The following is a 56124-nucleotide window of genomic DNA, read 5'->3' on the forward strand; positions in this document are numbered from 1 at the left end:
ATATTCCGCGTCATCTAGCGGAAAACGGCCCAATGTGTCACACTGGAAGTCACTGGTTCAAGTCCCGTTACTCACCCAGACAGAAGGCCCGGAGGGAGACCTCCGGGCCTTCACTCGTCCGGCGCGGCATCCCGCTCGCTTCGCGCGTGGCTCCCGGCAGGCTCGGACGGGCGACGTAGCGTGGACGGATGGTGCTCCGCACTCGACTGTCCAGAGCCGTCGCCGTGCCGCTGGCCGCCGCGCTCGTCCTGACCGCCTGCTCGTCCGCGGGAACCGACGAGCCCGAGAGCGCCGCGGTGCAGACGTCCGATCCGGATGCCGTGCTCACCGTGATCGCGGAGGAGCACGACCGCGATGCGTCGGTCGCCACCAGCCGAGCGCTGTTCGATGCCGCGCCGCTCGTGGTCGTGGCCGCCTCGGGCGACGCCGCCGGCCAGGAGCTGAGCGCCCGCGCCGCCATCGGGCTGGGCGTACCGCTGCTGATCGCTCCGGCGGCCGGGGCGACGGGGGCGGCTGCTGCCACGACCGAGGCTGCCGACCCGGCACTGTCGGACGAGCTGGAGCGGCTCTCCGCGACGACGGCGCTGCTCGTCGGCGCGGTCGCTCCACTCCCCGAGGAGGGCGGCGACTCGTCCATGGCGATCGAGCGCGTGGCCGCCACCGCGGGTGCCCTTGGCGACGCCACCGGTCTGACGCTCGGAGCGCCCACCGCACCCGACGCCGCCCGATTCGCCGCGGGCATCGCCGGCTTCGAGCACGGCGCACCGCAGCGTGACGCTCCGCAGCCGGGCGCCGTGCCGCGACCCGAGCCGGCCGAGCCGCTCGCCGACACCGTCGCGCTCGCGGTCGACGCCGTCGACCAGCTGGCGCCCATCGCCACCGCGCGGGCGGCGGGCGTCCCGGTGCACCTCGTGCCCGCCACCGCCCCGAACCCGCAGGCCACGCCATCCGCCATCGACGCCCTGCACGCCTCGACCGCGACGAGGACGCTCGCGCTCGGCGCGGCGTTCGGCGCCGAGCCGGCACTCGAGTGGAAGGTGCGCGCCGCACGGGGTGGCTTCCAGCTGCCGGGCGGCGGGCAGCTGCTGTTCCCCCGGCACCAGTTCGTCGCGCTCTACGGCACGCCCAGCACGAGCGCGCTCGGCGTGCTCGGCGAGCAGGATGCCTCGGGTTCCGTCCAGCGAGCGCGCGAGGTCGCGGCGCCCTTCGAGGCGCTCACCGACAGGACCGTCGTGCCGATGTTCGAGGTCATCGCGACCGTGGCGGCGGGTGGCGCCGGACCGGACGGCAACTACTCCAACGAGCTGCCCGTCGAGAGCCTGCGGCCGCTCGTGGAGGCCGCGGCGGACGCCGGGATCTACGTCGTCCTCGATCTGCAGCCGGGTCGCACCGACTTCCTCACCCAGGCCCAGCAGTACCGGTCACTGCTGGAGCTGCCGAACGTCGGGCTCGCGCTCGATCCCGAGTGGCGGCTCGAGCCCGACGAGGTGCACCTCCGCCAGATCGGCTCCGTCACCGCCGAGGAGGTGAACAGCGTCGTGACGTGGCTCGCCGACCTGACGAACGAGCAGGGCCTGCCGCAGAAGATGCTCGTGCTCCACCAGTTCCGCCTCGACATGATCACCGACCGGCACGCGCTCGATCTCAGCCGGCCGGAGCTCGCGGTGCTCGTCCATGTCGACGGGCTCGGCACGCAGGGCGCCAAGCAGGCGACCTGGGCGGCGCTGTTGCGGGACGCGCCGGAGGGGCTGCACTGGGGGTGGAAGAACTTCTACGACGAGGACGAACCGATGCTCACCCCCGAGCAGACGATGCGCGGCGTGACTCCGGCGCCCGACCTGGTCACGTACCAGTAGCGGTCGGCCCCTGCGGCGCATGCGGATGCGGATGCGGCGGGCGCGCGGAAGGCGGTCGGACGGGTGATGCATCGGCCCGAACTCGGTACTACAGATGTAGTGCGCCCGGCAGTACGCTGTCGCCAGCCGCCGATCGAAGGCGGCAAGGGGGTGCGGGATGACCACCACGAAGGCCGCCAGGCCGTCCATGCCGACCGTCGTCGGGGTCGACCACACATGGGTGGATCTGCCGGATGGACGCATGCACGTCGCCACGATGGGATCGGGCGAGCCGGTGCTGCTGCTGGCCGGATTCGCGCAGACGTGGTGGGCGTGGCGGCGCGTCATGCCTGCGCTCGCCGCCGCGGGGTATCGGGCGATCGCGCCCGACCTGCGGGGCGAGGGCTGGAGCGAGCTGCCTTCGAGGGCGATCACGCGCACGCGCCGAGCGGACGACGTCATCGCCCTGCTCGACGCGCTCGGGCATGACCGGGCTCGACTCGTGAGCCACGACATCGGTGCGATCACCGCGCTCCAGCTCACGCTCAGCGTCCCGCACCGCTTCCCCGCGCAGGTGATGCTGGCGGTGCCGCCGCCGCAGCTGCGGTTCTCGATCGACCTGCTGCCCGGCATGCGGCACCTCTGGCACCAGGAGGTCCTCGCACTCCCCGTCATCGGCGCAGGGCTGCTGCGCGCGGGGCGCGTGACGCCTCACCTGTTCACGCACTTCGCGGCGAGACCGCTCCACCCGGAGGTCATCGCGCTCGCCGATGCGATGCTCCGGACGCCCGAACTCTCGCTTGCAGCTGCGCGCCTGTGCCGCCGGGTGGTGCTTCCCGAGCTCGCGAGGATCATCCGAGGCGTCTACCGCCGGCAGCGGTTCGCGATGCCGTGCCTGTTCGTGTTCGGGACCGAGGACATCGCGTTCCCTCCGCACATCACTCGGAAGGTCTTCGACGACACGAGCGCCATCGGCGCACGGGTGCAGCTCGCGCTCGTCGCGGGCGCCGGCCACTTCGTCGTCGAGGAGCAGCCCGACGCCGCCATCACCGTGATCACCGAGTTTCTCGCGGCGGTGTGATCGAGGCGCTCAGGACGTGCGGCGGATGCGGATGGGCCCACGTGCGAGCGCGGGATCGGTCGGCTGGCCGCCCTGGGTGACGACGACCTCCCCGCGCTCGACGAGCCGCGCGGCGGCGGCCCGCGCATCGTCCATTCGGCGCCGCCACTCCGCGGGGTCGTCGCCCGCGACGCGGCGCGCCGCATCGCTCGGGCAGATCGTCGCCCCCGGACGCCGGGCGGCGAGCAGCTCCAGGATCGCGGCCTCCATGTCGTCGTCGCTCACGCGGCCATCCTGCCTCGCCGGGGACGCGCGCGCATCCGTGGGAGTCCGTCGCGGATCAGGCGGGCGGCAGCACGACGCCGATCGGCTCGCGCTTCTCTGCCTGGAAGCGGTCCTCGGTGCGGCCGAGCGCCCAGTAGCCCGAGAGCGACACCTGCGCCCGCTCGAGGCCGCGACGGCCGAAGAGCTCCTCGCGCATGGCCTTCATCGACTCGCGCTCGCCGTGCGCGAAGACCTGAACGCGGCCGGCCGGCCACTCGAGCGAGGCGACGGCATCGGCGAGCACCGCCACCGTCTCCTGGCGCGCCTCGCCGCGGTGCAGCCAGCGCACATCCACGCCCTCCGGGCGGCGCAGCGTGATCTCCTCGGACGCATCCCGCACCTCGAGCACTGCGACGCCGCGCGCGGTCGCGGGCAGCGCCTCGAGCGCGCGGGCGATCGCCGGCAACGCCGACTCGTCGCCGACGAAGAGGTGCCAGTCGGCCGCAGTGTCGGGCGAGAACGCGCCGCCCGGGCCGCCGAAGACGACCCGCTCCCCCGGCTGCACTGCGGCGGCCCAAGGACCGGCGACACCGCCCTCGCCATGCACGACGAAGTCGAGCGCGATCGCGTCGTCGGCGATCTCGCGTACGGAGTACGTGCGCGTCACGGGCAAGTCTTCGGGCGCGAGCGTGGCGCGCAGCGCCTGGAGGTCGTACGGCGGCTCGAGCCCGAGCTCGGGCTTGGCGAAGTGCAGCTTGACGTAGGCGTCGGTGAAGTCGTTCGGGACGAAGGTGCCGAAGCCGGGGCCGCCGATCCACACGCGCACGAGGCTGGGGGCGATCCGCTCGCTGCGGAGGACCTCCATGACGTGCTGCGGGCGGGGCGGCCGAGGCGGGCGGACAGGGGTGCTCATGGTGCTCTCGACGCTATCAGCGGGGCTGAGCGAGGGCCCCGCCGCTAGGCTCACGATGATCGTGCACGGCCGGGAGGACGCATGCTGGAGCTTGACCTCGACGCGTTCGAGGCGCTCGTCACGGAGGTGCTCGACGACCTGCCCGACGAGATGGTCGACGGGCTCGACAACGTCGTCTTCCTCGTCGAGGACGAGCACCCCGACGAGGATCTGCTCGGCATCTACGAGGGCGTCGCGATCACGGATCGCGGCCAGTACGGCTTCGGCGAGCTGCCCGACCGCATCATGGTCTACCGGCTGCCGCACCTCGAGACCGCCGAGAGCATCGACGAGCTTCGCGCCGAGGTGCGCACGACCGTCGTGCATGAGATCGCGCACTTCTACGGGATCGACGACGAGCAGCTGCACGAGCTGGGCTGGGCGTAGCGCCCCACCGATCTCGATACGCGGCCGGCTCCGCCGGCAGCTACTCGATCAGCGGGAAAGGGGACGGCCGGGCCGCGCACCCACCCCGCTCGTCGAGTAGCAGCCGCAGGCCGCGTATCGAGACGCGGACGACCGGGATCTCGATACGCGGCCGGCTCCGCCGGCAGCTACTCGATCAGCGGGAGGCAGCCGGGAACGTCGCCGTGTCGATCACGAACCGGAAGCGCACGTCGCCGTCGACCACCCGGTCGTAGGCCGCGTCCACGTCGTCGACGCCGATCCGCTCGATCACCGCGCCGATGCCGTGCTCGGCGCAGAAGTCGAGCATCTCCTGCGTCTGCCGGATGCCGCCGATGTTCGAGCCTGCCAGCACCTTGCCGCCGCCGATGAGCGAGCCGAGCCGCAGCGTCTGCGGCCCCGGCGGCAGGCCGACGTTCACCATCGCGCCGTGCGGCTTCAGCAGCCGCAGGTAGTCGTCGAGCGGCAGGTCGGCGCTCACGGTGTTCAGGATGAGGTCGAAGGTGCCGCGCAGCGCCTTGTCCCAGCCCTCCTCGCCCGTGGCGATCGTGCGGGTCGCGCCGAGCTCGGCCGCGAGCGCCTCCTTCGCGCGGCTGCGGGAGAGCACCGTCACCTCCGCGCCCTTCGCGGCCGCGAGCTGCACGCCCATGTGCCCGAGCCCGCCGAGGCCGACGACGGCGACGCGCTGGCCGGGGCCGACGCCCCAGCGGTCGATCGGCGAGTAGAGCGTGATGCCGGCGCACAGCAGCGGCGCGGCGACGTCGAGCTCGATGCCCTCGGGGATGCCGAGCACGAAGCGCTCGTCGACGACGACGTGCTGGCTGTAGCCGCCCTGCGTGATGGTGCCGTCGCGGTCGACGGAGGCGTAGGTGCCCACGCTGCCGTTCAGGCAGTCCTGCTCCTCGTCGGCCAGGCACTGCTCGCACTCGCCACACGAGTCGACCAGGCAGCCCACGCCGACTCGGTCGCCGACGCGGTGGCGCGTGACGGCGTCGCCGACGGCCTCGACGACGCCCGCGATCTCGTGCCCGACCGTGAGCGGGAAGGGAGCCGAGCCCCACTCGTCGCGGATGGTGTGGATGTCGCTGTGGCAGATGCCCGCGGCCTTGATGGCGATGACGACGTCGTTCGGCCTGGGGTCGCGGCGCTCGATCTCGGCGACGCGGAACGGCTGATCGGGGGCGGTCTTCTGGAGCGCCTGGGTCAGGATGGGCATGCTGCCTCCTCGAGGAACCGGCGCCATCGTGCGACGCCGGCGGCAAGCATACGGCGAGCGTCCGGGGAGCCTGCAGGGAGGCCGCTACGTCCGCAGCACCTCGTCGGCGAGCGATGCCGGGTCGTTCGCGGCGACGTGCGCGTCCTCCTGCTCGCGCCACAGCATCCACCACGAGTCGTCGCCGTCGCGGGCGAGCGCGCGGTCGCGCCGCACCGGCTCCGGTGCCTCGAGCCAGATGGCGCGCCCGGCGTGCTCGCGACTCTCGAGCGTGAGGGCGCCGCAGCCCTCGACGATGAGCGGCTCCCCCGGCACGGCGGAGTCCTCGTCGCCCCAGTCGCCGGTGCCCCAGTCCCAGCGCCGCCAGACCGCGGTGCGGCCGGCGGCGAGCGGCACGAGGATGCCGCGCTCGAGCAGTCGCGACCCCGTCGCGAGGCCGTGCCAGCCGGCGTAGAGGTCGTCCATGTGGATCACGCGCGCGCCCGACTCGTCGGCGAGCCGCGCGGCGAGCGCGGTCTTGCCGGCGCCGGAGCGGCCGTCGATGATCGTGATCGGCGTGCGCGCTACCACGAGGCTCCCTCCCACACGGGTCGGAACGATCCTGCCGTGATCGACACGCCGATCGCGAGCGCCGCGACGGCGACGGCCAAGATCACGAGGGCAGCGTCCGCGCGACCGACCGTCGAGGGGCGCGCCCACGTGCGCGTCGGACCGCCGAAGCCGCGGGCCTCCATGGCGGTCGCGAGCGTGCCGCCGCGGCGCAGCGCGACGACGAGCAGCGCGAACGCCGACTGCAGCGCCCGCCGCACCGCCCCGGTGTCGCCGAGGCCGCGCGCGCGGCGGGCGAGCGCGATCTGCCGCCAGTCCTCGCCGAGCACGCCGAAGAGCCGGGTGCCGGCGAGGGCCGCGAGCACGAACCGGTGCGGCAGTCGGGCGACCTGCGCGAGGCCGTCGGCGAGCCGCGTGGGATCGAGGCCGACGAGCGCGACGAGCGTCGGGACGCCGAGCGCGAGCACCCGCAGTCCGATCGCGAGCGCGAGCTCGATCGACTGGTCGCTGATCGTCGCGAGCCAGACCTGGGCGTGGATGCGTCCGCCCGGCTCGGCGTAGAGCAGCATGCTGAGCGCCGAGATGGGCGCGGCCACGAGCAGCGGCCAGGAGCGGCGCAGCACCGTGCGCGCCCCGATGCCCGCGGCGGCGAAGACGAGCAGCCAGGCGCCGAGGGCGACCGCGGCGGTGACGACGTCGATCGTCAGGAGCATCGGGATGGAGTAGAGCACCGCGGCGGCGAGCGGGGTGACGGGGTTGACCCGGTCGAGCACGCTCACGGCTCCCCCAGTCGCAGGATGCGGTCGCCGAGCACTCGCTCGACGTCGGCGTCGTGCGTGACGGCGACGACGGCGCAGCCACGATCGTCGACGAGCGAGGCGATCAGCCGCACGAGCTCCTGCCACGTGCGCCGATCCTGGCCGAACGTCGGCTCGTCGAGCACCATGACCCGGGGCGCGGGCGCGAGCACGGTCGCGACCGACAGCCGGCGCTGCTCGCCGCCCGAGAGCGTGAACGGGTTCGCATCGGCGAGCGCGTCGAGCCGCAAGGCCGCGAGCAGACCGCCGACCGTCGCGTCGATCTCGGGCTGCGGCAGCCGCAGCGCCCGCAGCCCGGCGCCGATCTCGTCGCGCACGCGCGCCGCGACGAACTGGTGCTCGGGCTGCTGGAAGACCGTGCCGATGCGGGTGGCCAGCTGCTTCGGTCGCCAGCGGATGGGCGCCTCGGTCGCGACGTCGCCGCGGAGCGCGGCTGTCGCGCGGACGCCACCCGCGACCGGCGGCAGCAGTCCGGCGAGGGTGAGCGCGAGCGTCGACTTGCCGGCGCCGTTCGGCCCGGTGACGACGAGCGATTCGCCCGCGCGCACCTCGACGTCGAGGGCCGCGTGCACCGGCTCGCCCCCGCGGCCCGACCGCACCGCATCGGCGACGAGCAGCGCATCGCCCGGGGAGCGGCGACCGCGCGGCAAGTCGACGGGCAGCCCTGGAACCCACACGCCGTGCGCGGCGAGCTCGTCGCGATGGGCGTCGAGCACCGCCGCCGGAGCGCCGTCTGCCGCGGCGCCGCCGCCGGGCTCGAGCACGACGACGCGGTCGACCGCCGGGAGCCACGTCTCGACGCGGTGCTCGACGACCACGAGCGTCGCGCCCGTCTCGGCGGCGACGCGCGCCACGGCATCCCGCACCTCCACGACCCCGTCAGGGTCGAGGTTGGCGGTCGGCTCGTCGAGCAGGATGAGGCCCGGCCGCATCGCGAGCACCCCGGCGAGCGCGAGCCGCTGCCGCTGCCCGCCCGAGAGCGCCTCGGTCGAGCGGTCGAGCGGCAGGTCGAGGCCGACGGCGTCGAGCGCGGCGCGCACGCGCACCCAGATCTCGTCGCGCGGCACCCCGAGGTTCTCGCAGCCGAAGGCCACGTCGTCGCCGATGCGGGACATGATCGTGTTGGCCTGCGGGTCCTGCAGCACGAGCCCTGCCGTGTGCGGTGCGCTGTGCCGGGTCGCGGGATGCGCGCCGTCGACCGAGAGCTCGCCCGTCTCGTCTCCCTCGTCGTCGCCGCCCAGCACGCCGGCGAGGGCGGCGAGGAGCGTCGACTTGCCCGCCCCGGAGGGGCCGAGCAGCAGCACGCGCTCGCCGGGCTCGATGTCGAGGTCGAGCCCGGCGACGGCGGGCGCGTCGCGGCTCGCGTGCCGCCAGCCCCACCCGCGAGCGCGGATGCGGGAGCCGGTCACCGGGTGCGCGACCGACCCGAGGCGAAGCGGTCGAGCACGCCGGTCGCGGCGAGCGCCCGGGTCAGCAGCCAGCCGACCACGCCGGCCAGGAGCGCGCCGGAGACGGCGAGGCAGCCGAGGTAGATCCCGAGGAACTCGGCGCTTTTCGCGAGGTTGCCGGAGGTGAAGAGCTCGAGCACCCAGGCGGCCGCGGCGGCGCCGACGCCCGCAAGCATCGCGACCGGCAGGCCGAAGCGGCGGTAGGCGAAGAGCAGGAACACGAGCTCGGCGCCGAGCCCCTGCGCGAGCCCGGAGTAGACCGTCTCGATCGCCCACGCGCTGCCGAGCAGCATCGACACTGTCGCAGCGAGCAGCTCGACGAACAGCGCGGCGCCCGGCTTGCGGATGATGAGCCCGCCGAGCACGCCGCCGATGAGCCAGATGCCGACGGCGAGGCCGCCGAAGCCGGGCGTGATCGCCTCCATGACGCCGAACCAGGCGCCCCCGACGGCGTTCCAGACGACGAACAGGAGCCCGGTCGCGACGCCCAGGACTGCGGCGACGACGATGTCGACGACGCGCCAGCGGCTGGAGCGGGTGCGCGCGGGCGCGGGTGCGGTGATGGTCATTGCAGTGCCTTCCTCGAAGAGATGGCACGGGTTGGTGTCCTCCCTGCGCTGGCATGATCCAGATCAGGTTTGACGGTCGAAGGCTTCGGCCTTCCTCTCAGCCCGGCGCACCGGACTCCCGTGATGACCACAGTCTAGTCCGAGCACAGGTCGACGCGGGGCGGTGTGCGCGGTCCCGGACCCCGCGCGTATGGTGGACCGGTGCAGCCCATCCGATCGTTCGTTGCCATCGGCGACAGCTTCACCGAAGGCGTCGGCGACGAGCTGCCCGACGGCAGCGTGCGCGGCTGGGCCGACTTCGTCGCCGCCGGACTCGCGACCGCCCAGGGCGAGCCCGTTCGCTACGCCAACCTCGCGATCCGCGGCCGCAAGCTCGCCGGGATCCTGCACGAGCAGCTCGACGCGGCGATCGCGCTCGGCCCCGATGCGATCAGCATCAACGGCGGCGGCAACGACATCCTGCGGCCGAAGGTGTCGATCGACCACGTGGGCGAGCGGCTCGCCGACGCCGCGCACCGCATCGCGGCAGCAGGCATCCGCCCGATCCTGCTCTCAGGCGGCAACCCGAGCGCCGTGATGCCGCTCGGCGCCGCGATGCAGCGCCGAGGCGACGCCCTCGCGCGCGCGGTGATGTCGCGCATCAGCGACCTCGACGCGCCCTACGTCGACAACTGGTCGGATCCCGAGCTGCGCAGCCCCAGGTTCTGGTCCGTCGACCGGCTGCACCTCAACGCCGCGGGGCACGCGCACGTCGCGCGCAACGTGCTGCGCGCGCTCGGCCACGAGGCGCCCATCGGATGGCGCGACCTCACGAGCGCGACCACCGCCGAGGGCCGCCGTGACCTCGCCTACTACCGCGAGTACGTGCTGCCGTGGCTCGGTCGCCGGTTCACCGGGCGGTCGTCCGGCGACGGCCGTGACCCGAAGCTGCCGCAGCTCGTCGAGGTGCAGCCGCTCGCATAGCCGACTCAGTGACGGTTGGTCGTCACGAAGTCGATGAGCTCCTCGACGCGCGCGAGCAGCGCAGGCTCGAGGTCGTTCCAGTCGCGCACGCGCGAGCGGATGCGCTGCCACGCGCGCCCGACGTCCTCCTGCGACTCGTGCGGCATGCCGAGCCGCCGCAGCGTGCCGCGCTTCCAGTCCTCGCCCCTCGGCACATCCGGCCACGCCTCGATGCCGAGGCGCGCGGGCTTGATCGCCTGCCAGATGTCGATGAACGGATGCCCGACCACCCGCACGTGCGCACCGTGCGGGCCGCGCAGCACCTCCTCGGCGATGCGCGACTCCTTCGAGCCGCGCACGAGGTGGTCCAGCAGGATGCCCAGGCGCCGCTCGGCCGTCGGGGCGAACTCCGCGACGACGCCCAAGAGGTCGTCGGCGCCGTGCAGCGGCTCGACGACGACGCCCTCGACGCGCAGGTCGTGACCCCAGACCTGCTCGACGAGCTCGGCGTCGTGGACGCCCTCGACCAGGATGCGGCTGGGCAGCGCGACGCGGGCGCGCGCGTCCGCGACGGCGCGCGATCCCGACGCCGTCCGGGTCGGCGCTGCCCCCTTGGCAGACGCCCCGACGAGCTCGACCTCGACGCCGTCGATGAAGAAGCCGCGGCCGAGCGGGAACGCGCGCACCTTGCCGCGCCGGTCCTCGAGGTGGACGTTGCCCGTCTCGACGCGCACGACGGCGCCGACCCAGCCGTCGTGGCGCTCGACCACGAGGTCGCGCTCGGCCGGCACCCGCTTCGGCGACGCCGAAACCCTCGCGGCCTTCGCCTCGGGCGAGAGCACGTCGCCGCCCCAGGCGTCCCAGTCGATCCGCAGGCTGTCGTTCGGCACCGACCGAGCCTACGCGGCGGCCTCCGCGTCGCGGTCGAGGCGCGCTGTGCTTCGCTTGGGGCATGGAACTCCGCATCTTCACCGAGCCCCAGCAGGGCGCCTCCTACGACGAGCTGCTCGCGATCGCGCAGCGCACCGAGCAGCTCGGCTTCGACGGCTTCTTCCGCTCCGACCACTACCTGCGGATGGGCGACGGCGATCCCGGCTACGGACCGACGGACGCCTGGACGACCCTCGCCGGCCTTGCGCGCGACACCGAGCGGGTGCGCCTGGGCACGCTCGTGTCGTCGGTCACGTACCGGCTGCCCGGCATCCTCGCCGTGCAGGCCGCGAACGTCGACCAGATGTCGGGTGGTCGCGTCGAGCTCGGGCTCGGCACGGGCTGGTTCGCGCAGGAGCACAGCGCCTTCGGCATCCCCTTCCCTGAGAAGCGCTTCGACCTGCTCGAGGAGCAGCTCGCGATCGTGACGGGCCTGTGGGAGACGCCCGTCGGCGCCCGGTTCTCGTTCGAGGGCGAGCACTACCGGCTCGAGGACTCCCCCGCCCTGCCGAAGCCGGCGCAGGAGCGGCTGCCCGTGATCGTCGGCGGGCTCGGAGAGCGCCGCACGCCGCGGCTCGCTGCCGAGTTCGCCGACGAGCACAACCTGCCCTTCCCCGCACTCGACCGCATCCGCCCGCTGTTCACGGCGCTCGACCGCGCGATCGAGCGCGAGGAGCGCACCCGCCCGATCGTGCGCTCAGCGGCGCTCGTGACGGTCGTCGGCGACGACGAGGCGACGTACGCGCGACGTGCGGCGGCGATCGGCAGGGAGTCCGCGGAGCTGCGCGAGCACGGCATCGCGGGCACGCGCGCCGAGGTGGAGGACCGGCTCGGTGCGCTCGCCGACGCCGGCGTCGAGCGCCTCTACCTGCAGACCCTCGACCTGACCGACCTCGACCACCTCGACGAGATCGCGGCCTTCACGGGCGTCTAGGAACCGCCCGGACACGCGGAAGGGGGCCGCCCGCAGGCGACCCCCTTCGTGTGCAGCAGAACGTCAGGCGTTCGTGCGGCCGCGGTTCTTGGTGACGAGGCCGTAGATCAGCAGCACGATGATCGCGCCACCGATGGCAAGCAGCCACGTCGTGATGTCGAAGAAGCCCTCGAGGCCGACGTTGAAGAGCGCGGAGCCGATCCAGCCTCCGAGCAGTGCACCGACGACGCCCAGGATCAGCGTGATGATCCAGCCGCCGCCCTGACGGCCGGGCAGGATGAGCTTGGCGATGGCGCCGGCAACGAGGCCGAGGACGATCCAACCGAGAATGCCCATGTGTGTGGTCCCTTCTCTCATGCAGCGGTGCAAGGGTTTACGCCGCCGGGCCCCCGCGGAAGCGGTGACCGAGACATAGCCTGACGCAAACTCATGGGAGATTCCTGGGAGCCCCCGACTCAGCTGCTTGCTCGCTCCAGCACGATCTCCCGCACGCGTGCGGCGTCCGCCTGGCCGCGCATGGCCTTCATCACGGCGCCGATCACGGCTCCGGCTGCCTGCACCTTGCCGTCGCGGATCTTCTGCAGCACGTCGGGCTGTGCGCCGAGTGCCTCGTCGACGGCCGCGACGAGCGCCGACTCATCGGTGACGACCTGCAGTCCGCGGGCGGCCGCGACCTCGCTCGGACTGCCCTCGCCCGCGATGACGCCCTCGAGCGCCTGGCGCGCGAGCCGGTCGGTGAGCGTGCCCTCGTCGATGAGCTGCTGCAGCTCGGCCACATGTGCCGGCTCGACGAGCGTCGACGCCTCCACGCCACGCTCGTTGGCGACGCGGGCGATCTCGCCCGTCCACCACTTGCGCGCGGCCTGGGGCGAGGCGCCTGCGGCGACCGTCGCCTCGACGAGGTGCAGCATGTCGCCGTTCACGACGTCCTGGAACTCCAGGTCGGCGAAGCCCCACTCGGCCTTCAGCCGGCGCCGGCGGGCGACGGGCTGCTCGGGCAGCTGCGCGCGCAGCTCCTCGACGAGCTCGCGGCTGGGCGCCACGGGCAGCAGGTCGGGCTCGGGGAAGTAGCGGTAGTCATCGGCGTCCGACTTCGGACGACCGGGGCTCGTCGTGCCGGTGTCCTCGTGCCAGTGCCGCGTCTCCTGGATGATCGTGCCGCCGTCGGCGAGGATCGCCGCCTGCCGCTGGATCTCGTAGCGCACGGCGCGCTCGACCGATCGCATCGAGTTGACGTTCTTCGTCTCGGTGCGGGTGCCGAGCTGCTCCTGCCCGCGGGGGCGCAGGCTCACGTTGGCGTCGCAGCGCAGGTTACCGCGCTCCAGGCGTGCCTCGGAGATGCCGAGCGAGAGCACGATGTCGCGGATGGTGGCGACGTAGGCCTTCGCGATCTCGGGCGAGGAGTGCTCCCCGCCGAAGATGGGCTTCGTCACGATCTCGACGAGCGGCACGCCCGCGCGGTTGTAGTCGACGAGCGAGTACTCCGCGCCCTGGATGCGGCCGGTGGAGCCGCCGACGTGCGTGAGCTTGCCTGCGTCCTCCTCCATGTGCGCGCGCTCGATGGGGATGGTGATCTGCCGGCCGTCGGCGAGCTCGACCTCGACGGACCCCTCGAAGGCGATGGGCTCGTCGTACTGCGAGATCTGGTAGTTCTTCGGCGTGTCCGGGTAGAAGTAGTTCTTCCTGGCGAAGCGGCTCGACGTGGCGATCTCGCAGTTCAGCGCGAGGCCGAGGGCGATCGAGTACCGCACGGCCTGCTCGTTCACGACCGGGAGGCTGCCGGGCAGGCCGAGGCTCAGCGGGTCGACCAGCGTGTTCGGCTCGACGTCGTGGAAGTCGGGATGCGCGGGGTTCGGCGCCGCGGAGAACATCTTCGTGCGCGTGCCCAGCTCGACGTGCACCTCGAAGCCCATCACCGGCTCGAACAGCTCGAGCGCCTTGTGGAAGTCCATCAGCTTGTCCTTCATCGGGCCGCCTCCGTCAGTGCCGGTGCCTTGGTGGTGAGGATGCCGCCCCACCGGTCCGCGAGCAGCGCCTCGATGGCGGCGCCCGCGCGGTACAGCCGCTCGTCCTCGAACATCGGCGCGAGGATCTGCAGCCCGACGGGGAGCCCGTCGTCGCCGAGCCCCATCGGCAGCCCCATGCCGGGGATGCCCGCGAGGTTCGCGGGAATGGTCGTGATGTCGTTGACGTACATCGCGAGCGGGTCGTCGAGCTTCTCGCCGAGCTTGAACGCCGTGGTCGGCGCGGCCGGGCTGATGAGCAGGTCGGCCTGCTCGAAGGCCGCGTCGAAGTCGCGCTGGATGAGCGTGCGCACCTTCTGGGCGGAGCCGTAGTACGCGTCGTAGTAGCCGGCCGAGAGCGCGTAGGTGCCGAGGATGATGCGTCGCTTCACCTCGGCGCCGAAGCCGGCCTCACGGGTCGCGGCCATGACGTCCTCGACCGTCTGGCCCGGCTGCTCGACGCGCAGGCCGAACCGCACGGAGTCGAAGCGCGCGAGGTTGCTCGACGCCTCCGCCGGCAGGATCAGGTAGTACGCGGCGACCGAGTACGCGAACGACGGGCACGAGACCTCGACGACCTCCGCCCCCGCATCCGTCAGCACCTGGACGGTCTCGCGGAAGCGCGCCTGCACGTCGTCGGCGATGCCCTCGGAGTCGAGCTCCTTGACGACGCCCACGCGCACGCCGGCGAGGCTGCCGGAGGCCGCGCCCTCGCGCGCCGCCGCCGTGAACGACGGCCATTCGCGCTGGAGGCTCGTCGAGTCGTGCGGGTCGTGGCCGCCGATGACGTCGTGGATGAGCGCCGAGTCGAGCACCGTGCGCGTGACGGGGCCGACCTGGTCGAGGCTCGAGGCGAGCGCGATCGCACCGTAGCGGCTCACGCCGCCGTAGGTCGGCTTGACGCCGACGGTGCCGGTGACCGCGGCGGGCTGGCGGATCGAGCCGCCGGTGTCGGAGCCGAGCGCGAACGGCGCCTCGAACGATGCGACCGCGGCAGCCGAGCCGCCGCCGGAGCCGCCGGGGATGCGGTCGGTGTCCCACGGGTTGCGGGTGGGGCCGTAGGCGGAGTGCTCGGTCGACGAGCCCATCGCGAACTCGTCCATGTTCGTCTTGCCGAGCGCGACGAGGCCCGCGGTCTTGAGTCGCGCGACGACGGTGGCGTCGTAGGGCGGGATCCAGCCCTCGAGGATGCGCGAGCCCGAGGTCGAGGGCATGCCGATCGTGCAGAGCACGTCCTTGATCGCGACCGGGGCGCCTGCGAGCGGGTGGAGCTCCTCGCCGGCGGCACGGCGGTCGTCGATCGCGCGGGCCTGGTCGAGGGCGCCGTCGTTGATGTGCAGGAAGGCGTGGATCTCGCCGTCGACCGCCGCGATGCGGTCGAGGTGCGCCTGCGTCGCCTCGACGCTCGAGACATCGCCCGACGCCAGCAGGCCGGCGAGCTCGTGGCCGGCGAGGCGGGTGAGGTCGGTGGGTGCCTGTCCCATCACTGCTCCTCGCCCAGGATCGCCGAGACGCGGAAGCGCTCGCCGTCGTGGCTGGGGGCGCCAGCGAAGGACTGCTCGTGCGTGAGGGTCTCCCCCACGACGTCGTCGCGCAGCACGTTCGTGAGCGGCACGGGGTGGCTGGTCGCGGGGACGTCGTCGCCGGCGATCTCGCGCACGGTGGCGATCGCGTCGACGATGGCGGAGAGCTCGGTCGTGAGGCTCGTCACCTCGTCGTCGGTGAGCGCGATGCGAGCGAGTCCAGCCAGGTGCTGGACCTCCTCGCGAGTGATCTCGGACATGCGTCTCCTCGTCGGCTGCGGGGGGTCGGTCAATCCTACGGCCGCGTCGCGAGCACCCAGATCGCGAGCGCCTCGAGCGCCACGGCGGCCCAGACGCACCACCAGCGGAGGTCCGCGGCGATCGCGAGCGCCTCGCGGACGGTCGCGCCCGGCCGGTACGACGGCCGGGTCCAGGCGCCGATCACCGCACCGTCGATGCCGGCCTCGGCCAGCAGCCCGGCGGTGCGGTACGCGTGGTACTCGCTCGTCACGACCGCGAGCGGGCCGCGACCCGGACCCGAGACGAGCGGGCGCGAGAGCAGCAGGTTCTCGCGTGTGGTGGTCGACGCCTCCTCGAGGTCGATCGCCGACGCCGGCACGCCCAGCTGCCGTTCGAGGTGCTCCGCCATCGCCGACGCCTCGGTGCGCACCTCATCCGGACCCTGCCCGCCCGAGACCACGATCCGGGCATCCGGTCGCTCGCTCAGCGCGGCCCGCCACACCTCGGCGCCCCGCTGCACGCGCCGGCGCAGCAGCGGCCCGACGTCGCGACCGCGCAAGCCCGCCCCGAGGATGAGCACCGTGCCGGGCGCTCGGGGTGCGCGCGCGGCGCGCGCGTGGATGAGCATCGCGAGCGCGAGCACGGCCACGCCGAGCCCAGCAGCCCAGAGCGGCAGCGCCAGCAGCAGTGCGGCGCGGGCGAGCGCAGGGTCGATGGCGCCGGCGACGCCGATCGCGAAGGCGAGCAGCGCCATGCCGACCCCGAGCGCGCCGATCAGCCGGTCGACCCGCCGGACGCGCACGAGCCGCCGCAGCATGAGCGCGTGCCAGAGCGACGCGCCGCCGAGGCCGAGCGTCGCGATCACCGCCACGGCGACGAGCAGCGCCCAGCCGCCCTCGGCGAGCGGCACCTGGAGCCAGGACGCGACGGGCTGCCGCAGCACGCGCGTCAGCAGCAGCGCGAACGCGGCCGCGATGAGCGCCGCCCAGAGCGCGGGCGCGAGCACCTGCATCCGCCTGCTCCCCCGCACGTCACGACCCTAGCCGCCGCGCTCGCCGTGCTCGTCTGGCACCCGACCAGGCCCGCCCGTCACCCGACCGGCCTTGCCCGGTACCGAGTTGCGGGTGCCCGGTGCCAGTATCCGCAGATCGGTACCACCACCTGGATCGCCGATCGGTCGCCGGTACGGATCTGCAGGTGTCCGCCGCCCGCACCCGCAGATCCGTACCCCCATTCCGCGATGTCGCGACCGCACCAGCGCACGAGATCCGCCCCGCCGTCGTCCCGGCTCGCCCAATCCGCCCATCCCCCGACGCAACCTCGCAGAGCCGCTTGCACACAGCCTCGAACGTGTGTTCGAATGGTCGCATGCGGTGGGAGGGACAGACGGCGACGCACGTCGACGCGGATGCGCTGCCCGGGCTCGAGGAGCGCGGCAGCGTGCTGGAGTCGTGGCCGACACCCGGCTTCGACGGCGCCTCCTTCCTGGAGGTCACGGCGAAGAGCGCGCTCAACCACGTCGCGGGCGACGGCTTCATGGGCGGCGCGTGGACGATCAACCCCTACCGCGGCTGCCAGCACGCGTGCCGCTACTGCTTCGCGCGCAACACCCACACCTATCTCGACCTCGACTCGGGCGCCGACTTCGACTCCCGCATCGTGGTGAAGGCGAACTTGGTCGAGGTGCTCGAGCGCGAGCTCGCGGGCCCCCGCCGAGACGTCGACGCCGTGCAGCTCGGCACGAACACCGATCCGTACCAGCGCGCCGAGGGCCGCTACAAGCTCATGCCGGGCGTGCTCCGCGCGCTCGCCCGGCACGGCGCCTCGATCTCGATCCTCACGAAGGGCACGCTGCTGCGTCGCGACCTGCCGCTGCTCGCCTCGATCGCTCGCGACGTGCCGGTGTCGATCGCGATGTCGATCGCGATCTTCGACGACGAGCTGCAGCAGCAGGTCGAGCCGGGCACGCCGACGACCCGCTCGCGGCTCGAGACGGTGCGCGCGGTGCGCGACGCCGACCTCGACTGCGCCGTGTTCGCGATGCCGATCCTGCCGGGCCTCACCGACACGCGCGCGCACCTCGAGACGGCGTTCGCGGCGATCGCCGACGCGGGCGCGACGAGCGCCATCGCGAGCGCCCTGCACCTGCGACCGGGCGCGCGCGAGTGGTACCTGCAGTGGCTGCGCGCCGAGCACGCAGAGCTGCTGCCGCTCTACGACCGCGTCTACCGCGACGCGCGCGGCCGGTTCGGCTCCTACGCGCACCCGGACTACCGGTCGTGGCTGCGGGACCGCATCCGTCCCCTGCAGCGGGTCCATGGCCTCGGCCGCACGGTCGTCGCGCCTGGCACCGGCATCTCGGCCGTGGCGCCCAGCAACCGGGCGAAGCGGCTGCCGAGCACGTCGGGCGAGCCGATGCTCGCAGCGGCGACGCTCTTCTAGACCCCGTCGATGAAAGCGCGGATGCGCGCCGAGCAGTCGGGATGGTCGATCACGCGATGCCCGTGGCCGGGCAGCACCTCGTGCGCGGCACCGAGCTCGACGAGCGCGGCCGCCACCTCCTCGTACGCCGGGTTCCAGCCGCCGGTGAGCACGAGCGTGGGCGTGTCGGCGATCACCGCGGGATCGACCGGATGCCGCCAGGGCGCCCCGTGCAGCCGCGCTCGCTTCGAGGAGCGCAGCGCCTGCGGCGTGACGGCGGGGCCGACGTCGTGGCCCTCGAGCGCCAACGTGAACGAGCGCTCGAAGGTCGCGTCGGTCAGCGTCGCGTCCAGGTAGATCGGCTCGAGTCGCTCGATGAGCCGCGCGGTCGCCGGTCGGTCGGCGCAGAGCTGGAAGAGCGCGGGCTCGACGAGCACGAGCGCGCGCGGCGGCTCCATCGAGCTCGCCATCGTCGCCACGACGCCGCCGTAGCTGAAGCCGACGAGCACATCGGCGGCGCGGAGTGCGAGCGCCTGAGCGCCGGCTGCGACGTCGCCGACCGCGGGCTCCTCGTCGCCGTAGCCGGGGAGCACGGGGAAGGCCGCATCCGGGAAGGCCGCCGCCTGCTGCGGGAACGCCGCACGGCCGGCGTGGCCGGAGCCGTGCACGAACACGAGCCGCAGGTCGTGGTGGTCGGCGAGCATGCGGTCCAGCGTAGGAGCGCGGCGCCGACGCCGCGAACCGCCCGCTACCGCTTCGGCCAGTGCCACGAGGGCTGGTCGAGCGGCCCCTCCCTGCCCGCGACGAGCGTCTCGCCGTGCACCTTCTCGAGCCCGACCGCGGTGCCGCCGAGCGCGGCGGCGAGCTGCGCCTGGTGCGTCACGACGAGCACTTGCGTCTGCTCGCTCGCGCGGCGGATAAGCGCGGCGAGCGGTGCGACGAGCTCGGCGTGCAGGCTGCGCTCCGGCTCGTTGAGCACGATCAGGCTCGGGCGCTCGACCGAGGTCAGCGCGGCGACGAGCAGCAGGAACTGCAGGGTGCCGTCCGAGAGCTCCGCGGCGGTGAGCATGCGCAGCATGCCCTGCTGGCGCAGCGCGGGTGTCATGCGTCCGTCGTGGACGACGATCTCGAGCGCGGAGCCGTCGAAGGCCTCGGCCACCGCGCGGCCGATCTCGCGGTCGAGCCCGGCCTCGATCGAGGTGCGCAGCACCGCGGCGAGATTGGCGCCGTCGTCGTCGAGCCGCGGGCTGCGCGTGCCCACCTGCGGCTGCCTGGCGGGCGCGCCGGCGTCGGTGCGGAACGCGTCGTGGAACCGCCAGCCGCGGATCGTGCGGCGCACGCCCGCGATCTCGGGCGCATCCGGCGTGCCCGCCTGCTCGTCGAGCACCGACGTCCACGGCGCGATGCCGCGCGAGAGCTCGCGCCACCCGTCGTCGCCGCGCGCCCGCACGAGGGCGCCGCGTCGCTCGACGAGCACGCTCGCGGGGCGCGGGTCGAGCCCGGCGAAGACGTGCTCCTGCTTGATGTCGGGGTCGCGGTCGAACATGCACAGCGCGCCAGCGCTCGAGAGCGGCACCGGCAGGCCGAGGTCGATCGCGTAGCCGAGGCCGTCCGCGGCACCGAAGCCGAGCCGCACGGCCACTGGACCCGAGCGGACGAGCCCCTCGGTCGGGCCGCCCTCGCGCACCGCGCGAGCGATGCGCTCCGGACCGGCCCACCGCACGGCGTCGAGCCCGCCGTCGGCCGCGAGCTCGGCGACCGCCCGTGCCTGCCCCGCCGCCGCGAGCAGCCGGAGCGCCCGGTAGAGGCTCGACTTGCCGGTGCCGTTGCGGCCAGTGACGACGGTCAGCGGCCCGAGGTCGACGACGAGCGAGCGTATCGAGCGATAGCCCTCGATCGCGAGCCGGTCGATCACTCGCCGAGCAGCCCGCGCGCGTACGCGGCCTGGCCGGCGTGCTGCACGTCGTCGTCGATGATGCTGACGAGTCGCACGCCGAGGGTGACGGGCGGATCCCACGCATCGTCGACGACGCGGTCGAGGTCGGCATCGCTCAGGGTCGCGAGGAAGCGCTGCGTCGCGGCGTGCACGGCGTCGAGGTAGTCGAGCAGCGCCTGGGCCGACTCGGGCTGCACGGCTCGCACCTCGATGGGGCCGTGCCCGTAGCCGGTGTCGCCAGGATCGGCCTCGAGCCCGAAGCGCGCCGCCCAGCCGTCCGAGGCGTAGACCTGCTCGGTGCCGGCCACGGCGGCGACCTGGGCGTCCTGACCGCGCGCGAGGTGCCAGACGAGCCAGCCGATCGGGTTCGCACCCTCGGCCGGAGCCGCGACGAGCTGCGCGGGCGTCAGTCCCCGCACGGCCCGGCGTGCCTCGTCGGGGATGCGCGAGAACGCCTCGGTGAGCACCGCGATCGCATCCATCACGCGCCCGCCGCTCCGGGCTCGAGCGCCGGCAGCGCATCCGGCCCCTGCTCGACGAGCACGCGGAACTCCGCCGCGTCGAGGATGCGGATGCCGAGCTCCTCGGCCTTGCCGAGCTTCGATCCGGCGCCTGGGCCGGCGGCGACGAAGTGCGTCTTCTTCGAGACGCTCGACGCAGCCTTGCCGCCCGCGGCGATGATCGCCTCCTGCGCGCCCTCGCGCGTGTAGCCCTCGAGCGTGCCGGTCGCGACGACCGTGATGCCGGCGAGCACGCCGCCGCGCTCCCCCGCCGCCCCCGGTCCCGGGTGACCGGGGGTCGCGAACCGCACCCCGGCATCCCGCCACGCCTGCACGATCTCGCGATGCCAGTCGACGGCGAGCCACTCGATCACCGCGTCGGCGATGATCGGCCCGACTCCCTCGACGTGCGCGAGCTCCTCGGGCGTCGCCGCCTCGATCGCGGCGAGCGAGCCGAACCAGTCGGCGAGCGCTCGCGCGGCGACCGGGCCGACGTGACGGATGTTGAGGGAGACGAGCTGGCGCCACAGATCCTTGGTCTTCGCGCGCTCGAGCTCGGCGAGCAGCGTCTCGGCCTGCGCGGACGGCCGGAGCACCCGGTGGTCCTTGCGGATGCCGGCCTTTCGACGCTCGGCGGCCGTCATGCCCTCGCTGCCCGGCGGGTAGGTGACCTCCACGCGCTGGAAGGGGGCGCGCCGCACCGGCTCGCCGGTCTGCTCGTCGAGCTTGGGCTGCCCCGTCTCGGCGTCGCGCACGACCACCTCGATCGGCACGAGCTCGTCGATCGTGAGCGCGAACAGCCCCGCCTCGGTGAGCAGCGGCGGCTCTGCGGGCACGCTCGGCTGCGTGAGCGCCGCCGCGGTCACCTCGCCGAGCGCCTCGATGTCGAGCGCGCCGCGGCTGCCGATGTGCTCGACGCGGCCGCGCACCTGCGCTGGGCAGTCCTTCGCGTTCGGGCACCGCAGGTCGACGTCGCCCTCCTTCATCGGCCGCAGCGTCGTGCCGCACTCGGGGCAGTGCTCCGGCATGACGAACTCGCGTTCGCTGCCGTCGCGGAGCTCGACGACCGGCCCGAGCACCTCCGGGATGACGTCGCCCGCCTTGCGCAGCACCACCGTGTCGCCGATGAGCACGCCCTTGACGCGCACGACGTCCTGGTTGTGCAGCGTCGCCTGCCGCACGACCGACCCCGCGACCTGGACCGGCTCCATGTTGGCGTAGGGCGTCGCCCTGCCGGTGCGCCCGACGCTCACGACGATGTCGAGGAGCTTCGTGTGCACCTCCTCAGGCGGGTACTTGTAGGCGATCGCCCAGCGCGGCGCGCGGCTCGTCATCCCGAGCTCATCGTGCAGCGCGAGCTCGTCGACCTTGACGACGATGCCGTCGAGCTGGTGCTCGACCGAGTGCCGCCGTTCCCCGAACCGCTCGACGTAGGCGACCACGTCGTCGGCGCCCTGCAGCACCTCGACGTGCGGGCTCGTCGGCAGGCCCCACTCCGCGAGCAGCGCGTAGACCTCGCTCTGCGCCGCGACGGGCGGGTCGGGCCAGGCGCCGAAGCCGTGCACGTACATCGCGAGCGCGGCGATCCGCTCCTCGCCCGCCTCCCGCTCGAGGCCGCCCTTCTTCTCGAGCTGCTGGCGGAGCCCGCCGGAGGCGGCATTGCGCGGGTTCGCGAACGCCGGGAACCGCCTCGCCGCCCGATCGGCTGCCTTCTCCTCGTCGAAGTCCCCTCGGCTCGCCGCGGGGCGCCGCTCCCACCGCGCGCGGTCCTCCTCGATCGAGCGGCCCCGCAGCTCGGCCTGCAGCGCGTTGAGCCGCTCGAAGGCCTCGACCGGGATGAACACCTCGCCGCGGACCTCGACGAGCGGCGGATGCCCGGTGCCGGCGAGGCGCTCGGGCACGCCCGCGACGCGCACGGCGTTGGGCGTGACGATCTCGCCGACGCGGCCGTCGCCGCGCGTCGCCGCGGAGGTGAGCACGCCGTGCTCGTAGCGCAGGGCGATCGCGAGGCCGTCGATCTTGAGCTCGGTGAGCCACGCGACGCGCCTGCCGGCGGCCGACTCCGCCTTCGCGCACCACTCGCGCAGCTCGTCGATCGAGAAGACGTTGTCGAGGCTCAGCATCCGCTCGCGGTGCTCGATGGTCGGCAGGCCGCTGCCAGCGCCGCCCTGCACCGTCTGCGTCGGCGAGTCCTGGCTCTGCAGCTCGGGATGCGACCGCTCGAGCTCGTCGAGCTCGCGCACGAGCGCGTCGTACGAGACGTCGTCCATGATCGAGGCGTCGCGGTCGTAGTAGGCCGCGCTCGCCTCCTCGATCCGGTTGCGCAGCTCCTGCGCCCGAGCGTTCAGATCGCTGAGGGTGTCGCCCTCGATTCCCACCATGCCCCCATTGTGCACGCGCCTACCGACAGCGATCCTGTACCCCGAGGGCCAATCCGAGTCGACCTCGGTTCCGAATCCCTGGTCGACACCCCGTGCGCCACCGCGGCGCACAGGCCGGAAACGGCCCACACAGAAGGAGGAGTCATGACCCAGTCCCCCAACCGACTCGTCGCCACGATCTTCGGCGCCGTCTACCTGCTCGTCGGCGTGCTCGGCCTCTTCGTCGCCGGCGGCAGCTTCGTCGGCCAAGAAGGCGGCCTGCTGCTCGGCGTGTTCCAGGTGAACCACCTGCACAACATCGCCCACCTGCTGATCGGCGCGGTGCTGCTCGCGGCCGGCCTGCGCAACACGCGTGCGGCGAAGGCCGCGAACACCACGGTCGGCGCGGTCTACCTGCTGCTCGGCATCGTCGGCTTCTTCATCGTCGACACCGCCCTCAACATCCTGGCGCTGAACACGGCGGACCACTACCTCCACCTCGCCTCGGCGATCGTGCTGCTCGGCGTGGGCCTCGCCCTCGACCGCGACACGACCACGGCACGACGCGCGGCGGTCTAGTCCCATGGCAGCGCTGACCCGGATGTGGGGTGCCGTGGCAGCGCTCGGCGCGGCGCTCATCGCCCTCGCGGTGGGCGCCGCGGCCACGCCGTGGCTCGCGGTGCCGATGCTCGCCGCCGGCCTCGGCCAGCTCGCCGTGTGCGTTGCTGCGCTGCGAGGCACCCGCTGGCACGCCGGACTCGTGGCCGTGCCGCTCGCACTCCCGACACTGCTGTGGCTCGGCGCCCTGCTGCTCGCGCCGGCGGAGGCATCCTCGCTGCCGTTCGCCCCGCTGCTCGCCGAGTCGACGCTCGCGCTCGGCGCCGCCGCCCTGCTGCTGCGCCGTCGCACCGCCGACGACGACACGTCGCCGGGGCTCATGATCGTCGGCCTGCTCACCTCTGCCGCCGCCGTCGCGGCGATCACGACCACCGCGCTCGCCGGCACCCACGCGGGCGCCTTCGCGCAGCCGCACGGCGAGCACGGCATCGTCGTCGATGCGGAGCACGGCGGCCACTGAGGCCGCGGCTCAGGCCGCGGTCGCCTCGACTGCAGGGGCCGCGCCGTCGGCCGACAGCATGTCAGCCGACACCGTGCGGTCGATCGTGCACTGCCCGAGCACCCGCGAGCCGAGGTAGAGCACGGCCGACTGGCCGGTCGCGACACCGCTCAGCGGCTCGACCGGATCGATGACGAGCTCGTCGCCCTCCATGCGGGCTCGGGCGGGCACCGGGTCGGCGTGCGCGCGGATCTGCACCTCGACGTCGAGACCACCAGCGAGCCCCGGATGCGCCGCGCCCGCGTGCGAGATGCGGGTGCCGGCGAGGCGCGCCACGGCGAGCGCCTCCTTCGGCCCGACGACGAGCTGCCTCGTCGACGGCTTCACCTCCAGCACGAAGCGCGGGCGACCGTCCGGCGACGGGACACCGAGCGACAGGCCGCGGCGCTGCCCGATCGTGTAGCCGTGCACGCCCTCGTGCCCGCCCACCACCCGGCCGTCGCGGTCGACGATCTCGCCGGGCTCCGCGCCCAGCCGCTCGGCGAGGAAGCCGCGCGTATCGCCGTCGGGGATGAAGCAGATGTCGTGGCTGTCGGGCTTCTGGGCCAGCAGGAAGCCCCGCTCCGCGGCCTCGGCGCGCACGAGCGCCTTCGTCGGGGTCTCGGCGAGCGGGAACCAGCAGTGCTCGAGCTGGCGAGCGGTCAGCACCCCGAGCACGTACGACTGGTCCTTCGCCCAGTCGGCCGCGCGGTGCAGCTCCGGCCCGTCGCCGGTGTGCTCGACGCGCGCGTAGTGGCCGGTGACGACGCGGTCGAAGCCGAGCCCGATGGCGCGGTCGAGCAGCGCCTCGAACTTGATCTTCTCGTTGCACCGCAGACACGGGTTCGGCGTGCGACCCGCCGCGTACTCGTCGACGAAGTCCTGCACGACGTCGCCGTGGAACCGCTCCGAGAAGTCCCACACGTAGAAGGGGATGCCGAGCCGGTCGGCGACCCTGCGCGCATCCATCGCGTCCTCGACGGTGCAGCAGCCGCGGCTGCCGGTGCGGAGCGTGCCGGGCATGCGGCTGAGCGCCAGGTGCACCCCGACGACCTCGTGCCCGGCGTCGACGGCGCGCGCGGCCGCGACGGCCGAGTCCACGCCGCCCGACATGGCTGCCAGCACCTTCATGCGATCCCCGTTCGTTCCGCCATCAAGGCTAGCGAGCCTCAGCCATCCCTCGGGAGGCCGTGGCACCCTGGGCGTGTGAGGGCTCCGGATGAGGCGAGCACAGGTGGCGCGAGCGCGGGGGGTCGCGAGCGCGTGTCGGTCGTGATCCCGGTGCTCGACGACGCGCCGGCGCTGCGCCGCTGCCTCGAGCACCTCGCCGCCCAGACCGAGCCTCCGCTCGAGGTCGTCGTCGTCGACAACGGCAGCGTCGACGACTCTGCTGCCGTCGCCCGCGCGGCGGGCGCGCGCGTGGTGGCCGAACCCACGCGCGGCATCCCGGCGGCGGCCGCGCGCGGCTACGACGAGGCCCGCGGCGAGATCATCGCCCGCTGCGATGCCGACTCGGTCGTCCCCGACGACTGGGTGGAGCGCATCCGCACCGCCTTCGAGGACGACCCCTCGCTCGTCGGCCTCACGGGGCCGGGCCGCTTCCACGACCTGCCGAAGCGCTGGACGGCTGTCGCGAGCGCCGCCTACGCGCTCGGCACGTTCGTCGGGGGTGGGGCGGCGATCGCGAACGTGCCGCTGTGGGGATCGAACATGGCGCTGCGCCGGGCGGCGTGGGAGGCGGTTTCGGCGCGCGTCGAGCGCGCCGACCCCGCGGTGCACGACGACCTCGACCTCACGATGCACCTCGGCCCGCGCGCGCGGATCCGCTTCGACCCCTCGCTGCGCGTGGGGGTCGAGGGAAGGATGTTCCGCAGCCGCGCGGCGGCGCGTGGGCGCATCCGCGTCGCGATGCGCACGTTCCGCCGGGGATGGGCCACGGGCGGTTCCGCCGGCCGCCGCTGGGTGCTGCGCGTCGGCGGCCCCGACCTCACGCGAGCGCGGCCGTGAGCGGCGACCTCCAGTCCTGGCTGGCCGGCCAGGGGCGCTGGCTCCCGGGCGATGCGCTCCGACTCGCCGCCGCCGCATCCGTGCCGCTCGCCGGCGCGGTCGCCGGCGGCCCGTCCGCCGCCGCGATGCTCCTCACCCTCGGCGGCACCATGGCGCTGCGCTTCGTGCGCGCGCCCGCCGCGCTCGACATCGCCGGGCAGCTCGTGGTGCTCGCCTCCGCGTGGCTCGCCGTCACAGGCGCGTACCAGGTCGTGCCCGGCCTCGACACGACGGCGCACCTGGCCACGGGCGCCGTGCTCGCCCTGCTCGCCCGGACCGTGCTGCTCCGGCTCGGCCTGCTGCCGGTCACGACCTCGCGGCGGGCGGCCGCCGCCCGCGCCCTGCACACCGTGAGCGCCGTCGTGCTGCTCGGGCTGCTGTGGGAGCTCGGCGAGTGGGCGGGCCACGCGTGGTTCTCGCCCGAGATCGGCGTCGGCTACGCGGACACGCTCATCGACCTCGCGGCCGACGGCGCGGGTGCGCTGCTCGCGGCGCTGCTCGCCGAGCGGGTGACCGCCCGCGAGCGGCTCCTCGACGCGGCTCCGCTGCGCTGACCGCTCAGAGCGCGCGGGCCGTTCAGAGCGCGCGGGCCCGGGCGACCGCGTCGGGCAGCGCGCGCAGCAGCGCGTCGACGTCGGCCTCCGTCGTCGTGCGTCCGAGCGAGAGCCGCAGCGGCGCGACACCCGTGACGCCGCAGGCCCGCACCACGTGCGACTCGCGCGCGACGCCCGCGGAGCACGCGGAGCCGTTCGAGACCGCGAAGCCCGCCTCGTCGAGCAGGAACTGCAGCGACTCGCCCTCAGCGCCCTCCACCACCACGTGGGCGATGTGGGGCAGCCGGTCGTCCGCCGCCAGCACCCGCACGCCGCGCAGCGACGCGGCGAGCCGCAGGATGCGGTCGGTCAGCGCTCGCAGTCGCGCCGCTTCCGTCTCGAGCTCGGCGACCGCCTCCTCGGCGGCGAGCGCGAACAGCGACGCCCCGAGCGCGTCCTGCGTGCCGGAGCGCAGCCCGCGCTGCTGGCCGCCGCCGTGGTGCAGCGCCTCGAGCCGCGCGTCGCGCCGCACGACGAGCGCCCCGATGCCGTGCGGCCCGCCCAGCTTGTGGCTCGCGACGCTCATGAGCGCCGCCCCGGTGTCGGCGAATCGCAGCGGCACGTGCCCGAACGCGCCGACGGCGTCGAGGTGCAGCGGCACGCCCGCGCGCGCCGACGCGACCGCCGCCTCCTCCACCGGCTGCGCGGAGCCCAGCTCGTTGCTCGCCACGAGCATCGTCGCGACCGCAGCGCCGCCCGCGAGCGCCGCGGCGAACGCGTCGACGTCGGTCACCGCACTCCCGTCGACGCCCACCCAGCGCACCGTCGCCCCCTGGCGCTCGAGCCACTCGACCGCGTCGAGCGTCGCGTGGTGCTCGGCGACGGGCACGACGAGCGCCGTGCTCGCACCCGCGTCGCGCGCCGCCCACCACGCGCCCTTGAGCGCGAGGTTGATCGACTCCGTACCGCCGGACGTGTAGACGACCTCGGTCGGATGCGCGCCGAGCGTCGCCGCGAGCCGCTCGCGGGCGTCCTCGAGCACGGCCCGCGCCCGCTGCCCCGCCCGATGCGTCGACGCGGGGTTCGCGAGCGGCTCCGCTTCCGCCATCGCCCGTCGCACGGAGTCGCGCATCAGGGTCGCCGCGGCGTGATCGAAGAGCCGCGGCTCTGAGGACCGGTCATCGCTCAGGCGCATCTCCCATACATTAGAGCGCGTGGTGGAGTCGGAGGAACGAGCGCGAGGCATCCACCGCACCCGCAGCGGGCCCGATGGCACCGGCCACAGCCTGACCGTCTGGTCGCGGCACGCGACGGCGATGGAGCTGCGCATCTTCGACCGCGACGACCCCGACTGGCTGCTGCACTCGCTGCCGATGCGTCGCGACGGCGAGGACTTCACGATCGACACGCCGCTGCTCGAGCTCGGCACGCCCCATGCGATCGGCGTCGACGGGCCGCGCGGACCGGGCCACGCCTTCGATCCGGAGCGCAACGCCGTGCCGCCCCACGCGCGCGGCATCGTCCGCACGCCGCACGGCCAGTACCGCGCGACCGTGGTCGATCCCGGCTTCGACTGGGGCGGCGTCGCCCGTCCCCACGTGCCGATGGACCGGCAGGTGATTTACGAGGCGCACGTGAAGGGACTCACGAAGCTCAGCCCGCACATGCCCAGGGAGCTGCGCGGCACGTACGCGGGCCTCGCGCATCCCTCCACGATCGCCTACCTGCGCGACCTCGGTGTCACGACCGTGCAACTGCTGCCGATCCACCTGTTCGTCTCGGAGCAGCGCCTCATCCAGCAGGGACGCGTCAACTACTGGGGCTACAACACGCTCAACTGGTTCGCGCCGCACGGGGCGTACGCCTCCCGCGCCGCGCAGTTCGACGGCACCGGCGGCGTGCTGCGCGAGGTGAAGGGCATGGTGCGGCTGCTGCACGAGGCCGGCATGCAGGTGTTCCTCGACGTCGTCTACAACCACACCTCCGAGGAGGGCGCCGGCGGTCCGCCGTCGAGCCTGCGCCTGATCGACAATGCCTCCTACTACCGGGTCGGCGCCGACGGGCAGTACGTCGACTACACCGGGTGCGGCAACACCGTCGACTTCTCGGTCCCGGCCGCGCAGGAGCTCGTGCTCGACTCGCTGCGCTACTGGCACCACGAGCTGCAGATCGACGGCTTCCGGTTCGATCTCGCCCCCGTGCTCGGCCGCGGCGCAGACGGTGCCTTCGACGCGCAGCACCCGCTGCTGCGGCGCATCCTCACCGACCCGAGGCTCGCCGACGCGACCATGATCGCCGAGCCGTGGGACCTGGGGCCCGACGGCTGGCAGACGGGCCGCTTCCCCGACGGCTTCGGAGAGTGGAACGACCGCTACCGCGACACCGTGCGGCAGTTCTGGCTGAGCGACTACCGCTCCTTCCGCCACGGCGGCGACGGCGCCACCGGGGTCGGCCCGCTCGCGCACGCCGTCTCCGGCTCGGAAGGGCTCATCGCCACCGAGCGCGGGCCGCTGCAGAGCATCAACTTCGTCACGGCCCACGACGGCTTCACGCTCACCGACCTCACGCGCTACGACCGCAAGCACAACGAGGCGAACGGCGAGGACAACCGCGACGGCGCCGACGAGAACCGCTCGTACAACCACGGCGTCGAGGGCCGGACGGAGGATGTCGCCATCCAGCTCGATCGTCGCAAGTCGATGCGGAACGTGCTCGGCACGCTGCTCGTCTCCGCCGGCGTGCCGATGCTCACGATGGGCGACGAGTTCGGCCGCTCGCAGCGCGGCAACAACAACGCCTACTGCCAGGACTCCGCGCTGACGTGGATGCGGTGGGATCGACGCGAGTGGCAGGATGCGTTCCTCGAGCAGACGCGCAGGCTGCTGCAGCTGCGTCGCGAGCACCCCGCGCTTCGGCCGCTCGAGTTCGGGCAGGGCGACCAGCGGGTGGCCGGCTCGTCCCGCCTCGACTGGTTCAATGCCGCTGGCATGCGGATGACGATCGACGACTGGGACCACTCCCACGACCGCTCGATGCAGATGCTCGCGGAGTCGACGATCGAGGACCAGTACTCGCGCGTGCTCGTCATCTTCCACGGCTCGCCGCGCGACACGCTCGTGACGACCCCCGGGCCTGACGGCGCGACGGCGCTCGAACTGCTGTGGGACTCCGCCGCCGACGGCATCGGCGACGAGCGGGTCGCGCCGGGCGACGAGGTCTTCATGACCGCCATGAGCATGCGCGTGTACGCGGTGCGCGGGATGCCCGCGGCCGGTGCGCCGACGGCGACGGTGGTGCGCCTGCGCACACCCCCGTCGCCGCCCTCGCCCCGCTGATCCCGCGGGTCGGCCGCGCGGGTCAGCCGCGCGGGTAGGCCACCAGGCCGAGCTCCGCGTCGGACGCCAGCATCGAGTGCTTCGGCACGACGCGCACGGTGTAGCCGAACGTGCCGGCCCGATCGAGCGCGATCGCCGACTCGAAGCGGGTGGCATCGCCGTCGCTGCCGGCCGCGTCGAGCCGGAACCTGCGCGAGTGCCGCAGCTCGCCGTCCTCCGAGACGGTGCCGGCGATCACCTCGACGGCGACATCCTCCGGCGTGAGCGAGCCGAGGGCCACGAACGCACGGACGCGCACCTCGTCGCCGATGGTCGGGGGCGTGTCCACACCCTCGACCTCGACGTGCCGCACATCCACGCCGCCGAACGCGTCGCGCATCCGCTGGGTCCACGCGGCGAACTCGCGAGCGCCGCGCGCGTCGTCGGCCGCTGCCGTGGCCGCCGCCTTCGCGGCGGGCGCGTACAGGCGGTCGACGTACTCGGCGAGCATGCGCTCGGCCGACAGCTCGGGGCTGAGGGTCGCGAGCGTGTGGCGGATGGAGGCGATCCAGGCGGTGGGCATGCCCTGCTCGTCGCGGTCGTAGAAGCGCGGCGCCACCTGGTGCTCGATGAGCTCGTACAGCGCGTTCGCCTCGAACGCGTCGCGCTGCGCGGCATCCATGTGCTCGTGCGCCGACGGGATCGCCCAGCCGTTCTTGCCGTCGAAGTACTCCTCCCACCAGCCGTCGAGGATCGACAGGTTGAGCGAGCCGTTGAGCGCGGCCTTCATGCCGCTCGTGCCGCACGCCTCGAGCGGCCGGAGCGGGTTGTTGAGCCAGACGTCGCAGCCCGGGTAGAGCGACTTCGCCATCGAGATGTCGTAGTTCTCGAGGAACACGATGCGGCCGCGCACCTCCGGCTCGAGCGTGAAGCGCACGAGCTCCTGGATGAGCGCCTTACCCTGCTCGTCGGCCGGGTGCGACTTGCCCGCGATCACGAGCTGCACCGGTCGCTCCGGGTTCGTGAGGATCGCCCGCAGCCGGTCGCGGTCGTGGAGCATGAGCGTGAGCCGCTTGTAGGTCGGCACGCGGCGGGCGAAGCCGATCGTCAGCACGTCCGGGTCGAGCATGCTGTCGATCCATGCGGGTGCGACGCCGTCGTTGCGCTCGTGCTTGCGGCGCGTGCGGTCGCGCGCCTCGTCGACGAGGTGCTGGCGCATCTCGCGCCGGACGGCCCACAGCGTCTCGTCCGAGACGGCATCCGAGGCCCAGTCGCAGCGCGCGGTGTCGAGCGTGCCGAGCTCGCGCTCCGCGAGGTGCTTGAGCGCCGGCGAGGTCCAGGTGGGCGCGTGCACGCCGTTCGTGACCGATGTGATCGGCACGTCCTGGACGTCGAACCCGGGCCAGCGCGACTGGAACATCGAGCGCGAGACCTTGCCGTGCAGCTTCGAGACGCCGTTGGCGCGCTGCGCGATCGAGAAGCCCAGCTGCGCCATGTTGAAGATCGTCGGGTCGGACTCGCGGCCCAGGGCGAGCACGCGGTCGACGTCGATGCCCGGCAGGAGCTCGTTGGTGAGGTGGCGGCGCACGAGCTCGACGTCGAAGCGGTCGATGCCGGCGGGCACGGGCGTGTGCGTCGTGAAGACGGTGCCCGCCCGCACGAGCTGGAGCGCCTCGTCGAACGAGAGCCCCGCAGCGGTCAGTCGCGAGATGCGCTCGATGCCGAGGAAGCCGGCGTGGCCCTCGTTCGAGTGGAAGACGGCCGGCTGCGGCGCGCCGGTGAGCTCGCTGTAGACGGCGAGGGCGCGCACGCCGCCGATGCCGAGCAGCAGCTCCTGCTGCAGGCGCAGCTCGCCGCCGCCGCCGTAGAGGCGCTCGGCGACGCTCCGCAGGTCCGGGTCGTTCTCGTGGATGTTCGTGTCGAGCAGCAGCAGCGGCACGCGGCCGATCGTCGCGACCCAGATGCGCGCGTGCAGCGTGCGCCCGCCGGGGAGCGCGAGGGCGACGGTGGCGTGCAGCCCGTCCGGGTTGCGCAGGATCGTCAGCGGAAGGCCGTCCGGGTCGAGCACCGGGTACGACTCCTGCTGCCAGCCCTCGCGGGAGATCGCCTGCTTGAAGTAGCCGGACTGGTAGAAGAGGCCCACGCCGACGATCGGCACGCCGAGGTCGCTCGCCGCCTTGAGGTGGTCGCCGGCGAGGATGCCGAGGCCGCCGGAGTACTGCGGCAGCGCGCTCGTGATGCCGAACTCCGGCGAGAAGTACGCGATCGATTCGGGCACCTCCTCGAGCGACTGGTACCAGCGCGCCTGCGACAGGTAGTCGTCGAGGTCGTCGGCGAGCGCGTCGACGCGCGCGACGAAGGCGTCGTCGGCGGCGAGCTGCTGCAGGCGGTCGGTGCCGACCCAGCCGAGCAGCTGCACGGGGTCATGGCCCGTGGCGCGCCAGCCGTCGAGCGAGATCTCGCGGAAGAGCTCGCGGGTCGGCTCGTGCCAGGACCAGCGCAGGTTCGAGGCGAGCGCCTCGAGCCTGCCGAGGCGCGTCGGGAGGGAGGTGCGGACGGTGAACTTGCGGATCGCTCTCACGTGGACAGAGCCTAGTGGCGCGGTTCCTCGCCGCTCCGCAGGCTGGCTCGCTAGGTTGGTGCGCGTGGCGAAGCAGATGGATGTCCTGACCGGCCGTATCCCGGTGCTCGACCTTGCCCCGCAGCAGCCGGGCAACCGATTCCCCGCGAAGGCGGTGGTGGGTGACGTGGTGCCGTTCCAGGCCGTCGCCTTCCGGGAGGGGCACGACCGGATCGGCGTGACCCTCGTGCTCCGCTCACCCTCCGGGGTGAAGCGGCGCGTCCCGATGGAGCCGCTCCACGACGGCTTCGACACCTATCGCGCGCTCGCCCAGGTCGACGAGCAGGGCATGTGGCGATGGCAGGTCGAGGCGTGGGCCGACGAGTGGGCGACCTGGCACCACAACGCCGAGATCAAGATCGCCGCGGGCATCGACGTCGAGCTCATGGCCACGATGGGCGCCGAGCTGCTGGCTCGCGCCGCCCGTCAGGCGAAGGGACCCGACGCGACCATGCTCGCCGGCGCGTCGCAGGCGCTCACCCGCACCGAGACGCCCGCGCTGCGGCGCTGGGCGGCCGTCAACGACCCCGACGTCCTCGCGGCGATGGACCGCAACCGCCCGCGGTCGCTCGTGACCGCATCCGAGACCCTGCGACTGCGCGTCGAGCGCTCGAGGGCCGCCGTCGGCGCCTGGTACGAGTTCTTCCCCCGCTCTGAGGGTGCCGTGCGCGCGGAGGACGGCACCTGGACCTCCGGCACGTTCGAGACGGCGGCTGCGCGACTGCCCGGCGTGCAGGCGATGGGCTTCGACGTGCTCTACCTGCCGCCCGTGCACCCGATCGGCGAGGTCAACCGCAAGGGCCCGAACAACTCCCTCACGCCGCAGCCCGGCGACCCCGGCAGCCCGTGGGCGATCGGATCGCGCCACGGCGGGCACGACACGATCCACCCCGACCTCGGCACGATCGACGACTTCCGCGCCTTCGTCGCGAAGGCCGCGGATGCGGGGCTCGAGGTGGCCATGGACCTCGCGCTGCAGGCAGCCCCCGACCACCCCTGGGTCACCGAGCACCCCGAGTGGTTCACGACGCTGCCGGACGGCTCGATCGCGTTCGCCGAGAACCCGCCGAAGAAGTACCAGGACATCTACCCGGTCAACTTCGACAACGACCCGCACGGGATCGTCGCCGAGGTGCTGCGGATCATCGAGCTGTGGGTCGGCTGCGGCGTGCAGATCTTCCGCGTCGACAACCCGCACACGAAGCCGCTGTGGTTCTGGGAGCGCGTCATCCGCGACGTCAACGCGGCGCACCCCGACGTCGTCTTCCTCGCCGAGGCGTTCACCCGGCCGGCGATGATGCAGGCGCTCGGCAAGGTCGGCTTCCAGCAGTCGTACACGTACTTCGCGTGGCGCAACACCAAGGCCGAGCTCGAGGAGTACCTGCAGGAGGTGACCGGGCCGCAGGCCGCGTGGTTCAAGCCAGCGTTCTGGGTGAACACGCCCGACATCCTCACCGAGTACCTGCAGTTCGGCGGCGTGCCGGCGTTCAAGGTGCGCGCCGCGATCGCCTCGACCGCCGTGCCCACCTGGGGCATGTACGCGGGCTACGAGCTCATCGAGGACGTCGCTCGCCCCGGCGCCGAGGAGGCGATCGACAACGAGAAGTACGAGTACCGGCCGCGCGACTGGGAGCAGGCGGCGCGGAACGGCACGACGATCGCGCCCTACATCGCGAGGCTCAACCAGATCCGCAAGGAGCACCCCGCGATCCGCCAGCTGTGGGCCCTCGACGTGCACTGGTCCGACGACGACGCGATCCTCGTCTACTCGAAGCACGTCGACGGGCAGTTCACCGAGTCGGGCGAAAGCGACACGATCATCGTGGTCGCGAACGTCGACCCGCACTCCGCGCGCCAGACGACGGTGCACCTCGACCTGACGAAGCTCGGGCTCCGCCCGGGCGAGTCGTTCGAGGTCCACGACCTCATCAGCGGCGAGACGTGGACGTGGAGCGACCACAACTTCGTGCGCCTCGACGCGTTCGTCGAGCCGGCGCACGTGCTGCATGTGCGACGATCGGCGGCATGATGCTCGACGAATCGACCATCCGCCAGCTCGCCGATGGGGCGCACCCGGCCCCGCACGACCTGCTCGGGGCGCATCCGGACGGATCCGGGCACATCGTGCGCGCCGTCCGCCACCTCGCGTCGGCCGTGGAGGTCGTCGGCGTCGACGGGACGGATGCCGTCACCCCGATGGAGCACGTCGGGCACGGCCTCTGGGAGGCCGTCATGACGGGACCCGTGCGGCCGTACCGGCTGCGGACGTCCTACGCCGACGGCGAGTCGTGGGTCGCGGATGACCCGTACCGCTTCACCCCGACGCTCGGCGAGCTCGACCTGCACCTGTGGCGCGAGGGCCGGCACGAGCAGGCGTGGAAGGTGCTCGGCTCGCGGCTGCGCGAGCACGAGGGCGTCGCGGGCGCCGCGTTCGCCGTCTGGGCGCCCAACGCCCGCGCCGTGCGCATCATCGGCGACTTCAACGGCTGGGTCGGGCGCTCGCATCCGATGCGCACGATGGGCGCGAGCGGCGTCTGGGAGCTGTTCGTGCCCGGCGACCTCGAGCACAGCGCCTACAAGTACGAGATCCTCACGGACCACGGCTGGGTGACGCGCGCCGACCCCATGGCCCGCTACACCGAGGTGCCCCCGGCGACCGCGTCGAAGATCGGCTCGAGCCGCTTCGCGTGGAGCGACGACGACTGGATGCGCTCGCGCGCCGCGCGCGACGTGCACAACTCCCCCATGTCGACCTACGAGCTGCACTTCGGCTCGTGGCGGCCGGGGCTCGGCTACCGCGAGATGGCGGACGCGCTCATCGAGCACCTCGAGGAGACCGGCTTCACGCACGTGGAGTTCATGCCGCTCGCCGAGCACCCGTTCGGCGGCTCGTGGGGCTACCAGGTGACCGGGTACTTCGCACCGACGAGCCGCTTCGGCCACCCCGACGACCTGCGCTACCTCATCGACCGGCTGCACCGCGCCGGCTACGGCGTGATCATGGACTGGGTGCCAGGCCACTTCCCCAAGGACGAGTGGGCGCTCGCGCGCTTCGACGGCCGCCCGCTCTACGAGCACCCCGATCCGCGCCGCGGCGATCAGCCCGACTGGGGCACGCACGTGTTCGACTTCGGCCGCCCGGAGGTGAAGAACTTCCTGGTCGCGAACGCCGTGTACTGGATGGAGGAGTTCCACATCGACGGCCTGCGCGTCGACGCGGTCGCATCGATGCTCTACCTCGACTACTCCCGCAAGGACGGCGAGTGGCTGCCGAACGTGCACGGCGGGCGCGAGCACCTCGAGGCGATCGCGCTGCTGCAGGAGGTCAACGCGACCGTCTACCGCCGCTGCCCCGGCATCATCATGATCGCCGAGGAATCCACGTCGTGGCCAGGCGTGACGAAGCCCACGAGCGCCGGCGGCCTCGGCTTCGGCATGAAGTGGAACATGGGCTGGATGCACGACACGCTCCAGTACATGTCGGTCGACCCGATGTACCGCTCGCACCACCACGGCGAGATCACGTTCTCGTTCCTGTACGCGTTCAGCGAGCAGTTCCTGCTGCCGATCAGCCACGACGAGGTCGTGCACGGCAAGGGCTCGCTGCTGAGCAAGATGCCCGGCGACCAGTGGCAGAAGCTCGCCTCGGTGCGCGCCTACCTGACGTTCATGTGGGCGCACCCCGGCAAGCAGCTGCTGTTCATGGGGCAGGAGTTCGGGCAGCCGAGCGAGTGGAGCGAGGCGCGCGGGCTCGACTGGTGGATCCTCGACCAGCCCGTCCACCGCGGGCTCATGTCGCTCGTGTCGCAGCTCAACCGCGTCTACCGCGACACGGAGGCGCTGTGGCTGCGCGACAACGAGCCCGGCGGGTTCGAGTGGATCGACGGCGGCAACTCGTCCGACAACGTCATCGCGTTCCTGCGCTGGGGTGCGAACGGCGACCCCGTCGCCGCGATCCTCAACTTCTCCGGCCGGCCGATCGAGGGCTACCGGATGGGCCTGCCGTTCGCCGGCGAGTGGGAGGAGGTCGTCAACTCCGACGCGGTCGAGTTCGGCGGCTCCGGCGTCGGCAACCTCGGCACGGTGCACGCGACGACGGACGCGTGGGGCGGCCGCCCAGCGTCGGCGACCGTGACGATCCCGCCGCTCGCCGGACTGATCCTGCGTCCGAAGGCGTCGCGCGACCTCCCGCCGCTCGAGTCGGCGGTGTAGTCCGGCTGGCGAGCAGCAGCGCCAGCCGACACCGCTGGGATCGCAGCCGACGCCCTCCGCGCGAGAACGAGGGGTCGTGCCGCCCGGCACGACCCCTCGTTGTGGAGCTGCGAACGCTCGTCACCAGTCGCCGAAGTGGCCGGGGCCGAAGCAGCCTGCTCCTCGGCCCTGCAGGCCGGCGCTCGAGACGTGCGCGACCTTCCAGACCTCGCCGTTGAGCGTCACCACGTAGGCGTTGTCCCGCTTGAGCGCGACCGACGTCGGGAGGTCGAGTCCCTCGGCGACGACCGAGAACGTGCCATCGTGCTCTACCCTCAGCAGCTCACCGCTGTCAGCCAGTGCCGGTGAACCCTCCGGGACAGCACCCGGTGAGTCCCCTTGCGAGACCGCGAACAGTCCACACCTGCTCAGTGCGACATCGGTGATGAGGCTGTAGCCGACAGCGACATCCCTGGGCTCCGGGTCCCACAGCCCGAAGGCGACCACCTTGCCCGTCGCCGGGTCGTGCGGCACTGGGCCCGCTTCCGCCATGAACACCAACGGCCCCAACGCCGTGATGCCGGTCGGCACGATGTTGTCGAACTGCTCGACCTGGGTGATCTCCCCCGACATCGACACCTTCAGGACCCGGTTGTGGTGGCCATCGGTGACCAGGAAGCCGCCCCAGATCGGCTCCATCGCATACTGCACGCCGCGCGCGAGGAAGTAGTCGATCGCAGGGGGCGGCGGGTTCTCTGCCGACCAGTCACCGAGGTCGGCGATGATCGTGAAGCTGTCGGAGTCATCCACTCGATAGATGCCGTTGACGTCGTTGGTCGTGTCGCCCGGGACGTCATCGCCCACCGTCGTGACGAGGACATACGCGGTGCGTCCCACGAACGCCACGTCGATGGCTCCGCCGGCTGGCGCATTCGGCACAGGCAACCCCGTCGCATACGCCGAGGTCGCGCCGGTCCGCACATTGACTCGCGTGACCTGGCCCAGCTGGCCCTCCACGACGTAGAGCGCGCCGTCAGGGCCGATGGTGCTGCCGATGGTGCCCTGCAGCCCCGAAGCGATCATCGACACGACGGGTCGGCCGCCGTTCGAGCCGTGCCCTCCGGATGGCGCGGTGCCGCTTGCCGCTGCAGGGACGAGCAGCGTCGATGTTGTCAGCGCTGCGATCGCGGCAGCCGCGAACAGCGTCCTTCTGGTCTTCATGAGTTCCTCCGGTCGACCGTTGTCGGACCGGACGCTCGCCAACTGTCACTCGTCGTGCGACCGGCGCGGGGAGGCCGCCACGACATCTCGGAACACCGCCGCGTGCCCCGTCGTCATCGCGACCGGGCAACACGTTCCTCGCACCTCGCAGCGAGGTCAAGAGCCCCATCCGTGGAGGACATCGCCGGGCGGAACCTGCTGCACCCGACGACGTCGAGCTCCGCGAGCCGGAAGTGACCGGCTCGCACCCGGCGCCGTGACGCCCTCCCGCGCCAGAGCGGCGAGTGGTCACTCCCGCGCTCGAGCGGTCACTCCCGCGCTCGAGCGGTCACTCCCGCGCTCGAGTGGTCACTTCCGCGCTCGAGTGGTCACTCCCGCGCTCGAGCGGTCACTCCCGCGCTCGAACGGTCACTCCCGCGCTCGAGCGGTCGCGTCGACGCGGGAGCCAACCAACACATCTCGTACTGACCGCTCACCTTCGGAACTGACCGCTCACATCCCGGACTGACCGCTCACGCGCCGGACTGACCGCTCACGCGCGCGAGTGACCACTCACCTACCGGGATGACCACTCGGAACCCCAAGCACCGCGAGGGGCGAGCTCGGGCGCCACTCGGCGCCGCGGCGAGCCGGACGCCGCCCGCTAGTAGAGCAGCGTCGTCAGCCGCTTCCGCGCGGCGTGCACGCGCGGGTCATCGAGCCCAACGATCTCGAAGTGGTCGAGCAGCCGCAGCCGCACGTTCTGCTTCTCGTCGCCCGTCAACGCGGCCATGAGGTCGAGCAGGCGCAGGAACGCGTCCTCGACGTGGCCGCCGGAGAGGTCGAGGTCGGCGGCGAGCAGCTGCGCCTCGACGTCGTGCGGCTGCGTGGCAGCGGCAGCACGGATGTCGTCGGCGCTGTGGCCTCGGAGCCGCGCGAGCAGCCGGACCTGCGCGAGGCCGGCGATCGCGTCGCTGTCGCGCGGGTTCTGCGCGATCGCCTTCTCGAACGCGGCGATCGCGGAGTCGAGGTCGCCCGCGTCGATGGCGTCGTACGCCTCCTGGTGCAGCGGCGGCAGCGGCTCGGGCTGCGGCTCCTGCTCCGCCGCATCGCCTCCGACGGGGATCCGGCCGGTGATGCCCTGCTGCTCGGCGAAGGCCAGCACCTGCTCGAGCACGTCCTTGACCTGCTCCTCCGGCAGCGCACCGGTGAACAGCGGCGCCGGTCGCCCGCCGATCACCGCTGCGACCGTCGGGATCGACTGCGCGTTGAACGCCTGCACGAGCTGCGGGTTGCGGTCGGCGTCGACCTTCGCGAGCACCAGCCGCCCGCCGTAGCCCTCGATCAGGCGCTCGAGCACCGGGGAGAGCTGCTTGCACGGCCCGCACCACTCGGCCCAGATGTCGATGATGACCGGGACGCTGCTCGAGAGCTCGACGATCTGGCCGAAGTCGGCGTCGCCGATGTCGACGATGACGCCGGGCGCGCCAGCCGGGCGCTCCGCCGGCGCAGCGGCCGCCTGGTCGCGCCGGGCGGCGAGCGCCGACAGGTCGACGGCGCCGCCGAGCGACGACGGGAGATGCGTGTTCGTCATTTATCCCACTTCCTTCGCGTCCAGCAGTGCCTGGCTGTAGCCGACGACGCGGATGCGCGTGCCCTCGGGGGCGTCGGCCGGCGGCACCGCGAACAGCACCTGGATCTGATAGGTGGCGTCGATGCCGGTCGTGGACTTCTCGACGCCCGCGAGCAGCCCGGTGGCGTCGGCCGCGCTGATCTCGACGCCCTCCTCGCGGGGCGTCGTGCGCTGCGTCTCGGTGAACGAGGTCGCGAGCAGCGCACCGCCGTCGTTGCTCACGAGGAGCTGCTCGGGCGCCGGGTCCCCGGCTGCCGACCACTCGAGGTTGGAGAGCTCGAACTCCGGCTGCTGTCGCAGCTGGTCCTTGGCCGGCCGGCCCAGCGCCTCGCGGAGCGCATCGCCCTCCTCCTCGAACCACGCCGCGTACTCCGACTCGTCGCCGTTGAGCAGCACGCTCGCGTAGGCGCTCGCGATCTGGTCGGGCTGGTGGAGCAGCAGCGGGGTGTTGCCCGGGAGGCTCGCCGCGCCGATCGTGGTGCTCGCGACCGCGGGGAGCTGCACGCCCGACGCGAGCGTGGTCTGGTACATCAGGCGGTAGTTCTCACGAGCATCCGACTGCTCGAAGACCAGCGCCGACTGCGCACGCGCAGGGTCCTCCCAGCCCACGACCGCCATCACCGTGCGCGGCCACACCTCGGTCTGCTGCGGCAGCAGCAGCTGCACCTCGCCGTCCGGCACACCGATCATGGCGGGCAGCTCGCCGTTCAACGACCTGACCCGGTAGTTCGTGGCGCGCGCGTCGAGCAGCGGAGCCTGCAGGCGTGCGGCAGCGAGCTCGGCGTCCAGCGCGGCGTCGGCCTCGCCGACGACCGTGCGCGTGTCCTCGAGGACCCGCTCGAACTGGTTCTCGGTGAGCGCGACCGGCGGCAGCGTGTCCTCGAGCGACGTCGGCGCGGGCGCCTCGGTCGCGGCCGGAGTCGTGGGGTCGCCCGGCCAGTACTGCGGGCCGCACCCGGTGAGGGCGACGACGGCGACGACGGGCAGCGCGAGCAGGCCGAAGCGGCGCCGGATGGGCCGGGCGGTGCGCTCGGCGGTGCCGCGCGAGCGGTCCGTCGGCGCGTCGGCCGCAGGGTCCTGGTCGCCGTGCGTGTCGGTGTCGTGCTGCGGGGATGCGTCCGGTGCGTCCACTGCGACCGCCCCCGGCGCCTCCACGGCGTCCTGCCCGGCCGCGGGCAGCGCCGCGCGGCCCGTCGGAGCGGCGCCGGCTCGGGCCTCGCGAGCGAGCGCGCGGCGCTCCGCCCGGCTCAGCTCGCGGTGCGAGCGCCGCTGCGGCCCGCGCTTGCGGCGGTGGCTGCGGAGCGCGAGCAGGAAGAAGAGCAGCGCGAGCGCGAGGAACACGAGCCCAGCGGTCACGAGCGGCCCGAACAGTGGCGTCTTCGCGTCGAACGGCCACTCGACGCGGACGTCTGCGGGTGCCGCAGTGCCCGGCTCGCCGGCGATCGCGATCGCGTACCCGACCGGGAGATCGATCGAGAAGCGCACCTCGCCGTCGCCGGCGTGCTCCTCGATCCACATGTCGCTGCCCGCGAGCGACGGCAGGGCGTCGGCGCTGCCGTCCTGCTCGTCGAGCGAGAGCGCGTCGTCCTCGCCGATCGCGGCGATCGCGTGCGCCGACTCCCCGACCCAGCCGGCGACGTCGTGCTCGCGCCCGACGACGGCAGTGATGGGCCCTTCGCCGCGGATCACGACGGACTGGCGTCCGTCATGCGCGTTCATGGTCGTCCCGGGGATGACCAGGATCTGTGCGTCGGTCGCCTCCTCGAGCTGCGAGACGATGGTCTCGGGCGGCGCCCAGATGGTGCGCTGGCCGATGCCGAGTCCGAGCAGCACGAGCGAGATCACGAGGCTCACGGCCGCGAGGATGTATCGCACGAGTCAGTGGGTCCTTTCGACGCTCGCCGCCGGTCGCGGCGTGCCGTCCAGAAGGGACGGCTGAGCGGGCAAGCCTCCAGGGTACCGGCAGGCCGGGCGCATGCCAACCCTACCTCTCGGGCCGGGTGGCGGGGCGGCACATCGACCCGAGCCTAGGATGGCGACGTGAAGATCCGGAACGGGTTCCAGCTCGGCCTCGTCGGCGGCCTCGGCGTGCTGCTCGCCATCGCCATCGGCGTCGCCGTGCAGCAGATCAGCACCGTGCTCGTCTGGGCCTTCGCCGGCATCTTCCTCGCGCTCGGTGTGGAGCCGGTCATCCAGTTCCTCATCCGCCGCGGCGTGCCCCGCTGGGCGGCGGTGCTGCTGATCTTCGTGGCCATCCTCGGTGTCGCCGTCGGCGCCACCTGGCTCATCGTCCCGACGATCGTCGCCCAGTTCACGATCCTCGTGCAGTCGATCGTCGCGGAGATCGAGGGCGGCGCCTTCGAGAGCGTGCTCGACTGGGTGCGGGACACCTTCCCGCAGCTCGATGTCGACGGCACCCTCGAGCAGCTGGGCGGCGCGCTGAGCGACTTCAACACCTGGTCGAGCCTGCCGCCGTGGGTGGCCGACATCGCTGCGGGCATCGTCGGTGGCGCCGTGCAGGTGGTGTTCGCCGTCGGTGGCCTGCTCATCGTCGTCGTGCTGATGCTGTACTTCACCGGCTCGATGCCGGCGCTGAAGTCGGGCATGTACCGGCTCGTGCCGGCCTCGTCGCGACCGAAGTTCATCGAGATCGCCGAGCAGATCATGCGCTCGGTGGGACGCTTCGTGCTCGGTCAGGGAGCGCTCGGCGTGCTGAACGGCGTGCTCTCGTTCATCGTGCTGTCGATCGTCGGCTCCGAGCTCGCAGGCGTCTACGCATTCATGGCGCTCATCGCATCGACGATCCCGCTCGTCGGCACGATCTCGGCATCCGTCATCATCTCTCTGCTCGTGCTCCTCCTCGACGGTCCGCAAGCGGCCCTGCCGGTCGCGATCTGGTACGTCATCTACATGCAGCTCGAGGCGTACGTCATCAGCCCGCAGATCATGAACCGCGCCGTCAAGGTCCCCGGCGTCGTGGTCGTGCTCGCAGCGCTCATCGGCGGCACGCTGCTCGGGATCCTCGGCGCCCTCGTCGCCATCCCGATCGCGGCCGCGATCCAGCTGATCCTGAAGGAAGTCGTGATCCCACGGCAGGACGCGAGATAGCGTCCCAGCGCGATCAGCGGGCGCGCCAGCAGCCCGTGTGCCAGTGGCGGCGATCCTCGATCGCCCGGTCGCCGAAGATCGAGTCGGCTCGCCACACCACGACGTGCGCGATGCCGGGCGGCACCGTGCCGCCACACCCGGGGCACACGTAGTCCTTCGTCGCGGCGCGCGCCGAGATCGGCTGCACGTGCCACTCGGCCCCAGCGCGCTGCTCGACCCGCGCGACGCCGAGCATCAAGCGGTCGACGTCGAGCGGCACGTACGGCTGCGCGCGACGCTTGGGCCGCCGCGCGGCCACCTCAGTACCAGCCGACCGACTGCGAGTGGCCCCACGCACCGCACGGGGTGCCGTAGCGGCCCGAGATGTAGCCGAGGCCCCAGCTGATCTGCGTGACCGGGTTGGTCTGCCAGTCGGCGCCCGCGGTCGCCATCTTGGATCCGGGCAGCGACTGGGGGATGCCGTACGCGCCGCTGGAGCGGTTCTGCGCGTAGACGTTCCAGTTCGACTCCTTCTGCCACAGGTTGTACAGGCAGGAGTACTGGTCTTCGCCCCAGCCGCGGGCGAGCACCATCTGGCGCGCGGCCGCCTGGGCGCTGCCCGGGTCGGGTGCCGCGACGGCCGGGATGGCGATCGAGGGCGGGCGCGGCGCGCTCGCGGCCGCCGGAGCGGCAGGAGCGGCAGCGGGCGCCGCCGCGACCGGAGCCGGCTCGGGCGTCGGGGTCGGCGTGGGCGTCGGCGTGTGCACGACGATCGTGTCGCGGATGAGCGATGCCTGCTCGCCGGTGACGGTGTCGACGGCCTGGCCGGGGCGCTGCTCGCTCGGCAGCGAGGCGGACTCGGCCATCACCTCGGTGCTCGGGCTCGCGGCGACGGAGACGAGCACGAAGCCCGCCGCGGCGACGAGCGAGATCCCGGACAGCACGCCGCGCGTGCGCGTCGGGCGCGCGGAAGCGGAGCGGGGCCTGGTGAACACGAGGGTCGACGTTATCACGAAACGGTAACGACGCCTAGGTCGTGACCGCGGCGGCGCGGCCGGGAGCAGCTCAGCGCACCGCCAGCATGAGGCTCACGACGGTGTCGAGCAGCGCGTCGACCTCATCCTCGTCGTAGCCGCCGAACTGGGCGTCGAACTGCACCGTCCGCACCTCTCGCGCCGTCATGTCGGGACCGTCCTCGAGGTAGTCGGCGATCTTCGCCGCGAAGCGGTCGACCTCGGCAATGCGGTAGCCGCGCGAGATGCGGCTCACTCGGCGGAAGCGCTCCCCGTCGGGGCGCTTGAGCGTCTCGAGCGTCTGCTGCGCGCGCTCCCGCACCCTGGCGTACCAGGTCTCCTCGCCGTGCTCGATGACGCCTCGCTCGTGCTCACGACGGGCGAACGCCTCCTCGAGCCGCTCGAGCGCTGCGTCCACGTGGGCGGGCGAGTAGCCGCCCTTCTGCATCGTGAAACTCATCCGCCGGATCGCCGAGCTGTCGATCGCCGTCGCCGCGCGGGCGTCGGTCGCGTACGCGCGTCGAGCATCCTCGAGGAAGTCCTCGACCTGCTCGATGTCGTATCCGGGCTGCGACCGCTTGGCCCTCGGGAACGTGCTCATCGTCTCCATCATGCCAGCGCCTCCGATCAGGCGTGCACGACCTGGAACAGCGCCATCATGACGACCGCGCTGGGGAGGATGGAGTCGAGCCGGTCGAGGAAGCCGCCGTGCCCCGGCAGGAACGAGCCGATGTCCTTGATGCCGAGGTCGCGCTTGATGATGGACTCGGCCAGGTCGCCGACCGTCGCGGCCGCGACGAGCAGCACAGCGAGGATGAAGCCGAACCACCACGGCTGCTGCAGCATCCACACCGAGAGGCCGATGCCGGTGACGGTCGCGAGCAGGGCGCCGCCGGCGAGCCCCTCCCAGGTCTTGCCGGGACTGATGCGGGGAGCGAGCTTGTGGCGGCCCAGCAGCACGCCCGCTGCCAGGGCGCCCGTATCGATGACCGTGGTCATGATGATCATCGCGAGGGTCCACCACTCGCCGCCCGGCTGCACGGTGAGCAGCACCGCGAACCCGCCGAGCACGGCGACGTACGCGATGCAGAGCGCTCCCCCGGCGATGTCGGCCATCACCGAGCGGGCGCCGGTGCGGGTCCGGCGGTCGGCGAGCTCGAGCACTCGCGCGAGCGCGACAGCCACGATCGCGCCGAGCGTCGACCACCACATGCCCGCCGCGCCGGCGAACCACGTGATGGGCAGGATGGCGCTGCCGAGCAGGACGAGCGGGATGCGCGGCACGTCGCGGCCGGCGAAGCGGAGAGCGCTCGCCAGCTCGTAGAGGGCGAAGCCGACGAGCACGGTCGCGAACGCCATGAACAGGGCCTTCACCCACAGCAGGCTCGCGAGCAGCACGACGCCGAGCACGATCGCGATGCCGGTCGCCGCCGCCAGGTCACGACCCGTGCGCTTGTTCACGCGCGCGCGGGTCGCCTCGATCTGGTCCCGCGCGGCGTGGATCTGGGCCTGGATCTGCGCCTCGATCTCGGCGGGGCTCCGATGCTCGCGTCGCATCCGTCGCCTCCCGACTCCTCGATCAGACCTCGAGGAGCTCGGACTCCTTCTTCTTCAGTGCGTCGTCGATGCCGTCGACGGCCTGCTTCGTTGCGGCCTCGAGCTCCTTGCCGGCGCGGGCGATCTCGTCGTCGCCGACCTCGCCCGTCAGCTTGTCGAGATCCGTCATCGCCTGGCGCCGCACGTTGCGGATCGCGACGCGAGCCTGCTCGGCCTTGTCCTTGACGATCTTCACGTAGTCGCGGCGACGGTCCTCGGTGAGCTCCGGCATGACGATGCGGATGATCGTGCCGTCGTTCGAGGGGTCGACGTTGAGGTGCGGGGCGGACACGATCGCGCGCTCGATCTCCTTGAGCGCGCTCTTGTCGAACGGCGTGATCACGAGGGTGCGGGCGTCGGGCTGCTGGAAGCCGGCGAGCTGCACCATCGGCGTCGGCGAGCCGTAGTAGTCGACGAGCAGCTTCTGGAAGAGGGCGGGGTTCGCCCTGCCGGCGCTGACCGTCTGGAAGTCGGCCTTGGCGACCTCGATCGACTGGGCCATCTTCTCCTTGGCCGAAGCCAGAACGTCGCTGATCACGTGGTTCCTTCCGTCACTGCTGAGTGTATTGCGTGGGGCGGGCGTCAGGCGCGCACGAGCGTGCCGACCGGCTCGCCCAGGATCGCGCGCTCGAGCGCGCGGTCGCCCTGCATGCCGAACACGCGCATGGGCATCCGATTGTCCATGCAGAGGCTGAAGGCGGTCGAGTCGACGACCTTGAGCCCGCGCACGAGCGCGTCCTGGTAGGTGATCTCGTCGAAGCGGGTCGCGCTCGGGTCCTCGTTGGGGTCTGCCGAGTAGACGCCGTCGACGCCGTTCTTCGCGACGAGCACCTGGTCTGCGGTGATCTCGAGCGCGCGCTGCGCAGCGACGGTGTCGGTGGAGAAGTAGGGCAGGCCCGCGCCGGCGCCGAAGATGACGACGCGGCCCTTCTCGAGGTGCCGCTCCGCGCGGCGCGGGATGTAGGGCTCCGCGACCTGCGTCATCTGGATCGCCGACTGCACCCGGGTCTCGGCCCCCGCCTGCTCGAGGAAGTCCTGCAGGGCGAGCGCGTTCATGACGGTGCCGAGCATGCCCATGTAGTCGGCGCGACCGCGCTCCATGCCGCGCTGGCTCAGCTCGGCGCCGCGGAAGAAGTTCCCGCCACCGACGACGATCGCGATCTCGACCGTCTCCGCCGCATCCGCGATCTGCCGCGCGATCGACGCGACCACATCGGGGTTCACGCCGAGGCTGCCGGCTCCGAAGGCCTCGCCCGAGAGCTTCAGGAGGACTCGGCGTCGCGGCTGTGCTGTCATCGGGCGTCCTCCTGGGGGGTCACGACCCGAGCGCGGGCCGTGCAGAAGCCTACCGTGCGCGCCGCGCGGGAGGCGCGGCACGGCCGCCTGGACGCGAGAAGGGCCGGGGGTCTCCCCCCGGCCCTCATCGTGCGTTGGTGCTTACGCGCCGACCTTGAAGCGCGCGAAGCCGGTGACCGTCAGGCCAGCCGCCTCGAGCACCTTGGCGACGCTCTGCTTGTTGTCGCGGGCGTAGTCCTGGTCGAGCAGGACGATCTGCTTGAAGAAGCCGCTGAGGCGGCCCTCGATGATCTTCGGCAGCGCCCCGTCGGGCTTGCCCTCGCCGCGAGCGATCTCGGTGACGAGCTCGCGCTCCTTCTCGACCGCGTCGGCCGGCACCTCGTCGCGCGTGACGTAGGTGGGGTCGAACATCGCGATGTGCTGCGCCACGGCGCGAGCCGTGTCGGCGTCGTCACCCGTGTACGCGACCACGACGCCGACCTGCGGGGGCAGGTCCTTCGAGGTGCGGTGCAGGTAGACGGCGTGCTGCTCGCCCTCGAGGCGGGAGACCTTCGTCAGCTCGATCTTCTCGCCGAGCGTCGCGGCCTGCTCCTCGATCATCGACTGCACGGTGCCCGACTCGGCCGGAGCGGCGAGCGCCGACTCGAGGTCGGTCGCGCCCGCGGCCGCGGCAGCGGCGACGACGCGGTCGGCGAGCGCGATGAACTTGTCGTTCTTCGCGACGAAGTCCGTCTCGCTGCCGATCGCGATCATGGTCACGGCGCCGTCGCCCTCGGCGACGGCCACGAGGCCCTCGCTCGTGGAGCGGTCGGCACGCTTCGCGTTGCCCTTCGCGCCCTTGAGGCGCAGGATCTCGGTGGCCTTCTCGACGTCGCCGTCGGCCTCCTCGAGGGCCGCCTTCGTGTCGCTCATGCCGGTGCCCAGCTGCTCGCGCAGCATCTTGAGGTCGGCGATGCTGATGGATGCCATCCGCTGCTCCTTAGTTCGACTCGGGCGCCGCGGCGCCCTCGGTGGACTCGACGGCCGTCTCCTCGGCAGCCGGGGCTGCCTGCTCCTCGGCGGCGGGGGTCTCGGCGACCTCGGCTGCGGCCTCGGTGGCCTCGGCCTGAGCCGGCGTCTCCTCGGCGGCGGGCGCGGCAGCGGTCTCGGTGGCGTGCTGCTCGAGCAGCTCGCGCTCCCACTCAGCCATCGGCTCGGCGGCGGCGGGGGCGCCGCCGCCGGGGGGGGGGCGGGGGGGGGGGGGCGGGGCGGGGGGGGGGGGGGGGGGGTGGGCCACCAGGCCGGGCCCCCACCCCGCCTGGGGGGGGGGGGGGGGGGCCCCCCCGCCGCCGTGGCGCTGCATGAGGCCCTCAGCGGCAGCGTCGGCGACGATCTTCGTCAGCAGCGCGACGGAGCGGATCGCGTCGTCGTTGCCCGGGATCGGGTACTGCACGTCGTCCGGGTCGCAGTTCGTGTCGAGGATGGCGATGACCGGGATGCCGAGCTTCTTCGCCTCGTCGACCGCGAGGTGCTCCTTGTTCGTGTCGACGATCCAGATCGCCGAGGGGGTGCGCTGGAGGTTGCGGATGCCGCCGAGCGACTTCTGCAGCTTGATGAGCTCGCGCTTCTTGAGCAGCAGCTCCTTCTTGGTGTAGACCGACGTGTCCTCGAAGTCGAGCTCCTCGAGCTCCTTCATGCGGCTGAGCCGCTTCGAGATCGTGTTGAAGTTCGTGAGGAGGCCACCGAGCCAGCGCTGGTTGACGTAGGGCTGGCCCACGCGCGTCGCCTGCTCGGCGATCGACTCCTGCGCCTGCTTCTTGGTGCCGACGAACAGCACGGAGCCGCCGTGCGAGACGGTCTCCTTGACGAAGTCGTAGGCCTTGTCGATGTAGGCGAGCGACTGCTGCAGGTCGATGATGTAGATGCCCGAGCGCTCCGTGAAGATGAAGCGCTTCATCTTGGGGTTCCAACGACGGGTCTGGTGCCCGAAGTGGACGCCGCTGTCGAGCAGCTGGCGAGTCGTGACGACGGCCATGGCCGCCTCCTTCTTCTGTTCTGGTTGCCGGCTCGACCGGGTGGTCGAGCCCCTGGCGCCCTGACGCACCACCACCAGGCGCACGAGCGCGAGCTCGAGCAGCTGGACCGAAGGGGGTGTCGTCGCGACGGGCGCGCGAAGTCATCGCACAAGCGATGCCCAACCATGCTACATGCTCGGGACGCGAGCCGCGGGCGGGCGCTGTCCACCGCTGCGGCGCGGTCACGCACGCGGACCGGGCGGCGCCGGGCAGGATGCCCGGCATGCGCATCCTCGCGGTGGTGGCGGCCCTCGTGATCGGCGCCTGGAGCTGGCCGGTCGCGCCGCACGAGGTGGTGCGCGCGTTCGACCTCCCGGAGACACCGTACGGTGCCGGGCACCGCGGCATCGACATCGAGGCGCCCGCCGGCGCCTCGGTGCTCTCCCCTGACGACGGCATCGTCCGCTTCGCGGGCGCCGTCGCCGGCCGGCCCGTGGTGTCGATCGACCACGCGGGCGGCCTGGTGTCGAGCTTCGAGCCCGTCGAGCCCTCGGTGATCGCCGGCGAGCGCGTCGCGCGCGGGCAGCGGATCGGGGTGCTGCTTCCCGGGCATGGCGGCGGTTTGCGACTGCACGCCGGCGTCCTGCACTTGGGCGCCCGGTTGCGGGGCGCCTACGTCGATCCGCTGCCGCTGCTCGGGGTAGCACGGCCCGTGCTGCTGCCGATGGGCGGCCGAGCGGCTCGGTCGCCGCCGCCGGCGGTCACGCCCGAGGGTGCGCGCCGCGGTAGGCCTCGGCGAGCCGCTCGAGCGACACGTGCGTGTAGATCTGCGTCGTGCCGAGGCTCGCGTGGCCCAGCATCTCCTGCACCGCCCTGAGGTCGGCGCCGCCGTCGAGCAAATGGGTCGCCGCCGTGTGCCGCAGCGTGTGCGGGCCGTGCGGGCCGGCGCCGGGGATCTCCTCGAGCAGGGCAGTGACGAGCTCGTGCACGCGGCGCTGGCCGAGCCGTCCACCGCGCGTGCCGAGGAAGAGCGCGTGGTGTGCGCGGTCGGCGGCGGCGAGCTGCGGCCTGCCGACCCGCATCCAGTCGAGCAGCGCGTCGAGCGCCGGCCTGCCGAAGGGCACGACCCGCTCCTTCGAGCCCTTGCCCGTGACGCGCACCGTCAGCCGCTCCAGGTCGACATCGTCGACGTCGAGCCCGACGAGCTCGCTCACACGGAGCGCGCTCGCGTACAGCAGCTCGACGATCGCGAGGTCGCGCAGCGCCACGGCGTCGCCCTCTCCCGCCGCGGCAGCGAGCCCGACGAGCACGGCATCCATCGTCTCGCGCGACAGGACGCGCGGCAGGTGCCGGTCGCGCTTCGGCGTGCGCAGCCTGCCCGCGACGTCGCTGCCCCCGTGCGCGGCGACCCAGCGGCTCAGGCCGCGGGCGGCGGCGCTGCGCCGGGCGATCGTCGCCTTGCCGCAGCCCGCCTGCGCGCTCGCGTAGAGCCAGTCGCGGAGCGCATCGATGTCGAGCGCCCGGACGTCATCGACGCCCGCGCGGTCGCAGTGCTCCGTCAGGCTGCGGAGATCACCGCGGTAGCCGCGCACGGTGTTCGCCGAGTAGCCGCGCTCGCGCTCGAGGTGCGCGAGGTAGCCCTCGACGGCCTCCGCGACGCGCACGTCAATCCGGCTTCCTGCTGAAGCGGTCGGCGCGCGTGGCGGGGTCGAGCGCGATCACCTGCTCCGCGAGCTGCAGCGAGATGGTCTCCCGCGCCGGATGCGGCAGCGCCGGCACGACGGAGTGCGCGACGCTGTCGGCGTACACCTCGATGAGGTTGAACGACTGTGTGGCGTCGATCCCGTGCATGGCAGGCGGAGGGCCGCCGAGGTCGTCCGCGTAGCTCGTGGCGCCCGCGAGCATCACCGGGATCTCGGCGAAGGTGCCGGAGCCGTTGATGTGCAGGTGGCCGGAGAGGATCGCGCGCACGTCGGCGTCGCCGATCGCGTCGGCGAGCAGCGCCTCGTCGCGGAACTCCAGCAGCCGCATCAGGCGACCGCGGTACGCGAGCGGCGGATGGTGCATGACGAGCACCGAGCCGAGCGGCGGCGGATCGGCGAGCGCGTCGGTCAGCCACGCGGCCTGCCCCTCGTCGAGGCCGCCGTGGTGCCAGCCGGGCAGGCTCGAGTCGAGCGCGACGATCCGCAGGTCGCCGACCTGCAGCACCGAGTCGATCGGGTCGAGCGGCGCGCCCGGCAGCCCGAGCGCCTCGCGCATCGCGGCGCGCTCGTCGTGGTTGCCGGCTGTCCAGACGATCGGCACGCCGATCGTCTCGGCGACGGGCTCGAGGATCTCGCGGGCGAGGGCGTACGCGCCAGGCTCCCCCAAGTCGGCGACGTCGCCCGAGACGACGATCACGTCGGCATCGGCGGCGGCGACCGCGAGCCGCGCCGCCGTGTCGCGCAGGTGCTGCTCGGTGTCGACGAGGCCGGCGAGCGGCGCGCCGCCCGCGAGCAGGTGGGTGTCGCTGAGGTGCGCGATGACCGCAGCGGGGTCAGGGTGGATGCCGAGGCTCACCCGCCCAGGCTAGCCACGCCCGGCGGGGAGCAGCGCCGCCTCGCCCGCGAGCACCCGGCGGGACGCGGCGCCGCCTCGCCCGGGAGCGCGCGGCCCGCTCCGTCGCCCTTCCGCTCACGGGACCCCTTCCACCATCCGGGACCCGGTGCACCGGGTCCCCGTCGGTGGAAGGGGTCCCGTGGGCGGCAGGTCCGCGGGCCAGCGGTCACCGGTCGCGCACCCAGCCGCTCGCCCGCTCGACGGCTCGCGCGCTCAGCTCCAGCAGGGCGAGCGACGCGGTGACGTCGCCGGGCGCCATGCCCGTGCGGACGGCGAGCTCGTCGACCGAGCGGGCCGCCCTGGTGCTCAGCGCATCGAGCACCCGCACCTCGTCGCTCGAGAGCGCGTCGAGCGGCGCGGCCTCGTCGCCCGGCCCGTCGACGAGCTCGACGATGTGCTCGGCCCGCTCGACGAGCGTCGCGCCGTACTCGCGCAGCAGCCGGTGGCAACCCGTGCTCGAGCCCGACGTGACCGGTCCCGGGACGGCGCCGAGCGGCCGGCCGAGCGCGGCCGCGTGCCCCGCGGTGTTGATGGAACCCGAGCGGCTGCCCGCCTCCACGACCACCGTCACGCTCGCGAGCGCGGCGATCAGCCGGTTGCGGGCGAGGAAGCGCCAGCGCGTCGGCGGCACGCCGCTCGGCGCCTCGGCGATCACGCACGAGGTTTCGGCGACGCGCTGCAGCAACTCGTCGTGCCCCGCGGGGTAGAAGCGGTCGAGCCCGCCCGCGAGGACAGCCACCGTCGTGCCGGCGGCGGCCATGGTGGCCCGGTGCGCCGTGCCGTCGATGCCGTACGCGCCGCCGGAGACGACGGCGAAGCGCCGGCTGACGAGGCCCGCCGCGAGCTGTCCGGTGACGAGCTCGCCGTAGCCCGAGGATGCGCGTGACCCGACGAGCGCCGCGGAGCGAGCGCAGGCGTCGAGCGACGCCGGGTCGCCCCGCACCCACAGCGCCGCCGGCGCGTGCGGACCGAGGTCGTCGAGCGCATCCGGCCAGGCGTCGTCGGCGCGGGTGAGCAGTCGCTGCCCGAACGCCGCGCCCTGCGTGAACGCACCGAGGATGCGCTCGGCGGCGAGCCGCGGCTGCCAGCGGGCGATGGCCTGCGCGACGTCGCTCGCAGCGGCGTGACCGTCCAGCTCGCCGGCCCAGGTCGCGGCGCTCGCGCCGTCGACGAGCAGCTCGAGCGAGCGCACCTGTCCGAGCCGCTCGCGGACGAGCCCCGCGACGCCGTCGCCGGGCTCCGGCAGCACCGTCCACGCGCCAGCGGCGAAGCGCTCGAGCACCTCGGCATCGGATGGTGTCGCGACGCCCGGCGGCAACGTCGGCTCGACCGCAGCGCGCAGCCGGGCGGGCTCGATGCGGAACGTGCTCATGCCGGGATCCCCTTCCTGAGCGCGAGCGCGCGCCCGATGTGCGCCCTCGTCGGCGTCGCCGCGTCGTCGAGGTCGGCGGCGGTCCACGCGACGCGGATCGCGCGATCCATGCCGCGCATCGTGAGCGCTCCCCGCTCGACCGCGCGCTCGAGCGGCTCGAGCAGCGAGCGGTCGAGCGGCAGGTTCCGGCGCAGCCACGGCCCTGGCACATGACCCATCGCGGCCCAGCCGGTGCCCTCGAGTCGTCGTGCGGCGCGAGCGCGCGCCGCCGCGACGCTCGCGGACGCCGCCGCGGTCGTGCGGCGCTCGCCCTCGCTCCCCGGCGCGACCCGGTCGACGCGCACCTGCAGGTCGACCCGGTCGAGCAGCGGACCCGAGAGGCGGCCGAAGTAGCGGCGGCGCTGCTGCGGCGCGCACGAGCAGTCGCCCGTGCCGAACAGCCCGCACGGGCAGGGGTTGGCGGCGAGCAGCAGCTGGAAGCGGGCGGGGAAGGTCGCGACGCCGGCAGCGCGGTGGATCGTGATCGTGCCCGATTCGAGCGGCTGCCGCAGCATGTCGAGCACGGCGCGCGGGAACTCGGGGGCCTCGTCGAGGAAGAGCACGCCGTGTGTCGCGCGCGCCGCCGCGCCGGGCCGGATCGTGCCGGAGCCGCCACCGATGAGCGAGACCGCGGTCGCCGAGTGATGCGGATGCTCGAAGGGCGGCACCGCGTCGAGCGTCGGCGGCGCGGGCTCGCCCGCGAGCGAGCGCAGCGACGCGACCTCGAGCGCCGCATCGGTGTCGAGCGGTGGCAGGATCCCGGGCAGCCGCATCGCGAGCATCGTCTTGCCTGCACCCGGCGGCCCGACCATCATCAGGTGGTGCGCGCCCGCAGCGGCGATCTCGAGCGCCTGCACCGCCTCCCGGTTGCCCACGACGTCGGCGAGGTCGAGGTCGGTGTGCGAGCGGGGCGTCGCGGCAGCGGCCGGGACCGGCTCGACCGGTTCCGGGTCGATGTCGGCGCCGAGGAGCGCCGCCGCGTGGGCGAGGCTCGGCGCGCCCAGCACGCGGAGGCCCTCGACGAGCGATGCCTCGTCGACGGATGCGGTCGGCACCACGATGCGCGTGAGCCCGAACCCGGCGGCGGCTCGCGCGAGCGGCAGCGTGCCCGCGACCGGGCGCAGCCGACCGTCGAGGCCGAGCTCGCCCACGAGCGCGGTCGAGCCGTCGTCTGCGGGTACCACGCCGATCGCGCGCAGCACCGCGACGGCCATCGCGAGGTCGAAGTGCGTGCCGGCCTTCGGCAGCGAGGCCGGCGTGAGGTTGATGACGACCTTGCCGCTCGGCGCGGTCACCCCCATGCGCGCGATCGCGCTCCACGTGCGGTGCTGCGCCTGCTGCACGGCGCGGTCGGGCAAGCCGACGACGTGCACTCGGGGCAGGCCGGACGACGCGTGCACCTCGATCTGCACGCCGACGCCGGCGAGCCCCTGCAGGGCGACGCACGCGGCGCGTCCGAAGCCGCTCACTCGATGCCCCGCAGGTGCTCGACCCGCCACGGGCCGGAGCGCGGTGCGACGATGCCGACGGCATCCATGCGAATCGGGCCGCGGTGCGGCCGCTCCTGCAGCCAGAGGCCCGCGAGCAGGCGCAGGCGGCGGACCTTGTCGGGGGTGATCGCCTCGAACGGATGGCCGTACGCGAGCCCGCGCCGCGTCTTCACCTCGACGAAGACGAGCGTGTCGCCGTCGCGGGCGACGATGTCGAGCTCGCCGTGGGCGCACCGCCACCGGCGGTCGACGATCCGCATGCCGGCGCGCTCGAGGTGCACGCTCGCGGCGGCCTCACCGTCGAGCCCCAGCTGATCCTTCGCGCGCATGCGGGCATGGAAGCGCAGCCGGCGACGTGCCGGCGCGCGCTCGGACCCGCCCTGTGGAGAACAGCGACGGCTCCTACCGTCCTCCAGGTGACGGTGCCACGCTTGACGCATGGAGATCGAGTGGAACCCCAAGCTCAGGCAGCTCCTCAGCAGCGGCGTGCACATCGCGCTCGACGGCGACGAAGGTGCCGCGATCGATGACGTGCTGCGTCAGCTCAGCGATGCCGGCATCCAGGCAGAGCGCGACGAGGCAGCGACGATGGTGCGCGAGGAGCGCTCGAAGCGCACCGAGAGCTGACGCATGGGCGCGCCCGCGCGCGGCACCGCGCCGGTCATCGGCGGGCTGCTGCTCGCCGCGCTCGCGATCGCGACCGCCAGCGCGATCGATCCCGCCGAGCACGGCATCGCCGGCGCTGTGCGCGTGTGGGCGCTCGGCGCCGTCGTCGCCGGCCTCGTGATCGCGATCATGGCCGCGCTGCCGTCGCCCTCCGGCGCCGCTCCGACCCCGCAGCGGCCGCGGGTGCGCGGCCTGCTGCTCGCCGGCACCGCGGCGCTCGTGGTGACGATGAAGGTCAGCGTCGACCGGGAGTCGAGCTGGTTCACGGTCGTGGTCGGCACGGCGCTGCTGAGCATCGGCGTCGCCGACTTCCTTGCCGAGCGCAGACGCGTGCGGAACGACGCCGGCGCGGAGTGAGCCGCGAGGCCTACTCCTCGATCGCGAGGTCCTTCGGCAGCTCGAGGTCGCGGGACGCGAGCTCCTCGACGTTGACGTCCTTGAACGTGAGGATGCGCGCCGACTTGATGAACCGGTCGGAGCGGTAGATGTCCCACACCCAGACGTCGGTGAGCTCGAGCTCGAAGTAGAAGTCGGTGCCCGCGTCGTGGCGGGTGACCTTCACGTCATTCGCGAGGTAGAACCGTCGCTCGGTCTCGACGACGTGCTTGAACATGCTGACGACGTCGCGGTACTCCTTGAAGAGGGCCAGCTCGACCTCGCGGTCGTAGTCCTCGATGTCCTCGGGTTCCACATCCTCATCCTATGGCCCCCGCCACCGTGTCCGGCCCGTGGCCGCCCGCGCTGCCGCCTCACGCGAGCATTCCGCCAGCACACCGGCAGCAAGTCGCGTGTGCCCGCGAGAAAAGCCGTAGATTCGCAGAGGCGGCACATTTCGAGATCGGAGCGCTGATGCGGCGGATGACGACGTACGTCGCGCTCGTCCTCGCGCTCGCGCTCGGCGCGCCAGCACTCGCCGCCGCACCCGCGGCGGCGAGCGGCACCGCCACCGCCACCGGCGAGGGCGGGCTCATGCTCGTGCTCGACGCATCCGGGTCGATGGCCGAACCCGCCGCCGGCGGAGCCTCGCGCATCGACGCGGCGCAGGAGGCACTCGGTGCGGTCATCGGTGACCTGCCCGACAGCAACCGCGTCGGGCTGCGCGTCTTCGGCGCCACGACCGAGGACCTCGCCAACCCGGCCTCGTGCACCGACTCGCAGCTGCTCGTGCCGATCGGCGTCGACAACCGCGACGCGCTCCGCGACGCCGTCGACCGCTATGAGCCGTTCGGCGAGACGCCGATCGGCTACGCGCTGCAGCAGGCGGGCCAGGACCTCGGCGAGAGCGGGCAGCGCGCCATCCTGCTCGTCTCCGACGGCATCGCGAACTGCGAGCCCGACCCGTGCGTCGTCGCGGCGCAGCTCGCCGAGGACGACATCGACATGCGCATCGACGTCATCGGCCTCGACGTCGACGAGGCGGCGCGCGAGCAGCTGCAGT

The 56124-nt window shown here is 73.0% G+C and carries 55 protein-coding genes and 1 riboswitch (1 of these 56 only partly in view); of the genes, 18 read left to right on the plus strand and 37 right to left on the minus strand.

The features are described from left to right. The first annotated feature begins 188 nt into the window (after positions 1–188). Together ACLQ21_RS10455 and ACLQ21_RS10460 are read left to right on the plus strand one after the other, a co-directional pair. Entirely contained in the window at positions 189–1856 is a 1668-nt protein-coding gene (locus ACLQ21_RS10455) for a hypothetical protein (RefSeq protein WP_425663440.1), read from the plus strand. Positions 1857–2013: 157 nt separating this feature from the next. After that, complete coding sequence (locus tag ACLQ21_RS10460; RefSeq protein ID WP_425663442.1) at positions 2014–2916, plus strand: alpha/beta fold hydrolase; 903 nt, start codon at positions 2014–2016, stop codon at positions 2914–2916. Positions 2917–2925: 9 nt separating this feature from the next. Here the strand turns inward: ACLQ21_RS10460 and ACLQ21_RS10465 are convergent, their stop codons facing one another. Together ACLQ21_RS10465 and ACLQ21_RS10470 are read right to left on the minus strand one after the other, a co-directional pair. Further along, the gene (locus tag ACLQ21_RS10465; protein ID WP_425663443.1) at positions 2926–3180 is read right to left on the minus strand and encodes a DUF3253 domain-containing protein; all 255 of its coding nucleotides are present in this window, start codon (positions 3178–3180) and stop codon (positions 2926–2928) included. Between the two features lie 55 nt (positions 3181–3235). After that, entirely contained in the window at positions 3236–4072 is an 837-nt protein-coding gene (locus ACLQ21_RS10470) for a siderophore-interacting protein (RefSeq protein ID WP_425663445.1), read from the minus strand. Between the two features lie 81 nt (positions 4073–4153). Here ACLQ21_RS10470 and ACLQ21_RS10475 point away from each other — a divergent pair, with 81 nt between their 5' ends. Continuing rightward, positions 4154–4498 carry a metallopeptidase family protein gene (locus ACLQ21_RS10475; RefSeq protein WP_425663447.1) on the plus strand — a complete coding sequence of 115 codons (345 nt, stop codon included), beginning with the start codon at positions 4154–4156 and terminating at the stop codon, positions 4496–4498. 175 nt (positions 4499–4673) lie between these two features. Here ACLQ21_RS10475 and ACLQ21_RS10480 read toward each other — a convergent pair whose 3' ends face one another. From ACLQ21_RS10480 to ACLQ21_RS10500, 5 genes are all read right to left on the minus strand, one after another. Continuing rightward, positions 4674–5732 (minus strand): NAD(P)-dependent alcohol dehydrogenase, encoded by a 1059-nt coding sequence (locus ACLQ21_RS10480; protein ID WP_425663448.1) that lies wholly within the window; start codon positions 5730–5732, stop codon positions 4674–4676. Between the two features lie 84 nt (positions 5733–5816). Then, positions 5817–6299: a hypothetical protein gene (locus ACLQ21_RS10485; RefSeq protein ID WP_425663450.1), complete on the minus strand. Its 483-nt coding sequence runs from the start codon at positions 6297–6299 to the stop codon at positions 5817–5819. Beyond that, positions 6293–7057 (minus strand): energy-coupling factor transporter transmembrane component T family protein, encoded by a 765-nt coding sequence (locus ACLQ21_RS10490; protein WP_425663452.1) that lies wholly within the window; start codon positions 7055–7057, stop codon positions 6293–6295. Before ACLQ21_RS10490 ends, ACLQ21_RS10485 begins: the two co-directional genes overlap by 7 nt. Further along, a complete protein-coding gene (locus tag ACLQ21_RS10495; RefSeq protein ID WP_425663454.1) occupies positions 7054–8505 on the minus strand; it encodes an ABC transporter ATP-binding protein in 1452 nt (483 codons plus the stop codon). Before ACLQ21_RS10495 ends, ACLQ21_RS10490 begins: the two co-directional genes overlap by 4 nt. Beyond that, a complete protein-coding gene (locus tag ACLQ21_RS10500) occupies positions 8502–9113 on the minus strand; it encodes an ECF transporter S component (RefSeq protein WP_425663456.1) in 612 nt (203 codons plus the stop codon). The genes ACLQ21_RS10495 and ACLQ21_RS10500 overlap by 4 nt, the downstream gene beginning before the upstream one ends. A gap of 23 nt (positions 9114–9136) precedes the next feature. Further along, a riboswitch (TPP riboswitch) is annotated at positions 9137–9245 on the minus strand. A 69-nt stretch (positions 9246–9314) separates the two neighbouring features. On the opposite strand from ACLQ21_RS10500, the gene ACLQ21_RS10505 reads away from it, so the two are divergent. Beyond that, positions 9315–10076, plus strand: a complete 762-nt coding sequence (locus ACLQ21_RS10505) for an SGNH/GDSL hydrolase family protein (protein ID WP_425663458.1) — start codon at positions 9315–9317, stop codon at positions 10074–10076. Between the two features lie 5 nt (positions 10077–10081). Here ACLQ21_RS10505 and ACLQ21_RS10510 read toward each other — a convergent pair whose 3' ends face one another. Then, the gene (locus tag ACLQ21_RS10510; protein ID WP_425663459.1) at positions 10082–10945 is read right to left on the minus strand and encodes a DUF3097 family protein; all 864 of its coding nucleotides are present in this window, start codon (positions 10943–10945) and stop codon (positions 10082–10084) included. Between the two features lie 62 nt (positions 10946–11007). Between ACLQ21_RS10510 and ACLQ21_RS10515 the strand changes: the two genes are divergently transcribed. Continuing rightward, entirely contained in the window at positions 11008–11919 is a 912-nt protein-coding gene (locus tag ACLQ21_RS10515) for a TIGR03560 family F420-dependent LLM class oxidoreductase (RefSeq protein WP_425663461.1), read from the plus strand. Between the two features lie 63 nt (positions 11920–11982). On the opposite strand, the gene ACLQ21_RS10520 is transcribed toward ACLQ21_RS10515, so the two are convergent. The 5 genes from ACLQ21_RS10520 to ACLQ21_RS10540 form a co-directional block, all read right to left on the minus strand. Next, positions 11983–12255 carry a GlsB/YeaQ/YmgE family stress response membrane protein gene (locus ACLQ21_RS10520; protein WP_425663463.1) on the minus strand — a complete coding sequence of 91 codons (273 nt, stop codon included), beginning with the start codon at positions 12253–12255 and terminating at the stop codon, positions 11983–11985. A gap of 119 nt (positions 12256–12374) precedes the next feature. Continuing rightward, complete coding sequence (gatB, locus tag ACLQ21_RS10525) at positions 12375–13886, minus strand: Asp-tRNA(Asn)/Glu-tRNA(Gln) amidotransferase subunit GatB (protein ID WP_425663465.1); 1512 nt, start codon at positions 13884–13886, stop codon at positions 12375–12377. Beyond that, on the minus strand, positions 13883–15406 hold the full coding sequence (gatA, locus tag ACLQ21_RS10530) for an Asp-tRNA(Asn)/Glu-tRNA(Gln) amidotransferase subunit GatA (RefSeq protein WP_425663466.1): 1524 nt from the start codon (positions 15404–15406) through the stop codon (positions 13883–13885). The genes gatB and gatA overlap by 4 nt, the downstream gene beginning before the upstream one ends. Further along, a complete protein-coding gene (gene gatC / locus ACLQ21_RS10535) occupies positions 15406–15705 on the minus strand; it encodes an Asp-tRNA(Asn)/Glu-tRNA(Gln) amidotransferase subunit GatC (RefSeq protein WP_425663468.1) in 300 nt (99 codons plus the stop codon). Before gatC ends, gatA begins: the two co-directional genes overlap by 1 nt. Positions 15706–15740: 35 nt before the next feature. Next, positions 15741–16715 carry a YdcF family protein gene (locus ACLQ21_RS10540; protein WP_425663469.1) on the minus strand — a complete coding sequence of 325 codons (975 nt, stop codon included), beginning with the start codon at positions 16713–16715 and terminating at the stop codon, positions 15741–15743. Positions 16716–17053: 338 nt separating this feature from the next. Here ACLQ21_RS10540 and ACLQ21_RS10545 point away from each other — a divergent pair, with 338 nt between their 5' ends. Then, positions 17054–18127, plus strand: coding sequence for an Rv2578c family radical SAM protein (locus tag ACLQ21_RS10545; protein ID WP_425663471.1), 1074 nt, complete (start codon positions 17054–17056; stop codon positions 18125–18127). Here the strand turns inward: ACLQ21_RS10545 and ACLQ21_RS10550 are convergent. The 4 genes from ACLQ21_RS10550 to ligA are packed head-to-tail and all read right to left on the minus strand — an operon-like array spanning position 18124 to position 22923. After that, positions 18124–18810 (minus strand): alpha/beta hydrolase, encoded by a 687-nt coding sequence (locus ACLQ21_RS10550; RefSeq protein WP_425663473.1) that lies wholly within the window; start codon positions 18808–18810, stop codon positions 18124–18126. The two genes, ACLQ21_RS10545 and ACLQ21_RS10550, sit on opposite strands and share 4 nt — an antisense overlap. Before the next feature lie 44 nt (positions 18811–18854). Then, a complete protein-coding gene (locus ACLQ21_RS10555) occupies positions 18855–20021 on the minus strand; it encodes an AAA family ATPase (protein WP_425663475.1) in 1167 nt (388 codons plus the stop codon). Next, complete coding sequence (locus tag ACLQ21_RS10560; RefSeq protein ID WP_425663477.1) at positions 20018–20524, minus strand: mycothiol transferase; 507 nt, start codon at positions 20522–20524, stop codon at positions 20018–20020. Before ACLQ21_RS10560 ends, ACLQ21_RS10555 begins: the two co-directional genes overlap by 4 nt. Beyond that, positions 20524–22923: an NAD-dependent DNA ligase LigA gene (ligA, locus tag ACLQ21_RS10565; protein WP_425663479.1), complete on the minus strand. Its 2400-nt coding sequence runs from the start codon at positions 22921–22923 to the stop codon at positions 20524–20526. Before ligA ends, ACLQ21_RS10560 begins: the two co-directional genes overlap by 1 nt. 144 nt (positions 22924–23067) lie before the next feature. On the opposite strand from ligA, the gene ACLQ21_RS10570 reads away from it, so the two are divergent. Then, entirely contained in the window at positions 23068–23481 is a 414-nt protein-coding gene (locus tag ACLQ21_RS10570) for a DUF4383 domain-containing protein (protein WP_425663480.1), read from the plus strand. Positions 23482–23485: 4 nt separating this feature from the next. Further along, a complete protein-coding gene (locus tag ACLQ21_RS10575; protein ID WP_425663481.1) occupies positions 23486–23980 on the plus strand; it encodes a hypothetical protein in 495 nt (164 codons plus the stop codon). 9 nt (positions 23981–23989) lie between these two features. On the opposite strand, the gene mnmA is transcribed toward ACLQ21_RS10575, so the two are convergent. Beyond that, complete coding sequence (gene mnmA / locus ACLQ21_RS10580; protein ID WP_425663483.1) at positions 23990–25129, minus strand: tRNA 2-thiouridine(34) synthase MnmA; 1140 nt, start codon at positions 25127–25129, stop codon at positions 23990–23992. A gap of 75 nt (positions 25130–25204) precedes the next feature. Here mnmA and ACLQ21_RS10585 point away from each other — a divergent pair, with 75 nt between their 5' ends. Then, entirely contained in the window at positions 25205–26005 is an 801-nt protein-coding gene (locus ACLQ21_RS10585; RefSeq protein ID WP_425663484.1) for a glycosyltransferase family 2 protein, read from the plus strand. Next, the gene (locus ACLQ21_RS10590; protein WP_425663486.1) at positions 26002–26598 is read left to right on the plus strand and encodes a hypothetical protein; all 597 of its coding nucleotides are present in this window, start codon (positions 26002–26004) and stop codon (positions 26596–26598) included. The genes ACLQ21_RS10585 and ACLQ21_RS10590 overlap by 4 nt, the downstream gene beginning before the upstream one ends. Positions 26599–26620: 22 nt before the next feature. Here the strand turns inward: ACLQ21_RS10590 and ACLQ21_RS10595 are convergent, their stop codons facing one another. Then, entirely contained in the window at positions 26621–27772 is a 1152-nt protein-coding gene (locus ACLQ21_RS10595; RefSeq protein WP_425663488.1) for a cysteine desulfurase family protein, read from the minus strand. A gap of 19 nt (positions 27773–27791) precedes the next feature. Here ACLQ21_RS10595 and glgX point away from each other — a divergent pair, with 19 nt between their 5' ends. Next, positions 27792–29912 carry a glycogen debranching protein GlgX gene (glgX, locus tag ACLQ21_RS10600; protein WP_425663490.1) on the plus strand — a complete coding sequence of 707 codons (2121 nt, stop codon included), beginning with the start codon at positions 27792–27794 and terminating at the stop codon, positions 29910–29912. A gap of 22 nt (positions 29913–29934) precedes the next feature. Here glgX and glgP read toward each other — a convergent pair whose 3' ends face one another. Continuing rightward, complete coding sequence (glgP, locus tag ACLQ21_RS10605; protein WP_425663491.1) at positions 29935–32472, minus strand: alpha-glucan family phosphorylase; 2538 nt, start codon at positions 32470–32472, stop codon at positions 29935–29937. 76 nt (positions 32473–32548) lie between these two features. Here glgP and ACLQ21_RS10610 point away from each other — a divergent pair, with 76 nt between their 5' ends. Further along, the gene (locus ACLQ21_RS10610; RefSeq protein WP_425663906.1) at positions 32549–34540 is read left to right on the plus strand and encodes an alpha-1,4-glucan--maltose-1-phosphate maltosyltransferase; all 1992 of its coding nucleotides are present in this window, start codon (positions 32549–32551) and stop codon (positions 34538–34540) included. Continuing rightward, on the plus strand, positions 34537–36723 hold the full coding sequence (gene glgB, locus ACLQ21_RS10615) for a 1,4-alpha-glucan branching protein GlgB (protein ID WP_425663493.1): 2187 nt from the start codon (positions 34537–34539) through the stop codon (positions 36721–36723). Before ACLQ21_RS10610 ends, glgB begins: the two co-directional genes overlap by 4 nt. Positions 36724–36843: 120 nt before the next feature. On the opposite strand, the gene ACLQ21_RS10620 is transcribed toward glgB, so the two are convergent. From ACLQ21_RS10620 to ACLQ21_RS10630, 3 genes are all read right to left on the minus strand, one after another. Then, positions 36844–37923, minus strand: a complete 1080-nt coding sequence (locus tag ACLQ21_RS10620) for a ScyD/ScyE family protein (RefSeq protein WP_425663495.1) — start codon at positions 37921–37923, stop codon at positions 36844–36846. 643 nt (positions 37924–38566) lie between these two features. Further along, positions 38567–39496, minus strand: coding sequence for a tetratricopeptide repeat protein (locus ACLQ21_RS10625; protein ID WP_425663496.1), 930 nt, complete (start codon positions 39494–39496; stop codon positions 38567–38569). Then, entirely contained in the window at positions 39497–41389 is a 1893-nt protein-coding gene (locus ACLQ21_RS10630; protein ID WP_425663498.1) for a hypothetical protein, read from the minus strand. It lies immediately after the preceding gene. Positions 41390–41575: 186 nt separating this feature from the next. Here ACLQ21_RS10630 and ACLQ21_RS10635 point away from each other — a divergent pair, with 186 nt between their 5' ends. Beyond that, complete coding sequence (locus ACLQ21_RS10635; protein WP_425663500.1) at positions 41576–42643, plus strand: AI-2E family transporter; 1068 nt, start codon at positions 41576–41578, stop codon at positions 42641–42643. A gap of 13 nt (positions 42644–42656) precedes the next feature. On the opposite strand, the gene ACLQ21_RS10640 is transcribed toward ACLQ21_RS10635, so the two are convergent. The 8 genes from ACLQ21_RS10640 to rpsB all read right to left on the minus strand — a co-directional run bounded on the left by ACLQ21_RS10640 (position 42657) and on the right by rpsB (position 48541). Continuing rightward, the gene (locus tag ACLQ21_RS10640; RefSeq protein ID WP_425663502.1) at positions 42657–42941 is read right to left on the minus strand and encodes a hypothetical protein; all 285 of its coding nucleotides are present in this window, start codon (positions 42939–42941) and stop codon (positions 42657–42659) included. A 1-nt stretch (position 42942) separates the two neighbouring features. Further along, positions 42943–43635, minus strand: a complete 693-nt coding sequence (locus tag ACLQ21_RS10645) for a transglycosylase SLT domain-containing protein (protein ID WP_425663504.1) — start codon at positions 43633–43635, stop codon at positions 42943–42945. Between the two features lie 52 nt (positions 43636–43687). Beyond that, a complete protein-coding gene (locus ACLQ21_RS10650; protein ID WP_425663506.1) occupies positions 43688–44248 on the minus strand; it encodes a DivIVA domain-containing protein in 561 nt (186 codons plus the stop codon). A 14-nt stretch (positions 44249–44262) separates the two neighbouring features. Next, complete coding sequence (locus ACLQ21_RS10655; protein ID WP_425663508.1) at positions 44263–45192, minus strand: phosphatidate cytidylyltransferase; 930 nt, start codon at positions 45190–45192, stop codon at positions 44263–44265. 22 nt (positions 45193–45214) lie between these two features. After that, positions 45215–45769 (minus strand): ribosome recycling factor, encoded by a 555-nt coding sequence (frr, locus tag ACLQ21_RS10660; protein WP_425663509.1) that lies wholly within the window; start codon positions 45767–45769, stop codon positions 45215–45217. Between the two features lie 44 nt (positions 45770–45813). After that, positions 45814–46527, minus strand: coding sequence for a UMP kinase (gene pyrH / locus ACLQ21_RS10665; RefSeq protein ID WP_425663511.1), 714 nt, complete (start codon positions 46525–46527; stop codon positions 45814–45816). 141 nt (positions 46528–46668) lie between these two features. Then, entirely contained in the window at positions 46669–47496 is an 828-nt protein-coding gene (tsf, locus tag ACLQ21_RS10670; protein WP_425663513.1) for a translation elongation factor Ts, read from the minus strand. Between the two features lie 10 nt (positions 47497–47506). Further along, positions 47507–48541 (minus strand): 30S ribosomal protein S2, encoded by a 1035-nt coding sequence (gene rpsB / locus ACLQ21_RS10675; RefSeq protein ID WP_425663515.1) that lies wholly within the window; start codon positions 48539–48541, stop codon positions 47507–47509. Positions 48542–48804: 263 nt separating this feature from the next. On the opposite strand from rpsB, the gene ACLQ21_RS10680 reads away from it, so the two are divergent. Further along, the gene (locus ACLQ21_RS10680; RefSeq protein ID WP_425663517.1) at positions 48805–49398 is read left to right on the plus strand and encodes a murein hydrolase activator EnvC family protein; all 594 of its coding nucleotides are present in this window, start codon (positions 48805–48807) and stop codon (positions 49396–49398) included. On the opposite strand, the gene ACLQ21_RS10685 is transcribed toward ACLQ21_RS10680, so the two are convergent. The 5 genes from ACLQ21_RS10685 to ACLQ21_RS10705 all read right to left on the minus strand — a co-directional run bounded on the left by ACLQ21_RS10685 (position 49283) and on the right by ACLQ21_RS10705 (position 54349). Then, entirely contained in the window at positions 49283–50185 is a 903-nt protein-coding gene (locus tag ACLQ21_RS10685) for a tyrosine recombinase XerC (RefSeq protein ID WP_425663519.1), read from the minus strand. The genes ACLQ21_RS10680 and ACLQ21_RS10685 overlap by 116 nt on opposite strands. A 1-nt stretch (position 50186) precedes the next feature. Then, positions 50187–51080 (minus strand): metallophosphoesterase family protein, encoded by an 894-nt coding sequence (locus tag ACLQ21_RS10690; RefSeq protein ID WP_425663520.1) that lies wholly within the window; start codon positions 51078–51080, stop codon positions 50187–50189. 205 nt (positions 51081–51285) lie between these two features. Then, positions 51286–52491 carry a DNA-processing protein DprA gene (dprA, locus tag ACLQ21_RS10695; RefSeq protein WP_425663522.1) on the minus strand — a complete coding sequence of 402 codons (1206 nt, stop codon included), beginning with the start codon at positions 52489–52491 and terminating at the stop codon, positions 51286–51288. Beyond that, a complete protein-coding gene (locus ACLQ21_RS10700) occupies positions 52488–53999 on the minus strand; it encodes a YifB family Mg chelatase-like AAA ATPase (RefSeq protein ID WP_425663523.1) in 1512 nt (503 codons plus the stop codon). The genes dprA and ACLQ21_RS10700 overlap by 4 nt, the downstream gene beginning before the upstream one ends. Beyond that, the gene (locus tag ACLQ21_RS10705; protein ID WP_425663525.1) at positions 53996–54349 is read right to left on the minus strand and encodes a YraN family protein; all 354 of its coding nucleotides are present in this window, start codon (positions 54347–54349) and stop codon (positions 53996–53998) included. The genes ACLQ21_RS10700 and ACLQ21_RS10705 overlap by 4 nt, the downstream gene beginning before the upstream one ends. 109 nt (positions 54350–54458) lie before the next feature. On the opposite strand from ACLQ21_RS10705, the gene ACLQ21_RS10710 reads away from it, so the two are divergent. After that, positions 54459–54647 carry a hypothetical protein gene (locus tag ACLQ21_RS10710; protein WP_425663527.1) on the plus strand — a complete coding sequence of 63 codons (189 nt, stop codon included), beginning with the start codon at positions 54459–54461 and terminating at the stop codon, positions 54645–54647. Between the two features lie 3 nt (positions 54648–54650). Then, positions 54651–55043: a hypothetical protein gene (locus ACLQ21_RS10715; protein WP_425663529.1), complete on the plus strand. Its 393-nt coding sequence runs from the start codon at positions 54651–54653 to the stop codon at positions 55041–55043. 10 nt (positions 55044–55053) lie between these two features. Here ACLQ21_RS10715 and ACLQ21_RS10720 read toward each other — a convergent pair whose 3' ends face one another. After that, entirely contained in the window at positions 55054–55377 is a 324-nt protein-coding gene (locus ACLQ21_RS10720; protein ID WP_306231226.1) for a DUF2469 domain-containing protein, read from the minus strand. Between the two features lie 167 nt (positions 55378–55544). On the opposite strand from ACLQ21_RS10720, the gene ACLQ21_RS10725 reads away from it, so the two are divergent. Beyond that, a protein-coding gene (locus ACLQ21_RS10725) for a vWA domain-containing protein (RefSeq protein WP_425663531.1) crosses the window boundary here: on the plus strand, positions 55545–56124 show its 5' end (the start). 1232 nt of this gene lie beyond the right edge of the window; 580 of the gene's 1812 nt are visible here — the first part of the coding sequence; the start codon lies at positions 55545–55547; the stop codon falls past the right edge of the window.

Origin of the sequence: Agrococcus sp. DT81.2 (genome assembly GCF_049844935.1) — a bacterium.
In the GTDB taxonomy this organism is placed as follows: domain Bacteria; phylum Actinomycetota; class Actinomycetes; order Actinomycetales; family Microbacteriaceae; genus Agrococcus.

Excerpts from the sequence above, each read along its gene's own strand:
- ACLQ21_RS10515 (WP_425663461.1), top strand. The coding sequence starts at position 11,008 with ATGGAACTCCGCATCTTCACCGAGCCCCAGCAGGGCGCCTCCTACGAC.
- ACLQ21_RS10480 (WP_425663448.1), bottom strand. The coding sequence starts at position 5,732 with ATGCCCATCCTGACCCAGGCGCTCCAGAAGACCGCCCCCGATCAGCCG.
- ACLQ21_RS10575 (WP_425663481.1), top strand. The coding sequence starts at position 23,486 with ATGGCAGCGCTGACCCGGATGTGGGGTGCCGTGGCAGCGCTCGGCGCG.
- ACLQ21_RS10595 (WP_425663488.1), bottom strand. The coding sequence starts at position 27,772 with ATGCGCCTGAGCGATGACCGGTCCTCAGAGCCGCGGCTCTTCGATCAC.
- ACLQ21_RS10710 (WP_425663527.1), top strand. The coding sequence starts at position 54,459 with ATGGAGATCGAGTGGAACCCCAAGCTCAGGCAGCTCCTCAGCAGCGGC.
- pyrH (WP_425663511.1), bottom strand. The coding sequence starts at position 46,527 with ATGACAGCACAGCCGCGACGCCGAGTCCTCCTGAAGCTCTCGGGCGAG.
- ligA (WP_425663479.1), bottom strand. The coding sequence starts at position 22,923 with ATGGTGGGAATCGAGGGCGACACCCTCAGCGATCTGAACGCTCGGGCG.
- ACLQ21_RS10455 (WP_425663440.1), top strand. The coding sequence starts at position 189 with ATGGTGCTCCGCACTCGACTGTCCAGAGCCGTCGCCGTGCCGCTGGCC.
- ACLQ21_RS10460 (WP_425663442.1), top strand. The coding sequence starts at position 2,014 with ATGACCACCACGAAGGCCGCCAGGCCGTCCATGCCGACCGTCGTCGGG.
- ACLQ21_RS10475 (WP_425663447.1), top strand. The coding sequence starts at position 4,154 with ATGCTGGAGCTTGACCTCGACGCGTTCGAGGCGCTCGTCACGGAGGTG.
- dprA (WP_425663522.1), bottom strand. The coding sequence starts at position 52,491 with ATGAGCACGTTCCGCATCGAGCCCGCCCGGCTGCGCGCTGCGGTCGAG.
- gatB (WP_425663465.1), bottom strand. The coding sequence starts at position 13,886 with ATGAAGGACAAGCTGATGGACTTCCACAAGGCGCTCGAGCTGTTCGAG.
- glgB (WP_425663493.1), top strand. The coding sequence starts at position 34,537 with ATGATGCTCGACGAATCGACCATCCGCCAGCTCGCCGATGGGGCGCAC.
- ACLQ21_RS10570 (WP_425663480.1), top strand. The coding sequence starts at position 23,068 with ATGACCCAGTCCCCCAACCGACTCGTCGCCACGATCTTCGGCGCCGTC.
- tsf (WP_425663513.1), bottom strand. The coding sequence starts at position 47,496 with ATGGCATCCATCAGCATCGCCGACCTCAAGATGCTGCGCGAGCAGCTG.
- ACLQ21_RS10500 (WP_425663456.1), bottom strand. The coding sequence starts at position 9,113 with ATGACCATCACCGCACCCGCGCCCGCGCGCACCCGCTCCAGCCGCTGG.
- gatA (WP_425663466.1), bottom strand. The coding sequence starts at position 15,406 with ATGGGACAGGCACCCACCGACCTCACCCGCCTCGCCGGCCACGAGCTC.
- ACLQ21_RS10520 (WP_425663463.1), bottom strand. The coding sequence starts at position 12,255 with ATGGGCATTCTCGGTTGGATCGTCCTCGGCCTCGTTGCCGGCGCCATC.
- ACLQ21_RS10545 (WP_425663471.1), top strand. The coding sequence starts at position 17,054 with ATGCGGTGGGAGGGACAGACGGCGACGCACGTCGACGCGGATGCGCTG.
- ACLQ21_RS10680 (WP_425663517.1), top strand. The coding sequence starts at position 48,805 with ATGCGCATCCTCGCGGTGGTGGCGGCCCTCGTGATCGGCGCCTGGAGC.
- ACLQ21_RS10610 (WP_425663906.1), top strand. The coding sequence starts at position 32,549 with ATGGATGTCCTGACCGGCCGTATCCCGGTGCTCGACCTTGCCCCGCAG.
- gatC (WP_425663468.1), bottom strand. The coding sequence starts at position 15,705 with ATGTCCGAGATCACTCGCGAGGAGGTCCAGCACCTGGCTGGACTCGCT.
- ACLQ21_RS10715 (WP_425663529.1), top strand. The coding sequence starts at position 54,651 with ATGGGCGCGCCCGCGCGCGGCACCGCGCCGGTCATCGGCGGGCTGCTG.
- ACLQ21_RS10620 (WP_425663495.1), bottom strand. The coding sequence starts at position 37,923 with ATGAAGACCAGAAGGACGCTGTTCGCGGCTGCCGCGATCGCAGCGCTG.
- ACLQ21_RS10470 (WP_425663445.1), bottom strand. The coding sequence starts at position 4,072 with ATGAGCACCCCTGTCCGCCCGCCTCGGCCGCCCCGCCCGCAGCACGTC.
- ACLQ21_RS10560 (WP_425663477.1), bottom strand. The coding sequence starts at position 20,524 with ATGGATGCGATCGCGGTGCTCACCGAGGCGTTCTCGCGCATCCCCGAC.
- ACLQ21_RS10625 (WP_425663496.1), bottom strand. The coding sequence starts at position 39,496 with ATGACGAACACGCATCTCCCGTCGTCGCTCGGCGGCGCCGTCGACCTG.
- rpsB (WP_425663515.1), bottom strand. The coding sequence starts at position 48,541 with ATGGCCGTCGTCACGACTCGCCAGCTGCTCGACAGCGGCGTCCACTTC.
- ACLQ21_RS10650 (WP_425663506.1), bottom strand. The coding sequence starts at position 44,248 with ATGATGGAGACGATGAGCACGTTCCCGAGGGCCAAGCGGTCGCAGCCC.
- mnmA (WP_425663483.1), bottom strand. The coding sequence starts at position 25,129 with ATGAAGGTGCTGGCAGCCATGTCGGGCGGCGTGGACTCGGCCGTCGCG.
- ACLQ21_RS10655 (WP_425663508.1), bottom strand. The coding sequence starts at position 45,192 with ATGCGACGCGAGCATCGGAGCCCCGCCGAGATCGAGGCGCAGATCCAG.
- ACLQ21_RS10705 (WP_425663525.1), bottom strand. The coding sequence starts at position 54,349 with ATGCGCGCGAAGGATCAGCTGGGGCTCGACGGTGAGGCCGCCGCGAGC.
- ACLQ21_RS10550 (WP_425663473.1), bottom strand. The coding sequence starts at position 18,810 with ATGCTCGCCGACCACCACGACCTGCGGCTCGTGTTCGTGCACGGCTCC.